The organism is Kitasatospora sp. NPDC028961 (assembly GCF_055564815.1).
Window position 1 is genome coordinate 5358 of record NZ_JBVHVO010000029.1, and the last position, 52897, is coordinate 58254.

The following is a 52897-nucleotide window of genomic DNA, read 5'->3' on the forward strand; positions in this document are numbered from 1 at the left end:
GCGGCCACCCCCCCCTTACACTCATATCCCCTCTCCTGGTGGAGGCTGCCCTTTGGGGAGAGCATCGCTGGGGGGGGTGCCCCCCCCCCCCCCCCCCCCCCCCCCCCCCCCCCCCCCCCCCCCCCCCCCGCCTGCCGGCCTCCGCGCGCGGAGGCCGGCAGGCGGTCACACACCCTTCAGGAACGCCCCCGCCCTGCGCCACGAGTCCTCGGCGGACTCCTTGTCGTACGGCGGGTGGCCCGGGAAGAAGAAGGCGTGCTGCGCCTCGGGGTAGACGACCACCTCGTGCGGGACGCCCGCCGAGGCGAGACCCGCGACGACCTCCTCGCGCTCGGCGGCGCCGATCACATGGTCCCGACCCGCGAAGAACAGCAGCACGCGCGTGCCCACCCGGGCGATGGCCGGGGTGTCCTCGGCGAGCGGGGCCGGGCGGCTCAGCGCCGTGCCCGAGGTCGTCAGCCAGCCGGGGAAGTAGGCCACCACGGCGTCCAGTTCGAGGCGGGTCGCCGCGAAGTACGCGATGTGCCCGCCGAGGCTGAAGCCGATCATGGCGGTACGCGTCGAAGCCCCCGCGTACTGCCGGGCATGCGCGACGGCGGCCCGCAGATCCGCCTCCACCTCGTCCCGGGCGAACCCGTCGAGCAGGGCGAAGGCCCGGGTGCGGTTCTCGGGGCTCTGCGCCATGCCGGCGGCCGTCCCCTCCTCGCCCGCACGGTAGTAGAGGTCGGGCGCGATGGCGACGAAGCCGAGCGCGGCGACGTCCCGCACCGTCTTCCGGACGTCCTCCGTCACCCCCCACAGCTCGGCCCCGACGAGCACGACGGGGTGGTCCCCCGGCTCGGCGGGCCGTGCGAGGTAGGCCCCCATCGGCGGCGCCCCCGCGGCCGCCTCGATCCGGATCTGCTCAGCAACGATCTCGTACGCCATCGTCCGTCCTTCGCTCCACGTCGCACCCGCGCGTCCTGAACTCCACGCGGGCTCTCCCCTGTTGACGATCATGGGTGAGCTTGCCGGAGAGGCATGCTAGCCCAGTCGGTCGCGTCGCGAACGCCGCGGCTCGACCGGCGCCGACCCGGCAGCGGTCAGCGCGTGCGACGCAGGAAGGTCCCGCCGTCGATGATCCAGAGGCTGGGCGACACCGCGCCGCACCTGACGACCTCGGAGTCCCCCGGGGCGCCGGTCCGCTGCCGGCCGACCCGGCGCTGGTGCTGCTCGTCGGTCGGGTAGAAGGCGAGGCCGGCCTCGGAGTGCAGGCCCTCCTCGAACAGGTACGGCTCGCCCCCGTACGGGGTGACCACGCTCTGCGCGATGGGCCCGGTCACAGTGATGGCGCCGTCCCCGGCGACGGTCAGGCAGTCGACGTCGAGCTCGGCCCGGGTGGTGCCGGTCCTCTCGAACACGTGCTGGACCACCACGTGACCCCGGGGCCGGCCGTCGACCGTACGGGCGTCGACCCACGCGGTGAGCCGCTCGCCCGGGTTGGGGCCCGGGCCGTGTTCGTTGAGCAGGGTCCAGCTGTGCAGTACGAGCTGCTGGGCCGGTGCGGGAGTCACCGGTACGGGGCTGGCCGGCGCGGCCGCGGCGGTCCCGGCCGACCCGGCCGCGACCCTCGCCGCCTGGACCTCTACCTGCTGGCCATGCGCCTCTCCCTGGTGGCCGGCCCCCTGTGACTGCTTGAGGGCGACTTCCCCGACCGGGAGTTCATGCAGGGCATCGCCGAACACAACCTCCAGGAGGCGCTGGCCCTGCTCCCGTAGGGGCCGCAGCCCCGGAGCGCCGCCGCCGTGTGCGGGCGGTCGGCCGCCGACTCCCGGTCACCGCATCCCGGACCGGGCGGCCCCTCGAACGTCGGGGTCCGCTCCCGTCCCCCGGTCAGTGGGTGGCCTGGACGGCGATGCCGACGAGCTGGAGGATCGCCTGCCCCCAGGCCGTGGTGGCGATCAGGACACCGAACACGACGGCGGTGAAGACGGTGAAGCCCTCGTCGACGCGGCTGCGGGAATGGGTGGGGCGCCGGAGCCGGACGAAGATGATGATCGCGAGGAACGCCGTCGCACTGATCGTGTACTGCACTGCCCACTCCGACCTGGGTTGACCCTGCGTGAGACACCGGTCACCCGGAGTCCGATGATGTCGGGCCGAGCATGGCAGAGCGGCTCGGCCGGGCGGGTGGATTCCGGGAAATCCACCGCACTCGAACGATCGCCCCGGGTGGACAGGGCTACGCCATACGGGTGGGGGTGCCGGGGCACCGGGGTGGCTGAGAGGCCAGCGGCCGTGATCCCGCCCGCAGCCGGGCGGCGACCTCAGCCTCGCGTACGAAGGGCCTGGAGATGGGCTGCCGGACCCGGCCTCACCCTCATCTCGGCTCAGGGACCGACCTCGGCTCAGGGGCCGACGTATTCGTACACGCCCCCGTGCGGGTGCCGCAGTATCGCGCGGTGACCGTTGGGGGTGGGTTGCGGCGGCATCACCACGGTGGCACCGGCCGCGCGTCCCTCCTCGACGGCTGCCGCCAGATCCGGGACGGCCAGGGTGGCACTCACTCCGGCGATCGTCCGCACCGCGTCGTCCGGACCGCAGAACAGCAGGAAGGGCCCGACGCTCGCCAGCCGCACACCTGCGAAGGTGAAGCGGCTCGCGGTCCGGCCGGTCAGCCGTTCGTAGAAGGGGATGGCCGCTTCCAGGTCCTCGACGCGCTGTCGTGCGATCACTGAGTCGATCTTCGAGTCGATCTTCGAGTCGATGTTTGAGTCGATCTTCATCGGCATGCTGGAACACCTCGTCAGGTCGGGGTCTGCGGTCAATGCCCTGGCCATGACCGCCGGCATCGGTTCGGGCCCGGTGGGGCCGGCGCCGGACCGCGCCGCCCCCACCGGGCCTACGAAGGATCAGGCATCTCCCTTGCTCTGCCAGGTCGCCCGCTGGCGCAGCGAGATCCGGTTCCCGTCGGGATCCACGGCCTCGATCCGGATCCCGTACCCGTAGTCCTCCGGTTCGGGCTGGTCGAAGGTCACACCGCGCTCGCGGAGCACCTTGAAGTCCGCCCGCAGGTCGTCCGATTCGAGGAAGACCGGACCGGGCGTCGTGCCCGGCTGCAGCGCGGCCGGCTGCCCCGAGGCCGCGGCGTGCGGCCAGAGGATGATCTCCAGCGGGCCGCCGGAGACACCTACGGTGAGGAAGCGCCCGTCAGGACCGGGGTAGTCGACGCGCTTCTCCAGGCCGAGCTGCTCCGTGTAGAACCTCAGCGCGCGGTCCTGGTCGGTGACATAGAGCGTTACGTACATGATGTTCGTCAGCACCGTGTGGTCCTTCCATCGGTCGGTCAGGCGGTCCGCCTCACTTCATCGACGGACCTCGCCGAAGGAATGTGACCGATGGACGGAGAAATCTTGACGGCCTGAGCGGGCCGGGCATCCGCGACGGCCCGGAGTGGGGCCGCCGGTAGGGCGGGTCAGGGCATCGGGACGGCTTCCAGGCAGGGGTGGGCGGTGCCGTAGCCGGTGGGCAGGGCGAGGACTTCGGCGGTCGAGCCGTTGATCTGGAAGCGGAATCCGCCGGTGGTGTCCTCGTAGACGGGTTCGTGGGCCGGTCCGAGGCAGTCGGTGCGGTGCACGATGACGGTGCGTGTCGTGCCGTTCGGGCCGCGGACGGCGATGGCGTAGCGGGTGGCGTCCCTCACGTCGCACTGCCTCGCTGGTCGAAGCTGTTGTGCTGGTCGGCGAGGCCGGCGAGGTCGGGCCGTTCGGCGACGGCCGGGAGTCGGCGTGCGGCTCCGGCGCGGATCCGTGCGGGGGCGGGCGCGGTGAGCCGGCGGACCACGCCGCGGGCGCGGCCGGTGGCCGGGGCGGGGGTGGTCATGGCAGGTGCTTCCCCTCGAGGATGGGGCCGGGGGTCTCGGCCGGGGTGTCGTTGAGGAGGCCGGTGGTGTGGAGGGGTTTGGTGTGGAGGCCGGTTTTGGCGTCGGCGGGGCGGGTGCCGCCGGGCGGTGTGGCCCCGTCGGGGTGGCCGTCGAGGGTGAACAGGGCGGTGGTCTCGGTGAGGGCCAGGAGCCGCTCCAGGCGGGGGCCCGGGTCGGTGATCGTGAGTCGGCGTTTGGCGCGCAGGGCGGTCAGCCGCAGGCGCAGGAGCATGTTGAGGCCGTAGCTGTCGCAGAACGTGACGGCGGAGGTGTCGAGGTCGAGGCCGGTGCCGCTCTGGTGGAGCAGTTGTTCCAGGGTCTCGCGCATGCCGTCCGCGCTGTCCATGTCGATCTCCCCGGCCACCTGGACCAGGGTGCGGTGTGCTCCGGCGGTGACCGCGAGGTCCGGGCCGCCGGTCAGGCGCCGCGGTACGGACGGCGGCTGCACGGCGGAGCACCCTGCGGCGCCGGTAGCGGACGGATCTTCGGTCATGGCCGGGTCCTTGGGGGGATGGGGCGGGCTGAGACCCTTCCAGCGTGGCCCGCAGCCACATTCACGTCAAGAGATACCCGAAGTTCGATTCAGGTGTAGCGAAATCTGAATCTTTCGTCTTACGGTAGGGGGTATGGCACACGAGGAACCCACGGCGAGGACAAGCTGGACGTTCGTGACCAACCACGCCCGCGTGCTGGCCGCGATCGCCCGCGACCCCGGCATCCGGCTGCGGGACATCGCCGTGGAGGTCCAGCTGACCGAGCGCGCCGTCCAGGCGATCGTGACCGACCTCGACCAGGCCGGCTACCTCACCCGCGACCGTGCCGGGCGGCGCACCCACTACAGCATCGCCTCCGGCACCCTGCTCAGACACCCCGCCGAGGCCGGGCTCAGCATCAGCGCACTGCTCGACCTGCTCGCCCCCACCCGCAAGGACCGCGACCACGACGCCCCCACCGGCGACGGCGGTGCCCGCCGGGTGAACGGCACGTCGGCCGGCCGGCCCCACCCCTGACCGCGCCACGCTTCGTCGACGGGATCGGGTGGTCGCCACCGGCCCGAACGGGGGCGCGCGCCGCAGCCCGCGCGCCCCGGTACCTCCCGCTGCTCAGCGCCTGGTCTCGTACCTGGTCATGACCACGCCGCCGGGGAACGTCCGCGTCTCCACCAGGTTCAGGTCCACCCAGCTGTCCAGCGCGGTGAAGAACGGTGTCCCGCCGCCCACCAGGACCGGATAGGTGGCGATCGCGTACTCGTCGATCAGCCCGGCGCGCATGGCAGCCCCGGCGAGCGTCGCGCCGCCGATGGTCATCGGGCCGCCGTCCTCGGCCTTGAGCCGGGTGATCTCGGCGATCGCGTCGCCGGTGACCAGGCGGGTGTTCCAGTCGACCTGCTCGGCCGTCATCGTCGAGGAGAACACCACCTTCGGTGTGTCCCGCCAGTTCCGCGCGAACGCGATCTCCCCCGTGGTGGCGTCGGGCTGCTCGTCGCCGGTCGGCCAGTAGGAGCTCATCGTCTCCCACAGCTTGCGCCCGTACAGGGTCAGGCCACTCGCCCGCTCCTGGTCGAGCCACCACTGGAACAGCTCGTCGCTCGGCGGTCCGCTCCAGCCGATGTCGTCCCCGGCGGCGGTGACGTAGCCGTCCAGGGTCAGGTTCATGCCGTAGATCAGCTTCCGCATGGCCAGCCTTCCGTCGTGGGTGTCCGGCGTGGAGACCAGCGTGACGCGGGAAGCTCACCGGTGTGCGGTCCGACCCGCCGGTGTGGGCCGAGTCCGCCCTAGCGTGGCCGGAGCCGCTCGGGCGGGCAGAGGTAGAACAGTTCGGGGTCCGCCTCGTCGAGGCCGTGGACCAGGCCGGCCGGGTGCCAGCCGAGCTGCTGCAACAGCAGCTGCATGGGATGGTTCGAGACGTTCGTCGAGGTGAACAGCTTCGGGGTGGAGCAGCTTGCTTCGACGGCCCGGAGAAGGCGGGCGCCGACGCCCCGTCGGCGTGCGCCCGGCGAGACCGTCACCATGGTCACGAAGCCCTGTTCGAAGAACGTGTACTCCAGAACGCCGTAGCCCAGGATGCCTGACGGATCTTCGGCGACGCTGACGGATCCCTGGTCCAACCACCGTCGAATGCTCCGGGCCCGCGCTTCGTCGCCGGCAGCCGCGATCGCGTCGACGGCGAGGAGGGCCGGCAAGTCCGTGGCGTCCGCGGCGCGCACCCGGATCCGGCTGGACATCTCGACGTTCATGCGGATCATCCTGGCAGTGCGGCGAGGCCCCGGCGGCCGAGGATCGCCGGGGCCTGGTGCTGGGTGAGGGCTGGCTGGTGTCCTGGATCCGGACGGCGAACCTAGTGGAACTCCTCCGCGTGCTCCTCCGCCCAGGTGCGGAACGTGCGCGCGGGAACTCCGGTGATCTCTTCCACGGTGGAGGTGATCACGTTCGATGCGGGCCGGGTCTCGGCACTGGCCAACAGCGCCTCGACGAGTGCGGGTGGCCTGCCGTCCGCGAGCAGCTGCCGTCGCGCGACCTCTACGGGGACTTCCTCGAACGCCACCGGGCGGCCGATGGCCTCCCCGATCGCCTGGACCTGTTCGGCCCTGCTCAGTACCTGCGGACCCGTCAGGACAAGCCTCGCGCCCACGTGCCCGTCACCGGTCAGGACAGGAACCGCCACAGCCGCGATGTCGCCCTCGTGGATCACCGCGGTAGCGGCGGTACCCGGACCGCGAACGGTGCGCGTGGCGCGGACCTGCTCGCCCCACCCTCGCGCGTTGGACGCGATGGTGTTCGACCGCAGGAACGTCCACTCCAGGCCGGATTCCTCGATCATGCGCTCCATGTCGGCGTGGAGCTGGTTGATCGGATCGGTCTGCCGCTCGGCCGCCTCGTTGACGCCCGACGACGAGAGATAGACGATGCGCCCGGTACGTCGTGCAAGTGCCTCCAGTACGGCGGGCGCGCCCTCGGTCGTCAGGAAGGGCCAGACCAGGAACACTGCGCTGGTCCCCTCCAGCGCCACATCGAGCGTGGCCGGCGCGGACAGGTCCCCGCTGACGACCTTCACTCCCTCCGGCAGCCCGGCCGTTTCGGGATCACGCGCCAGCGCCCGCACCCCGGCGCCCGCGGCCAGGAGCCGAGCAACAACGTGTCGGCCGACGTTGCCGGTCGCGCCCGTCACAAGAATCTCACTCATGACCAGCCCAGCCTCGGCCCTGCTCGGACTATTCCGGCTGCCGGGCCCCGGCGCCCGGGACTCCCCCCGCCGCTGAACGTCTTCCTCGCTTCAGCCGCAGTGCTTCGAGCTGTAGCCGGATGCCCCTTGACCTGCGAACTCGTTGTACATCAGCCCGCCGACGAAGTCGATGCAGGCCCCCTTGGCGTACGTGTAGACCGGGCCCGCGTAGCTGGAGTAGTTGCTGCCGGCGCCGTCCTGGATCCAGTCGCTCGTTCCGGAACGTCGTATCGCGACCCGGATGTCGTGGTGACCGGTGACGGCCCCGTCCTTCCCGCGGGCGATCGCACAGTTGAACCCGTTTCCGCTGTTGTAGTAGATGTCGATGAAGCCGACCACCACGCTCGTTCGGGCGTTGTCGGTGATGTCCCAGCTCTGCTTGAAGTCGTACGCGCTGCCGCACTTGTTGACCCGGGGGTAGGCGTGGGCCGCGCCGGCGGAGAGGCCGACGAAGCCTCCGGCCAGGACCGCGGCCGCGAGTACCGTCGCGAGGTGCTTCTTGAGCATGGCGAGCTCCTTCGAGTGCCGTGGGTGTCTGGGGTCGGGACGGGACTGCCGGGGGACCGTCTCCGTGCCGGACGCCCCGGGGTGTCCCGTCGCAGGCTTCGACACGTTGTCCGATGGCCTGATGAAGCTCCCACAGTGCAGGCATGTCCGATTGTCCATCCACCGGATTCGGCCGCGGCCCAGGTGACCAGCGGACAAACCGGGTTGGCCGCGGACACGGCACGGCTCGGCACAAGGTAGGCCGTCCACCCAGGGCACCGTCGTCCCCGGCCGCTGAAGTACCGCGCGCACGCGGCCCCGAGGCCCGCGGGGCCAATCTTTCCCGTCGCGCGGTAGGGCTCCGTGTGGCCGGTCCCGGGCGTTCGCAGCGAAAGCCACTGGTACCGGCGCAGCGGTTTGGACAAGCTGGGGCCCATGGACTGGACGCCTCTGCTCTCCACACTGACCGGTGCCGTCATCGGCATCGCCGCCACGCTGATCGCCGACCGCAACCGGTGGCGGCGGGAGGAGGCCAGGCATGCGCTGGACGTGCGGCGCGAGGTCTACACGGAGTACGTCTCCGCGCTCAAGGCCGCGGGTGAGGAGATCCGGGCCGTCGCCCTGGGCGACCACATGTCAGATTCGGCCCGCGACGCGGCGGTGCGGGAGGCGGTGCGGCGCACCGGCATCTACACGGCGAGCGAACGCCTGTGGCTCGTGGGCCCGTCGCCGGTCGTGGCGGCCGGGAACGAGGCGTTCCACTGCCTGCGCGCGATCCGCGACGCCTACGCCCGGGGAGCGGCAGTCGGCTCGGCCGACGACGCGCCCCTGATAGCGCGGCGACGCGAGGCCATGGCGCGGATGCGTCGCCTCATGCGTGAGGACCTGGGCGTCGGACCCCTCGGAATCGAGTGATATCGAGTGAGGTGGCAGAGCCCCGCAGGCCGACCCGGGCCGGGCCGTACCGGCCTGCGACTGCCACCGGTCAGTGGCGCCAGGCCCGGCGTTCTGCGGCGCGGGGGTCGTGGGTGAGGGTCCACTCCCGGCCGATGCGCATGGTGGCGCGCCGCTCGGTGTCGTACGGGGCCCAGCCCGGGTCGCCGGTGCGGGCGAAGGAGGTCCAGGCCGTGTGCGTCCGCCGCGCCAGGCCGGCGGGCGGACTGCCGGCGCCCAGCAGTGCGTGCGGCCCGTGGAGTTTGTGGCAGGTGGGCGGTGTGGAAGACGAAGGGCAGTTCCACGGTGTGGGTGGCGCCCAGTCGGCCGTGCAGGGCGTTCGTGCGCCAGGCGAACTCGTAGGCGTAGGTGCGCCCACCGCCCGGGGTGGAGACGGTGGCGTGGGCGTCCGCGAGGCGGCGGGTGCCGTTGCCGAACAGCGCGTCGCCCAGGACGTCGGAGTGCAGTTCGCCGTCGGTGGCCCGTGGGTACCCGGGCGCGGTAGGCGGCGACGAGTTCGGCGGGGGCGCGGCGCGGGACCGTCGTCCAGCAGTCCTGGCAACTCCTGCGCCTAGAACCGGTACTGGGCAGCACCCGCGGCGACCTCGTCGCGCTGCGCGACCGCATGGCGGACAGCGCCGAGGCCACCCTGGCCGCCCTCGCCCAGTGGATCGCCGAGGAAGGCCACCGGCATCGGCCACGGTGATCGCCGGAGCTCCCGCTGATCGGCCGGTCGCGACGGGAAGCTCAGCCATCGCGTTCCGGAGTCCCGTTGTCCGTGCCTCGTGAGAGGCTGCCTGCGAGGTCCAGACAGGGATGGGGAGCCGGCGCAATGGGATTCGAGGGGGAGGTCTGGCGTCTGATGCGCCAGGAGGAACTGCTCGGCGAGATCGTGATCGACGAGAGCGAGTTCCCCTGGTTGCACGGGCGCTTCGCGCCGGCGCCGACGTTCGGGGCGGTGAAGCCGTGGTTCGACGAGTCGCTGGCTCTGGTGGAGGCGGAGGAGTTCGAGCGGTTCGACGACTCCTACGACCGGATCGCGGCCGCCCTGACGCTGCTGGCCCCGTCAGGTCCGGTCGCGGAGTTCCTCCTGCACATCAGCGACGGCCGCGCCTGGTTCAGGTGGAGCGACGAGCCGTTCGACGCTGTCTGAGCCCCACCGGACCCACCGGGCCCCGGGGCATCGGCTGACCGGAGGAACGGGGGGACGGCACCGCCCGAGGCCGGCCCGAGAGGCCTGGCCGCGCTCAGCGCTCAACCAGCCCGGTTCGACGGGGTAATTCGATGGCGCCGAGCGCGTCCACCGTCGACTCTGGTCACCGTGTCAGAACCCAAGCACCAGATCCGCGCCAGCTACACGGACACGACAGTGACGGTCTACCAGGCGTACGCGCCGGAGATCGGCCTGCCCGCCGCACTGGACGGTCGCTTTCCCGCAGCCTGGCGGCGGGACCGGATGACGTGGATCAAGCCTTCGTTCCTCTGGATGATGTATCGCTGCGGATGGGCGGGCAAGGAGGGCCAGGAGACCGTGCTGGCGGTCGAGATCACCCGCGAGGGCTTCGAATGGGCCCTGGAGAACGCCTGCCTGGCCCACTACCAACCCGGACTGCATCCCGACCGCGGCGACTGGAAGCGCCGGTTGAAGCGAGCCCCGGCCCGGGTGCAGTGGGACCCCGAACGCGATCTGCACCTGCGGCCGCTCGCTCACCGGTCCCTGCAACTCGGCCTCGCGGGCGAGGCCGCTGAGCGCTATGCGGAAGAGTGGATCGTTTCGATCCGCGACGTCACCGCGCTCGCGCAAGCGATCCACGCCCACGTGAGGGACGGAGCGCTGGACGCCGCCCGGCAGTTACTCCCCGCGGAGCGCCCCTACCCGGCGGGCGACGTGCTCACGGCCCATCTGCGCGACTGAGCCGACCCGACCACCCGGGCCGCAGGCTGCTCGCCCCGGCGCGGCGCCTACCGTCGGCGAAGTGTCCCGGCCTGCCGACCGGATCCACCGATGGCAGTGGCGCCCCTCGGCCAGCGGGCGGATTCAAGCCGCCGACGCCGGGGGCCGGTCGGTCCGCTCGGACAGGTGGAGGGATGAGCGCGGCGATGCTTCAGGCGTCGTCCTCGTCCCGGTGGTGGCGGCCTTCCAGGGGGAGCCCGGCGATCTCCAGAGCCTGCGCCATGCCGGGCCGGCTGCGCAGGCCGTACGCCTCGGTGAAGGCGGCTTCGGCGTTGGTGTCGTGCCGGCCGAAGGGGAGGGGGTCCGGGTGGCCCGGCACTGCCGGGTGAACTGGTGGCGGTCGTCGTCACCCCAGCCGGCCCACGGGTGGCGTCCTGTGTGGTGTTCGGCCGCCGGCGTTCGGCGCGCCTCGGCGAAGCCGAGCCCCGCGTCGACCTCGCACTGCGTGAGGCCGGTCAGCTCCGTGCGGACCTCGCTGACCGTGGACCGGGTGGGCCGCGCCAGGATCCGACGGCGGGCGAGGCGCTCCCCGGCGGGTTCCGAGCCGGTGGACGGACCACTGCGGCGGGCCGCCCGGCACGCGAACATTCCGTCCGGTAGGTCTTGACGCCCTTCCGCAATCGGCGTTTCATGTTGTTCACAAGTGTTTGAACCTGTTGAAACATGATGGAGCACACCCCGCTCTCCTCCCGGTACCGAACACGGCACCGCCCCCACCCGCATCGCCCCCACAGCGCCGCCGGTCCGAAACGCCGCTCGGCGACGGAATCCGCCACCCCGGAAGAAGACAGCACGGCTTCCGCAGGTGCGTCACACCCGGAGAGAGCCATGTTCACATCCGTCTTCGCCCCGCCATCGGAGCCCGCCCCGGTGCCGGCGGCGTCCCGCACCGCCCGGGGCGCGGGTCGGGTCGCCGCCTGGAGCAGGCGCAGCAGCAGCCCCTGGTGCGTCACCGTCCCGGTGACCTACCCCGACGGCCGGGCCGGTACCCAGACCTTCGTCGAGTGGGCCGACAGCAGCGGCCAGGCGCGGGAGGCGGCACTCCTCAGGGCCGACACCCCGGACGCCCTGCGCCGCCGTCGCAACGCCGTGATCCTCCCGGTCGGCCGGGTGACCGTGGAACCCTGGCAGCGCCCGGCCTGGTGGTGACACCGCCGCCCGGTGGTGGCACCGCCGCCGGAGGACGGGCGTCCGCCACGACCGGCCGCCCCACCCCGGACCCGCGGCGGCCCTACTGCTCCTGCCCCGTGGAGCCCGTCGTGGAGCCCGTCGGCTCCGCCGCTCCCGGCGGTAGCCGGACCGGCCGCAGCCTCGCCCAGCCGGCGAAGAGCGCCGCCCCGACCAGCATGCCGACGCCCACCCAGAGGTTCACGTTCACGCCACCCGCCCGATCGAGGTCGGCCTGCGAGGTGGCGGTGGCGCCCAGCACGGTCAGCACGGTGCCGTAGACGCAGAAGAGCAGCGCGAGGATCAGGCGCAGGTCGAAGATCCCGGCCTTCACGGCCGCCGGCCCGGCCGCCCCCGTCGTCGGATCCGTCATGTCCTCGCTCCTCTCACCAGAAGATCACGTTGAGTACGGTGGCGAGCAGCAGGGCCCCGGCCCCGAGCAGCGCGGGGCTGCGGTACCAGCCCGCGTCCTCGGCGGTGTCGCCCTCCTTGATCCGGTCCCTGGGCGTCAGCGACCAGACCAGGCCGACCAGTTCGCTGTCCGGCTTGGGCCGGGTGGCCAGTGAGACCGCGACGCTGACCGCGATGTCCAGGACGAAGGCGGCGCTCGCCGCGACGAAGCTGGGCCCCTGACCCGCCAGGTGCAGCACGTCGTGGCGGACGAGCTGGTCCACCGTCACGGCGGCCGCCGTTCCGACGATCAGCCCGATCCCGCCCGCGAGCGGCGTCGTCCGCTTCCAGAACATCCCCAGGATGAACGTGGCGAACAGCGGGGCGTTGAAGAACGAGAACAGCGTCTGGAGGTAGTCCATGATGTTGTTGTAGCCACTGGCGATGAACGCGGTGCCGACCGCGATCGCGCAGCCGAGCACGGTGACCGTGCGGCCCACCCGCAGGTAGTACGCGTCCGACCGGCCCCTGACCACGTACGCCTGCCAGAGGTCGTAGGTGAACACCGTGTTGAACGAGCTCACGTTGGCCGCCATGCCCGCCATGAAGGCCGCCAGCAGCCCGGTGATCGCCACCCCCAGCATGCCGTTGGGCAGCAGGTCGCGGATGAGCAGTTCGATCGCGTTGTTGTACGTGACGCCCTCGGTCGACGTGCCGCCCGCCGCCTTGTACCGCGCCAGCTCCGGGGAGAGGACCGCGGCCAGCATCCCCGGGATCACGATGACCAGCGCGATCAGCGCCTTCGGGTACGCGCCGATCAGCGGCGTGCGCCGGGCCGCCGACATGTTCCTCGCCGCCAGCGCGTTGCACCTCCGCGAAGTTCGTCGTCCAGTAGCCGAACGACAGCACGAACCCGAGGCCGAACACGATGCCCAGCACGGACAGGGTGGCGTTGGCGATCCCGGTAAGGTTGCTGGCCGGCCAGGCGTTCAACTGCTCCGCCGCGTCGGCGTTCACCGCCCGGATCCGGTCGCTCAGCCCGTCCCAGCCGCCCACCCGGTGCAGCCCGACCAGGGTGATCGGCACCAGCATGGCGACGATCAGGAAGAACTGCATCACCTCGTTGTACACCGCGGCCGAGAGCCCGCCCAGCGTCGTGTACGCCAGCACGATCAGCGCCGCCACCAGGACGGAGGACCACAGCGGCCAGCCCAGCAGGGCGTTGACCACCGTGCTGAGCGCGTACAGGTTGACCCCGGCGATCAGCACCTGGGCGAGCGCGAAGCTGAGCGCGTTCACCAGGTGCGCGAAGCGGCCGAACCGCAACCGCAGGAACTCCGGGACGCTGCGCACCTTGGACCCGTAGTAGAACGGCATCATGACCAGGCCGAGGAAGACCATGGCCGGGATCGCGCCGATCCAGTAGTAGTGCACGGTCGGGATGCCGAACTGCGCGCCGTTGGCGGTCATCCCGAAGATCTCCACCGCCCCGAGGTTGGCCGAGATGAACGCCAGGCCGGTGATCCAGGCGGGCAGCGACCGGCCGGCCAGGAAGAAGTCCAGACTGGAGGAGACCGACCTGCGGGCGAGCGAGCCGATACCCAGCACCAGGGCGAAGTAGACGGCGAGCAGGACGTAGTCGACCGGCTCGGCATCCAGCCGGAGGCTCGCCTCGGCAAGGGAGTTCACTGCTGCCTCGATCCGTCACGTGGAGCTTCTCCGCTTCCGGACTTCTAGCAGCGGCGCGCCCGTGCGCCACCCCGCGTCACCCGCCCGTGGGCGAGTCGCTCGGCCGGCCGGCCGACACCGACCGGCCGACGGACACCACCCGACCCGCCGACACCGACCGGCCGACACCCCCCGGCCGTCCGGAAAACCAGGTGCCAGGGCCCCGGGCAGCCGGTAGCCTGCGCCGATATGACACCCGAACTGGAACGCCCCCCACTTCAGGCCGACGAACGTACCGCGCTCATCGGCTGGTTGGACCTGCAGCGGCAGATCCTTCGCTGGAAGTGCGAGGGGCTGACGGAGGAGGACGCTCGTCGCTCCGTCCTCCCGGGTTCACCGGCCATGACGATGGCCGGCCTCATCACCCATATGCGCTGGACCGAGCACACCTGGCTGGAGGTCCTGTTCCTCGGCGGCGACGAGAAGCAGAACCCGTCGTTCGACGAGTCGGGCGAGGACGCCGACTGGCAGCCCGGCGACCGCTCCCTGGCCGAGCTGCTCGCGGAGTACGAGGCCCAGTGCGCCCGGAGCAACGAGATCGTCGCCGCGGCCTCCCTGGACGACGTCGGCCGTCACCCCGGCTTCCGCTCCGGTGGCGCCAACCTCCGCTGGATGCTGATCCACCTCGTCGAGGAGACCGGGCGGCACGCCGGCCACGCCGACATCGTCCGGGAGCTCCTCGACGGCACCAAGGGCTATTACTGACCCGGGCGATGCCCCGCGATGGACCAGCCGTCCAACCGGCCGATCCGGCGGATCTCGTCCACCGGATACGGGGTTCGCCTGCTCTCCCGCTGGAGCCTGCGGTAGAAGTCCGTCATCACCACGGCGAGCGGGGCATGGCGGGTGAGGATCGCCGCGACCTCCGGCGGGACGCCCGGCGGACGCTCTCCCCGGGCGCACGCGCGCACGAACGCGTCGCGCTCGTCCCGCTGGTAGCCGTACAGAGCGGTGATCAGCCACAGCACCAGATGCGTGGTGGCGTAGCAACGGTCGTAGCTCCGGTGCGCGGCGAAGAAGTCGGCCTCGTCCTCGGACAGCTCGAACCGGGAGGAGGTGGCGAGCCCGTAGTCCGCGAAGAACAGCCGCCGGCCGTCGGTCAGGATGTTCTGGAAGTGGGCGTCGAAGTGGAGGAGCCCGCGGGAGTTCATGAACGAGATTCCGGCGTCCAGCCGGCTCGCCACCATGGCGCAGGCCCGCCCGGTCGCCCCGTCGCCGGCTCCGACCCGGGCGCCCAGCCAGTCGTGCAGGTTCTGCGGGATGTACTCCAGGAACAGCGCGATGCTCGCCGAGGCGTCCCGCAGGGCCTCGATCCGGCCGCGCACCTCCGGTCCGCCTCCCCAGTACGCGACGGCCCGCTCCACATCGGCCAGTTCCTCGGGGAGCACCTGCCCGGCGTGCGGCAGGACCCGCCAGTGGTGCATCAGGGGAAAGCCCTCGTGGTCCGCCGTGAGGACCCAGTTCGTGGTCATGGTGTGCACGGCCAGCTCCCGCCAGGCCCCGAAGCCCGGTCCGCCGATGCCGTACTGGCAGAAGCCGGGGAGCCCGAAGAGGTTCGCCGTGGACCGGGCGTTGCCGGGCTGCCGTTCCGGGTCGGTGAGCGGGACCCGTTTGACGAAGACCGGAGTCCCGTCGACCTCCAGCAGCGCCGACGTCCCCCCGATGCCGGCACCCAGCGGCGCGGCCTCCGCCAGGAGGGCCTGCAGTTCGCGATCACTGCACAGGGCCAGCGAGGTGGCGACGGCGCCATGGGTGGCCAGGCGTGCACCGCGCGACATGTCACGGGCCTCGACGGTTGCCTCCACCAGCACCCCGACCTCTCCGAAGCAGCCGGGCGCCGCCGACGGGCGCGTACGCTCGGCGCGCGGCCCTTCGGGGCCCTGGCACGGGCAGGGGTGTCCGGCTTCCGTGCCGGGGCACAGGTCGGAACACCCGCTCGGCCGCACTGTACGGGGAGATCGGCGACGAGATCGGGTGAACGCGAGGATCGCCGGTCGGAGCCGGCCCCCAACGCGGCCGCCGCCCCGTCACTCAGGCCGCCCCCGTTACTCAGGCCGCCCCCGTTACTCAGGCCGCCCCCGTCACTCAGGTCGCCCCCGTCACCCGGGCCGCTCGGGCCACTCAGGCCGGCAGGGGAGCGAGGGCGTCCACCACTGCGTGCTTCCTCCCCGGCACGAGGTCGCCGCCGTCCTCGGCGACCCGTACGACGATGTCGCGCAGCGCGTCCGCGTAGGCGCGCAGGGACTGGGCGGCCACGGTGGTGTCGGGGTGGCGGCAGGCGAGGTGCAGACCCTCGTGGAGTCGGGTGATCCAGACGCAGGCCTGGTCGCCGTGGGAGACCCGGACCGTCGCGCAGGCGTTCTGCTCGGTCCAGCGCTCGGCTCCGGGGACGGCCCTGGCGTCGACGAACGACATGAGCGAGTGCAGGTCGGGCGAGGTCGGACGGAAGTCCGAGCCGAGCAGGTGCAGGATCCGGGCCAGCGGGGTGCGGGCGAGCCGGCGGTTCGCGTGCAGCTCGGAGCGTGCCATCGCCAGCGCGCTCCGGAAGTCGGGGGCGTCGGCCGCGGGGATCTCGATGGGTACGACGCCGACGTACCAGCCCAGCGAGTCCTGCCACCGGGAGGCCGCCCTGGTGTGGAACGGCACCACCGTCCGGTACACGTCGTGCCCGCCGAGGTCCCGGGCGATCAGCGCGCTGGCGGCCAGGATGCCGGCCAGCGTGCCCCCGAAGGGGCGGCAGTACCGCTCGAACCCGGCGGCGTGCTCCTCGCCCACCAGCATCTCGGTCATCAGCCGTTGGGCGGGCATCGGCTCCTCCGGCTCCAGACCGAGGTCGAGCGGGAACCTCGGCAGCCGGTCGTCGCAGCCGGCGATGAACTCCCGCCAGCGGGCGACCGCCGAGTGGATCTCGTCGACCTGCTCCGCGTGCGCGCATTCGAGTTCGCAGAAGTCGAGGTAGCTTCCGACCTCGACCGCTCGCGGTTCGCCGCCGCCCCGGCGGGTGTCGTAGAGCTCGTGGACCTCGGCGGGGATGCGGAACAGCGAGTACGCGTCCACATTGCTGTGGTCGAAGGCGAGGTAGACGTCCGTGCCGTCCTCGCGCAGGACGGCCGCGTAGATGTAGTTCGGCCATTCGAGCGCGTTCGTCGCGGCGTCGAAACGGTTCTGCAGGTAGGTGACCAGCTCCTCCGCCCGGTCGAACACCCCTGCCTCGTGCCGGTGCAGGGCCACCGAACCGGCGCCGATCGTGAACCGGCGGACGCCCTCGGTCCGGCGGCGGAATCCGCTGCGCAGCGTCTCGTGGCGCAGGGTCCAGTCGAGCAGGGTGGCCTCCAGCACGGCCGGGTCCGCCGGGCCGGGCAGGCTGAACCGGGTGCCGATCCAGGTCGGCATGGTCAGGCCGTTGTCGCGTACGGTCCGCGCGGTGCGCAGGTGCGACTGCTGGAGGTGGGAGAGCGGGCGGAGGTCGTCCGCCAGGGCCGTGGCGGCGTCGATGGTGGACGGGTGGAGGGTCCATTCCATGACACGCCCCGGACGGGCCTCGCAGCGGGCCAGGTCGGTGATACGCACAGGTGCTCCCTCTCTCGACTCGCGGTGCGCCGGCGGTCCCGGCGCACCGCCGCCACCCGTCGGCCCGTCCTCGCCACGGGCGTTCCGGCGTCACGTCCCGTACGCGTCTCGGCCGGCGGGGTGTTGGTGACGGACCAATCAAGCAACGATCAACAGGCCGTCAGGGCACGCCCTGATGCCCGCCGGACCGGGTCACTGCGGCCGAGCCGGCAGGCTCGGCCCCCCGGGCAAGCGGCGACCACCGCCACAAGAGCCCGGCGGCAGAGCGTCGCACAGGCCTATCGTTGGCTGATGCGCGCTCACCCCATCGACCGACCGTCCGATCTCGACGTGGTCCGCGAGTCCTATGACCGCGTGGCCGACAACTACGCCCACATGGTGGCGACCACCGGGATCGGCGACATCCGGACCCACCCGTGGCTCAAGGCGTCGATCGACGCCTTCGCCGACACCGTGAGCGGCCTCGGGCCCGTGCTCGACGTCGGCTGCGGACCCGGAACGGTGACCGCCTACCTCGCCGAGCGCGGCCTCGACGTGTCCGGCGTCGATCTCTCCCCCCGCATGATCGAGAACGCGCGCCGCCTTCACCCGCAGTGCCGGTTCGGCGTCAGCTCTGCCACCGACCTGGACCTCGCCGACGGCTCCTACGGCGGCCTGCTCGGCTGGTGGTCACTGTTCAACCTTCCGCGTGACGTCCTTCCCCAGGTCCTCGCCATGTTCGCGCGCGCCCTGGTGCCGGGCGGACACTTCATCACCGCGACCCATGTCGGCGACGAGGACGCGCTGCGCACCGAGGCCTACGGAGGCGTCCCCGTCCGCTGGACGACCCACAAGTGGCGGCCCGAGCAGCTCACGCACCTGATCGAGCAGGCCGGACTGCGCCCGGTCGCCGAACTCCGGCTCCCCGCGGACGAGCACGTCGGACCGGGCCTGGTCATCATGGCCAAGCGGCCGGGCTGAGGATCAGGCACCGGACCAGGGCGTACCTGCCACCGGTCGACGCGGTGCGGCCCGGAGGCGTGGCGGTACGGGCCGGGGCCGGGGTGACGGAAGGGTCGACCGCCGCCCGGGTCCCCGGCCCGACGCCCCCTGCCCACCTGGTCGCATCCAGGTCGACCCTGCCGGCCGGACCTGGTCAGACCATGGTCACGTCCCGCGCCCCGGTGCCCGGCCGGATGATGTAGATGCCCGACCCGGGCAGCGTCTCCCGCGAGTCCTCCCGCAGGCGGTCGACGCTGATCTCGGCCGGCCACCGGGTGTGCAGTTCGGACCAGCGCACTCCCGCGAGATCGACGCGGGTGAGGTCGGCCGCGCTCAGGTCGGCGCTGGTGAAGTTGTCCAGGGTTTCGGAGAGGAACTCCAGGTCCAGGGTCTCCGGTTCGCCGAGTCCGAGGAGCTCGCCGACCTGCGCGGCCAACTCCCGTGTCAGGTAAGCCACCTCCTGCTCGGCGCGGGTCAGGTCACCGCTCCCCACGGCGTACATGAATACCTTGCAGGCCCGGAGGAACTCCGCGATCGCGGGGTGATCCGCGGTCCTGACCCGCTGGTCGATGGTGGCGGCCAGTTCTCGTACGAGGATCTGGCCGACCCTCCCCGCCTGGTCGATCGCCGGGTAGTGCGGTTCGAGCAGCGCCACGATCTCGTGCGCCCGGTCGCGAAGCTCCCAGGCGAGGGCCGCTCGACCGTCCAGCTCGTGGGCGATGCCCCGGGCGATCGTCTGAGCGGCGAACACGGCCCGCTTCAGCGGCAGGCCGTAGTACCGGCCGAAGCCGAGGCCGTTGGTGAGGTCCTGCGCGAGGATCACCGTACGGATCAGGAGGTCGGCGAGGATCGCCGAGGTGACCAGAGGGTGCGCGCGCAGGGCGAGCCGCTGCTCCGGGCCGATCAGCTCGAACCTCTGGTGCAGCAGGCCGACGTCGTAGAGGGGCGCGGCCGCCTCCTCGAACTGCGTACGGTCCGTGGTCCGGGACATGATGGACACGAGTCCGGCCTCGACGTCCAGCACCGTGTCCACGTCGTCGACGAGGTCCCGGTACCGCGAGCACAGCATCACCTCCCGAAGCCCGGCCTCCACGTCCAGCTGACCGTCGAGCCCGTCAAGGAACGCCGTCTGCGAAGCTGCCAGCCGGGCCGAGAGTTCGCGGGTGCGACGCTTCGGCACGTCATGCTCGGCCATTACTCCTCCTCCCGATCGGTCATTCTGCTGGAGACGGACTTGCGTGCTTTGAGCAGACTGACCCGGACGGCCGCCGCGTTCAGACCGAGTTCGGCCGCGATCTCGGTCGGGGTGTATCCGTCCAGCGTCCACGCCAGGACCTGCCGCTGACGGGACGGCAGTCCGTGCAGCAGGTGCAGGATCTCCTGCTGTTGCTCCCACTCCGCGGCCGCGCCGGGGGAGGGCAGCAAGGAGGTCGGTTCGAGGGCGAGTTCGTCGATGCTCTCCTCGACCTGGCTGAAGGCCCGCACCAGTTCCCGCGACGCCACGCGTCTGCTCCAGGCCTCCGGTGACTGGATCCGGTCCCAACGCTCGTACGCCTTGAGCATGGTGTCCTGTGCCAGGTCGGCGGCCAGGGCCGCCGGGGCTCCCTGCCACATCAGGAACGCCACGAGCCGATGGACGCAGGTGCGGTAGAAGTAGGCGAACTCACTCTTCCGGGAGCTCACTTCGCTCCCGCGGTCAGTGGCCGGCAGGCCTCCGAGCGACGCCGCCGACGTCGCGTCCCCGTCCGGCCTGGTGTCACTCATCTGCGCCGCGACCCCGCGTCCGCCGCTCCTCCGGCTGCCCCGGGGCGAGCCGTTCGTCACCGCGGTCGTCGGCGATCAGGACCACCAGGACGGCAGGTCGTGAGGAGTCCTCCGGGCGTGGCCGTAAGCACTGCCCCACGAGGGTGGCCACGGCCGCTGCCAGCCCCAGCACCGCCGCCACCACCGAGCCGGTCACGGGATCCACTTCGCGCACTCCCCTTGCTCTCGTTCAACACTTCCACAACCAGGAGTGCCGGGAGGGTCCCAGCGTTAACCCGGTGAACGAGGTTTCTGGCGGATCCCTCGGCTCGGCCGGGCGTTTGCGGATGATCCCTGCGCTCCGCGGCCCCGGGCCCCGTCGATTAGGCTCGGGCGGAGGGCGAGGGAGGGTGGGGCGGATGCGGTCGGGGCTGAGTTTCTCCGCGGCGGACCTGGCGCAGACGCGGTTCGCGGTGTCGCCGATGTGGGAGGTCGTCACCAGCTTCCGGCTGCTGCGGCGGGCGGACGAGCAGCCGTTGTACCGGCGGTGGGCCGAGCAGGTCCGGCCGCGGCTGGTGCGGGCGGGGCTCGACCGGGGGTGGTTGGCGGAGCTCGTGCCCGTCGACGGCTACCTCGCGGACTTCCTCAATCCGACTCCGGCCGGCCCGTTCCCCACGCTCGCCACCGAGCTGGAGGCGATCCGGCGGACCGCGCCCGAGCGGGTGCGGGTCGAGCTCGGGATGCTGGCCGCCGAGCGCGACGACGGAGCGCCTGCCCGGTTCGGGATCCTGTCCGAGGCCCCGGAGGAGGCGTTGGCGAAGGTCGCCGCTGAGGTCGAGGCCTACTGGGAGCTCGCCCTCGCGCCCTACTGGGAGCGGATCCGGCGGTTGCTCGAAGCCGATGTGTTCCACCGGGCGCGGCAGGTGGCGGAGTACGGCTCGGCCCACGTGCTCAACGAGCTGCACGACTCCGTCCGGTGGGACGACGGCACCCTGCGGCTGGTCCGCCGGCACTGCGCGCTGACCCGTGACCAGGTCGGTTCCGGGCTGCTCCTGGTGCCCTCCGCGTTCGCCTGGCCGAAGGTGCTGACCCGGTCGGTGGCGCCGGAGCCGCCGCAGCTCGCCTATCCGGCGCGCGGGATCGGCAACCTCTGGGAGCCCCGGGCCACCACCTCCCCGGACGCGGTGGCCGCCGTGCTGGGCCGCTCCCGCACGATGCTGCTGACCGAGCTGGACACGCCCGCGTCGACCACCCGGCTCGCCCAGCGGTCCGGCCTGTCCGCGGCCGGCGTCTCCCAGCACCTGACGGCCCTGCGCAACGCCGGCCTGGTGACCGCGCACCGCAGCGGCCGCTCCGTCCTCTACGCCCGCACCGCGCTCGCGGACGCCCTGCTGGCCCCGGCCGGGCACTGACCCGTCGGCCGTCCGGAGGCCGTCCGGAGCGCCGGGCCGGGCGGCGGTTCAGCGGCCGGTGGCGATGTCGGCGACGAGGTTGATGGTGGTGGCCAGGATGCTGGCGCCGAAGACGTAGGACAGCAGGCAGTGCCGCAGCACGACCGCCCGCAGTCCGGTACTGGAGACGCTGGTGTCGGAGACCTGGTACGTCATGCCGAGGTTGTAGCTGAAGTACAGGAAGTCGCTGTACCGGGGCGGGACCTCGGTGTTGAAGTCGATCCCGCCGCCGGGGTTCCCGTAGTAGATGTACGCGTAGCGGGTGGCGTACATCAGGTGGAGCGCCGCCCAGGCCGTGAACACGCCGCAGAGGGCCGTCGCGGCCGCGGCCCGGCTCAGGTCGGAGCGGCTGGCCAGGAACAGCAGCACGATGCCGACCAGTCCGCACAGCGCGGCGGTGACGACGGCGAACTCCTCCAGGGCGGGCCGGAACTCCTCGCGCCGGACGTTGCGGCGGGTGGCGGCGGCGTCCATCGGCCACAGGACGATCCACCCCGCCACGACGAAGGCCGTCTCCGCTCCGGCGATGCCGGCGAGGACGCCCAGCGGCACGCCCGTCAGGACGGCGACGACCGTTCCGAGGGCCGCTCCGAGGATGGCCGAGCCGGCGAGCCGCGGGACGGCGGAGAGGACCAACGAGTGGTTCATGGGAGCCTCAGGCGCTGACGGCGGGGGTCGGCGTCAGCGTATCCGCGGCTGGGCCCGGGCGCAGCCGGGCGCGGGAGCCCGGAGAACGGGCCCCGACCGGCGAAGGGGGAGGGGCGGGACGGAGCCGGGGAGGTCGGGGCTATGGTTCCTTGGCGGTCCACGGACACCGGGGTACGAGGGAGAGTGCTGTGAAGTTGGTCGGTCGCACGATGACGGTGGCTACGGCCGGGGTGCTGCTGGGGGTCCTGACGGCCTGCGGCTCCAGCGGTTCGAAGGCCTCGGGTGACGGCGCCGCGGCGGCCGGCCGGGGCACGGCGACGGCCGGTGCCGGTGCGAGCGCGGAGGCGAGCGCGGGTGCGGGCATCGCGTCGCCGCAGGCCTCCACCGGCGGCGCGGGCGCCTCGCCCGGTGCGGCCGCCGGTGGTGCCCCGGCGCCCGGCGCGGCGCCGTCCGGCGGTACCGCCGCGCCCGGTGGCGGACCGGCGGCCGGCACCGTTCCGATGCCCGTCTGGAGCGACGCCGCGACGCCGCTGCTCGACTACCGGGCCGTCCTGCAGCTGATGCCGGACCAGGCCGCGATGACCGGCTGGGAGCAGGAGAAGCGGCGGGTCGACCTCACCGACCACTCCGCGGACTGCCAGAACCCCGCGGCCTGCAACGGCAAGCCGCTCAGCGGCGAGGCGAGGTTCAGCTCCGGCGACGTGGTCGCGCGCTTCCTCGTCGACACCCTGCCGACCAAGGCGGCCGCCCAGGACAAGCTCAAGGCGGCGTACGCGGCCTACGGAGACGCCACCCGCTACCACGCCGTGGAACTGCCCGCCATCGGCACCGAGAGCCGGGCCTGGCAGGGCGAGCCCGGCGGCCGGGACGGCATCGCCGTCGTGATGCGGGCCGGCACCGTGGTCGCCACCGTGACGACCGAGGACGGCCCGGTGGACACCGCGACGGCGCAGCGCCTCGCCGTCCTGCTGGCCAAGCGCATCGAGCAGGCCCAGGCGGGCCAGACCGCGGACGCGGTGCTCGGCCGCTGACCGCACCGGCGGGGCGGGCGCCCGAGGTCCGTCCCCCCGCCCTGGGCGGCCCCGGTGACGCGGGTCACGGGAACCGGCCCGGGAGCCTCGAAGATCCACTCGGGGTGTCCGTTCCTTCGCCGCTCGCCGCTCGCCGCTGGGGACGGGGACCTGCTGCTCGTCGCCGAGCTGCTGCCCTTCGTCCCGCCGTTAGGGCGGGCGGCTCCCCCCGCCGCGGGGCCGGCCGGTGGCGGTGGGATGATCATGCGCATGAAGCACATCATCAGGGCGGTGGACGCCGAGGACTGGCCGAAGATCAAGCAGCTCCGGCTGGACGCGCTGCTCGATCCGGCGGCGCCCATCGCCTTCCACGACAGCTACGAGAAGGCGGCCGCCCAGCCGGACGAGTTCTGGCAGGAGCGCGCCGCCGGCGCGGCCGAGGGCGTCGCCGCGCGGCAGTTCGTCGCGGAGGCGGCCGACGGGCGCTGGCTCGGCACCGTCTCGGTGCTGGTCGAGCACGCCGGTACGGCGACCTTCTTCGGTGATGTCCCGGAGCAGGCGCAGACCCATGTCGTCGGCGTCTTCGTGCGGTCCGAGGCGCGCGGCAGCGGTGTCGCGCAGGGGCTCTTCGAGGCCGCCCTGGACTGGTCCTGGTCGCTCGCCGAGCCGCGCGTCGAGCGGGTGCGGCTCTTCGTCCACGAGGCCAACGGCCGGGCCTGGGCGATGTACCGGAAGACCGGCTTCGAGCCCACCGGCCACCACCTCCCCGCGCCGGGGGACGGGACGGCCCGCGAGATCGAGCTGGCCGTCCGGCGCGGCTGACCGCCACCACGGCGGCACGGTGTGCGCCGTGCCGCCCGCGGCGGTGGAGCGGCGCGGGCGAGGGGCCCCGCCGCGCCACCGCCGCCCGCGTGTGCGGGGCTGCCGGTGCCCGGCCGGCCGCGGCATGGCCTCGGCCGGCCGGGCTCGGGGATCGGTCCCGGCTCCAGGGCTGCGGAGCCGTCCGGCGGTGCGACCGACCCCGGGAGGTCAGGAAGTCCGGGACGTCAGGCGGCCGGGCGGACGACCGTCCGGTCGTGGACGAAGAGGGCGTGGCGCTCCTCCGCGCCCAGCCCGCCCCAGACGCCGAACGGCTCACGCGCGGCGAGGGCGTGGCGGCGGCACTCGATCCGCACCGGGCAGTCACCGCAGAGGGTCTTGGCCGCTTCCTCCGCCTCGCCGTGGCCCGCGTCGGCGGCGCCCGCGCGCTGGAAGAGGCGCCTGCCGTCGGTGCTCCGGCATGCGGCGTGCTGCGGCCGGTTCCAACGGTGCTCCGGTGTGCCGGGCAGGTGGGAGATGTCGCTCACGCTACGGCTCCTTGTCGACGACGAACGGGCGCGGTGCGTGCCTCGTCTGACCCGGATCGGTCGTTTCATGCCTGCCGTCCCGGGCCGGGTTCGCCGCCGGTGCCCCGTCGCACCAGGAACCGGACAGGCCGGAGCGGCCCGGGCGGCCACCGCGGCCCCGCACCGGACGGAGCAGGCCGCCGCCCGGCTGCGGCGCGGCGAGATCGCCGAGCCCCGTCCGGATCCTGTCGTCCGGGTCCGGGGCCCCGGGAGGGCGAGCAGAGCGGGAGGGCGGCGTCCCGCAGCCGCAGCAGGGCGGGCAGCGGGCCCCGTGCCCGGACGGCGGGTTCGAGAGGGCGTGCGGAGCGCCGACCGGCCGGGCGACCGGCTCGCGCGGTCGGACGAGCCCGGGCGGTGTCAGGCGCCGTGTCGCGGCTCCAGCCGGAAGTCGAAGGCCGTGGTGCCCGGGTCGAGGGCGGTGACCCCGCCGTCCACGGTGAGGACCGCGCCGTTGACGTAGCTCGCCGCCGGGGACAGCAGCCAGCCGATCGCCGCGGCCACCTCCTCGGGCTCGCCCGGCCGGCCGGTCGGCGTCAGCCGGGTCGCCTCCCGGTACGCCGCGTCGGTGTCGGCCAGCCCCTCCTCGTCCGCGAAGCGGGCCATCCGGCGGTCGGCCATCTCCGTGCGCACCCAGCTGGGGCAGACGGTGTTGGCCCGCAGCCCGCGGTGGCCGTAGTCGACGGCGAGCGAGCGGCAGAGCTGCAGCAGCGCGGCCTTCGAGGTGGCGTAGGCCGCGTTCCCGACCCCGTTGCGCAGCGCGGAGACCGAGGAGACCGCCACCACGGATCCCCGCGACCGCAGCAGGTGGGGCAGGGCGGCCCGCAGTACGAGGAAGGGGCCGGTGAGGTTGGTGCGCATCACCAGCTCCCAGTCGTCCAGGGTGACGTCGCCGACCGAACCGCCCCGGCCGACACCGGCGTTGAGCACCACCCCGTCCAGCCGGCCGAAGGCGGAGACGGTCTCCTCCACCAGGGCGTGTACGTCGTCCGGGTCGGTGGTGTCCGACACCCGGGCGAGCGCGCCGGTCTCCCGGGCCACCCGCTCCAGCGGTTCGGACCGCCGCCCGGAGACCACCACCCGGCAGCCCTCGGCCCGCAGCAGCCGGGCGGTGGCCGCCCCGATGCCGGTACCGCCGCCGGTCACGATGACAACGCGCTGATCGGACATGGGTGGGCGCCTCCGCCGGGATCGATGCTCCGTGAACCATCGGATCCTATGCTCACGCCGTGTCAGCTCCCCTCGTGCCGGGGGCCGTGACCGCGGACCGCGATCGAAGGCCGCGACCGGCGACCGGCGACCGCGACCGGAGGCGACCGCGCGGCCGCCGGGCGGCCACCCGGACCGATCAGGATCCGAGAAGCCGCGACCGCCCGCTCGCGCCTAGCCTGGTTCCGCGACCCCGCGGGCGACACGGCCGGATCGGCGAGGTCCGCCGGCCCGGCCGGGGACACGAGAGTGTCGGTGGGACCTGGTTGGATCGAGCCGGTGCCGCCGCGACAGCCCGCGAGGGCGGCCCGCACGACGGATGGAGAGACGACAGGCATGGCCAAGAGGACGGACGCGCAGCCGACTGCGCCGCACGCTGCCGACAGCCACGACGTGATCCGCGTGCACGGCGCGCGGGTGAACAACCTCAAGGACGTCAGCGTCGAGATCCCGAAGCGCCGGCTGACGGTGCTCACCGGTGTCTCCGGCTCGGGCAAGAGCTCCCTGGTGTTCGGCACGATCGCGGCGGAGTCGCAGCGGCTGATCAACGAGACCTACAGCGCCTTCGTCCAGGGCTTCATGCCGACGCTGGCACGGCCCGAGGTCGACGTCCTCGAAGGGCTGACCACCGCGATCATCGTCGACCAGCAGCGGATGGGCAGCGACCCCCGCTCCACGGTCGGCACCGCCACCGACGCCAACGCGATGCTGCGCATCCTCTTCAGCCGGCTGGGCGAGCCGCACATCGGCCCGCCGAGCGCCTACGCCTTCAACGTGCCCTCCGTCCGGGCCAGCGGGGCCATCACCGTCGAGCGCGGCGACAAGAAGACGGTGAAGGCGACCTTCCAGCGCACCGGCGGCATGTGCCCGCGCTGCGAGGGCCGGGGCAGCGTCTCCGACATCGACCTCACCCAGCTCTACGACGACTCCAAGTCGCTCGCCGAGGGCGCGTTCACCATCCCCGGGTGGAAGTCGGACAGCTTCTGGACGGTGCGGGTCTACGCCGAGTCCGGTTTCCTCGACCCGAACAAGCCGATCAGGAAGTTCACCAAGAAGGAGATGCAGGACTTCCTCTACCGGGAGCCGACCAAGGTGAAGGTGGAGGGGGTGAGCCTCACCTACGAGGGCCTGATCCCCAAGATCCAGAAGTCCTTCCTGTCCAAGGACAAGGAATCGCTGCAGCCGCACATCCGGGCGTTCGTGGAGCGGGCGGTCACCTTCACCACCTGCCCCGAGTGCGAGGGCACCCGGCTCAGCGAGGGCGCCCGGTCGTCGAAGATCGGGCGGATCAGCATCGCCGAGGCCTGTGCGATGCAGATCAGCGACCTGGCCGTCTGGGTCGGCGGCCTCACGGAGCCGTCGGTGGCGCCCCTGCTCACCGCGCTGAAGCAGACCCTCGACTCGTTCGTGGAGATCGGTCTGGGTTACCTCGCGCTGGACCGGGCGTCCGGCACGCTGTCCGGCGGCGAGGCCCAGCGGGTCAAGATGATCCGTCACCTCGGCTCCTCGCTCACCGACACCACCTACGTCTTCGACGAGCCCACCGCGGGTCTGCACCCGCACGACATCCAGCGGATGAACGACCTGCTGCTGCGGCTGCGGGACAAGGGCAACACGGTGCTCGTGGTGGAGCACAAGCCGGAGACGATCGTGATCGCCGACCACATCGTCGACCTCGGCCCGGGTGCCGGAACGGCGGGCGGCACCGTCTGCTTCGAGGGCACCGTCGAGGGGCTGCGGGCCAGCGGCACCGTCACCGGCCGCCACTTCGACGACCGGGCCGCCGTCAAGGAGGAGGTGCGCAAGCCCACCGGGGTGCTGGAGGTCCGGGGCGCGACGGCCAACAACCTGCGCGACGTCGACGTCGACATCCCGCTCGGGGTGCTGGCCGTGGTCACCGGTGTCGCCGGCTCGGGCAAGAGCTCGCTCGTGCACGGCTCGCTGGTCAAGGGCCCGCTGGGCGCCGAGCAGGGCGTGGTCTCGGTCGACCAGAGCCCGATCCGCGGCTCGCGGCGCAGCAACCCCGCGACGTACACCGGGCTGCTCGACCCGATCCGCAAGGCGTTCGCCAAGGCCAACGGGGTGAAGCCGGCCCTGTTCAGCGCCAACTCCGAGGGTGCCTGCCCGACCTGCAACGGCGCCGGGGTCGTCTTCACCGACCTCGCGATGATGGCCGGCGTCGCCAGCACCTGCGAGGAGTGCGAGGGCAAGCGGTTCCAGGCGGCGGTGCTGGAGTACCGGCTCGGCGGCCGCGACATCAGCGAGGTGCTCGCGATGTCGGTGACGGAGGCGGAGGAGTTCTTCGGCGCCGGTGAGGCGCGCACCCCGGCGGCGCACGCCGTCCTCGGTCGGCTGGCCGACGTCGGGCTCGGCTACCTCAGCCTCGGCCAGCCGCTCACCACCCTCTCCGGCGGCGAGCGGCAGCGGCTCAAGCTGGCCACCCACATGGCCGACAAGGGCGGCGTCTACGTCCTCGACGAGCCGACCGCCGGTCTCCACCTCGCCGACGTCGAACAACTGCTCGGCCTGCTCGACCGGCTCGTCGACGCCGGCAAGTCGGTCATCGTCGTCGAGCACCACCAGGCGGTCATGGCCCACGCCGACTGGATCATCGACCTCGGCCCCGGCGCCGGCCACCACGGCGGCCGGATCGTCTTCGAGGGCACCCCGGCCGAGCTGGTGGCCGCCCGCTCGACGCTGACCGGCGAGCACCTCGCCGCCTACGTCGGAGCCTGACCCCACCGCCCCCGCCCGCGCGGACCCCGGCGTCCGCGCGGGCGGGCGGTGGCGTCCGCGCCCGGCCCCGGTCCGGGGCGCTGTGGGAGACTGGCCGGGTGAAGCGGCAAGAGCTCGACGACCTCGTCCGGCTACGGCGGGCCCGGGACCGGATGGACCGCGACTACGCCGAGCCACTGGACGTCGCCGCCCTGGCCCGGGATGCCCTGATGTCCTCGGGCCACTTCTCCCGCAGCTTCCGCGCCGCCTTCGGCGAGACGCCCTACAGCTACCTGATGACCCGCCGCATCGAGCGGGCCAAGGCGCTGCTGCGCCGCGGCGACCTCACGGTGACCGAGGTGTGCTTCGCGGTCGGCTGTACGTCGCTCGGCTCGTTCAGCACCCGCTTCACCGAGCTGGTCGGCGAGAACCCGAGCAGCTACCGGGCCCGTGACCACGAGGACGGCGCCGCCGTCCCGGCCTGCATCGCCAAGATCCACACGCGGCCGGTCAGGAACGGAGAAGCGGGCGCCGCCCCCCGGTCGTAGCCTGGGCGGCATGGACATCAGGCTCTCGCAGTGCTTCATCGCCGTCGACGACCACGACAAGGCGATCGCCTTCTACCGCGACGTGCTCGGCCTGGAGGTGCGCAACGACGTCGGGTTCGAGGGGATGCGCTGGGTGACCGTCGGCGCGCCCTCGCAGCCGGACGTGAACATCGTGCTCGAACCGCCGCTCGCCGACCCGAACGCCTCGTCGGCGGACCGGCAGGCCATGGCGGAGCTGATGGCCAAGGGGCTGCTGCGCGGTGTCATCTTCGCGACGGACGACTGCGACGCCGCCTTCGAGCGGGTCAGCGCGGCCGGCGGGGAGGTGTTGCAGGAGCCGATGGACCAGCCCTACGGCGTCCGCGACTGCGGGTTCCGCGATCCGGCCGGCAACCTGGTGCGGTTCACCCAGGCCCTCGCGAGGTGACTCCCGGCGGACGCGCCCGGTGGGCGCCGGCCCCGTCCCGGACGGGAGGTCACCGGCCGCACCCGGCCGGTCCGTTCGGCTCCGAGCGCCGCGTGCGGGCGGGCGGTGGGCCGGATGTCCGATGAGGCGGGCACGGGCCCGCAGCGGGCGCCGATGGTGTGGGCGCTGGCGATCCGCGAGACGGCCGACGGGCCGCCGCTCGCCGAGGTGATCGTGGAGGTCGGCGCCGCGCTGCACGGCGAACTCGTCGAGAACCTGGTGGACAGCGGGTTCACGCTGGCGGCAGGGGACCCGCCGGACACCACCGGGGTCCTGGAGGTGCGCGGCCCGCTGCTGGCCAGGCTGGTCCTGGTCGGCGGGCGGCAGGTGTGGGAGCCCGCCTCCCCGGTCGAGGTCTCGCCCGGCTGGGAGTCGGCGGCCGAGGAGCGCGGCCGGGCCGTCGTGCTCGTGGTGCCGCCGGGAACGTGGCCGCCCGGACTGATGTCCCTGGAGCCGCGGGAGCGCATCGAGGTCTTCACCCGGAGCCTGGAGGAGGCACGGGTGGCCGGACGGGTGCTGCACGGCACGGCCGCCGTCGACCTGGACGAGGCCCAGGCCTGAGCCGCACCGGGGAGCGGGGCCGGACCGACGCCTGAGCCGGACCGGGGAGCGGGGCCCGGCTCAGAGCCGGAAGCCCGGAGCCGGGCCCCGCTCAGGGACCGGAGCGGCTCAGGGCCGGAACCACCGGGTCAGCGCGTCCCACCAGGAGCGCCGCGGCCGGGGCACGGTGACGGCGGCGGCGAGCGCGTCCTCGGCGACGGCCGGACCGGCCGGCTCGACCCCGACGGCCTGCGACGCGGTGGCCTGCGCCCCGACGGCCTGCGGCGTGGCGGGCGGCGGCGTGGAGGGAACGCTGCGCGGCGGCGGAAGCGTGCCGGTCGGGGCCCGCCGCTCGCCCTCGGGCGTCCTCGGGGTGAACTCGACGGGCAGGGCGGACAGGTGGCGCGAGATCCAGGCCGACGTCCAGCTCAGCTCCTCCTCCTCGACCGCGAGGCGGAGGTCCGGCAGGCGGGTGAGCAGGATGTCGATCCCCGTCTCGGCGATGGCCCGGCCGATGTCCTGGCCGGGGCATTCGTGCGGACCGGCGCCGAAGGCCAGGTGGGAGCGGTTCCCGTGGAGGGGCGTGGCCAGGTCGGGGCGGATGGCCGGGTCGGAGTTGCCGGCCGCGAGGCCGAGCAGGAGCATGTCGCCGGCCTTGATCTGCTGCCCGCCGAGTTCGGTGTCGCCGGTCGCCCAGCGGCCCGCGACCAGCGACATCGGCGCCGCGTCCCAGAGCACCTGGTCCAGGGCGTCGGCCAGGGTCATGTGGCCGCCGGACAGGTGGGTGCGGAACCGCTGGTCGGTGAGGACCATCTTGAGGGTGTCCGCGATCAGGTTGACTGTCGTCTCGTTCGCGGCGAGCAGGACGACCCGCAGGTGTTCGAGGACTTCGTCGTCGGTGAGCCCGGCCTCGTGCTGCATCAGCCGGGACACCAGGTCGGGGCCGGGCGAGACCCGCTTCCGCTCCATCATCCGGCGCAGCGTCGCGACGACGTAGTCGTTGCTCGCGATGGCCGTCTCGGTGCCCTTCATCAGGTCGCGGGCGGCGGAGACCAGGTGCGGGCCGTACTCCTCCGGCATGCCGACCAGTTGGGTCATCACGAGCATCGGCAGGTGCTCGGCGAACTGGGTGACCAGCTCGGCCCGGCCGGTGGGGCCGAACTCCTGGACGAGCTGGTCGGTGAAGCGGGTGACGTGGCGCCGCACCCCGCGCCGGTCGAAGCTGTTCAGCCCGTCGGTGACGGCGCCGCGCAGGCGCTTGTGCTCCTCGCCGTCGGCGAACACGCAGAGCGGCTGCCAGGCGATCACCGGCATCAGCGGCGAGTCCGGGGAGACCAGCCCGTCCTGGAAGGCCGACCAGCGGCGGGAGTCCCGGGAGAACCGGGAGGGCGTGCGCATCGCGATGAGGTTCGCGGAGTGGCCGACGATCAGCCAGGCCGGGAGGTCGCCGTGCAGCAGGACCGGCGCCACCTCGCCGTGTTCGGCGCGCAGCTTCTCGTACAGGCCCGCCGGGTCGGCCTCGGCCTCGGGCCCGTAGAGCCGCCGGAGGCCGCCGGCGCCCAGGCCGCCGGTACCGGAACCGCCGGTGGCGAGGCCGTGCGCGGGGCAGCCGGGCGGCGGGGTGGGCAGGGCGTCCTCAGGGAACGGGGGGGTCACGGTGTCTCCGGGGTCGGGGCGGGGCGGCCACCCGGAGGCGGCCGTCGCGGGCGGGGGGCGTGAAGGGCGGGGGGTGTGAAGGGCGGCAGGGGGCACCGCCCGGGCACCGGCCGGGGAGCGCGGTGGCCGGGCCGTGCCCCCTAGGACGCCGGGCGGTCGTACAGGTAGCGCATCAGGGCGAGGAGCACGTCACGGCTGGACTCGCGGGTGCGGGCGTCGCAGTCCACGATCGGCACCTCGGGCGGCAGGTCGAGCGCCGCCCGCAGCTCCTCGACCGGGTAACTCGGCGACTCGGGGAAGGTGTTGGCCGCGACGACGAACGGCACGCCACGGTCCTCCAGTCGTCCGATGACCTCGAAGCTGACTTCGAGCCGACGGGTGTCGACGAGCACGACCGCGCCGAGCGCACCCTCGAACAGGCCGTTCCAGAGGAACCAGAACCGCTCCTGCCCGGGGGTGCCGAACACGTACAGCACCAGTTCCTCGTTGATGCTGATCCGGCCGAAGTCCATCGCGACCGTGGTCGAGGTCTTGCGCTCGATCCCGGCCGTGTCGTCGACGTCGGCTCCGGCCTGCGTCATCGTCTCCTCGGTCGTCAGCGGACGGATCTCGCTCACGGAGCCGACCAGGGTCGTCTTGCCGACCCCGAAGCCCCCCACGATCACCACCTTGACCGCCGTGGTGGCCGAGGCCGGCAGGAGGTCGGCGCGCTGCGGGCCCAGGGCCGTCTCAGAGTCTCTGAAGTCCATGTATCACCGCCTCCAGCAGGGCGCGTTCGGGAAGGATGGCCTGGGGGACCCGCATCCGGGCCTCGATCAGCTCCTCGGCGAGGAGGTCCGCCAGGAGGACGGTGACCGCGCTCATCGGCAGTCGCAGATAGGCGGAGATCTCGGCCACCGACAGGGGCGAGCCGCAGATCCGCAGGATCGCCGCGTGCTCCGGCTGCATCGAGGGAGACGGCTGCGCCCGGGAGACGATCAGGGTGACCAGGTCGAACGTGGTCTGCTCGGCCGGTCCGCCGCGGCCGCGCGTGATCACGTAGAGGCGTTCGGCTTCTCCGTCGTCCCAGTCCTGGTCGGTCGCACTCACGCGACCTGCCCGCCGTTGCGCGCCGGTGTGGTGAGGTGCTCGCCGATCCGGGCCACCAGGTCGCGCATCCGCTGGCCCATCAGCCCGGCGTCGACGCCCTCGTCGGCGAGCACGGCGAGATAGGCGCGGGCGCCGGCCGCCATCAGGTAGAAGAAGCCGCCGCCCATCTCGATCACGACCAGCCGCATCCGGCCGTCGCTGTGCGGGAACTCGTGCCCGACCGCGGCGGCGAGGCTCTGCAGGCCGGCGCAGGCGGCGGCGAGCCGGTCGGCGGTGTCGTTGTCGGTGCCGTGCTGGGCCATCCGCAGACCGTCGGCGGAGAGGACGACGACGTGCCGGGTGTACGGGACGCTCTCCGCAAGATCCTTGAGCATCCAGTCCATGTTGCTCCGCTGCTGAATCACTGCTCGCTCTTCCCTGACGACTCTTCGCTGGTGGGGCCGGCCGTGTCGGTGGACGGCGTGTGGCCGTTCACCCCCTCGGTGAACGCGGCCAGCCACATACCGGGCTGGGCCGGCGCCTGGGCCGGGGCCGGCGCGGGCTCCGGGGCCCGGGGGGCCGGGGCGATCCGGGGGGATTCGGCCGCGCCCCGTCGGTAGGGCGCGGCGTGGCGGCGGCGCTGGGGCAGGCCGTTCGCGGTCCGCTCGGTCACCACCGGCACGTCGTCGCCGACCGGGAACGGCTGCGAGGCGGTGGCGACGGTCCGCGAACCCCAGGGCCGGGAGACGGACACCGGACGCGTCCGCTCCGGGGGCCGGGGCGCGGTGTCCGGCGCCGGCAGGGGGTTCGCGGCGGCACCGATGCCGTGGGCCCGGCCGGTGGCGGGGGCGGTGGTGATCAGCTCCTGCGGCACGATCAGCACCGCGCGCACCCCGCCGTAGGCGGAGGGCCGCAGCGAGATCTGGAACCCGTAGGCCTGCGCGAGCCGTCCGACCACGGCCAGGCCGAGCCGGGGGGTCTCCCCGAGGTCGTTGAGGTCGATGCCGGCCTGTGCCTCCAGGAGCATTCGCTCGGCGCGGGCCCGGCCCTCCTCGCTCAGGCTGAGGCCGCCGTCCTCGATCTCGATCGCTATGCCGGTCTGCACCTCGACGGCGGTCAGGTGCACGCTGGTCTGCGGCGGGGAGTAGCGGGTGGCGTTGTCGAGCAGCTCGGCGACCGCGTGGATGAGCGGCTCGACGGCCGGTCCGACCACGGCGACCTGGGAGACCGGGTGCAGTTCCACCCGGCGGTAGTCGAGGATGCGCGACATGCCACCGCGCAGCACGCTGTACAGCGGGACCGCCCTGCGCCACTGGCGGCCGGGGCGGGCGCCGCCGAGGACGGCGATGCTGTCGGCGAGGCGGCCGATCAGGGCGTTGCCGTGGTCCAGGCGCAGCAGGTCCTCGAAGACCGCCGGGTCGTTGCCGTGCCGGTCCTCCATCTGGCGCAGTTCCTGGGCCTGCCGGTGCACGATCGCCTGAACGCGGCGGGCGATGTTGACGAAGGCCCGCTGGGTGGCCTCGCGCATGCCCTCCTCGGTGTCGACGATCTCCAGGATGCTGCGCAGCACCGCCAGCCGGGCGGCGTGGAACTGCGGGCCGGTGCCGGTGTCCTGGGGCTCGTACGACCGCACGATCTCGTCGGTCGAGGTGCCGCGCCGGAGCCGGGCGATCGCCTCGGGCATGGTCGTCTGGGCGAGCCGGAGGGTCTCGGCCTCCTGCCGGGCCAGCCGGCGGCGCAGCTCGTTCTCCTGGAGGGCGAACCGTTCGCGCAGGGCGGCGAGGGCGCGGCCCCGGCGGGCCGTCTCGGCCGCCACCACCGCCACCGCCGCGGTGCCCACCGCTCCGGACCAGAGGACCCCCGCGCGGGCGCCGGTGGAGACCACCAGCGCGGCGACGACAGCGGCGCCCGCCGTCACGACCGTGGGCACCAGCCACACGAGAACGGGAGCCGGGCGTCGGCCTCCGGGTGACGATCCAGCACGAAGCATCAGCATCCTCAAGCGCTCGAAGGAGTGGGGAGAGTGGGCGGGGGCCGGCTCCGGACCGTGGGCGGACCGGCGCCCGCACCCGGCCGGGTGGTCCCGGCGCGAAGGGTGCGCGCCGGGACCCGGCCCGGGGTCGGGACAACCGGAACTCCGGGACATTTCTGACGAAAGATCAGTAACAGTGTTTTATAGCCGATTCGGTGTGGCTCTGTCGCACGTTCCGCGGAACCCGGACGCCGGCCGGATCGGGCCGGCCGGCTGAGCACAGGCACCAGACTTGCCCTGTCCCGGGCCCGTCGTACCGTGGCCGGGGCGCGGTTCGCTCATGTGAGGGGTATCCCCGGGAAATCCCCCCACAGCGTGGCGAGTTCGTGCTAAGCCGAGGTCTGCGACGGGCCTTTGACGGGCCGTGCGGAGGCCTTCGGCAGGTGATGTGCGGTGGACGCCGGCCCCGGTGAACCGTCAAGGCCGCTCTCCCGAAGCGGTGTTCCCCGGACGGTCCGGGCGGACCGGCGTTCGCTGCCGGTGACCGGCGGCGCGCCGGTCCGGTGGGCCCGGCGTGACCGGAACCCGCGCAGGGCGGTCGAAGTCCGCGACCGGCGCGCGGGCGCTCCGACGCGCCCCACCGCTGCGGGCCCCCGTCTCCAGGCGCCCCGTCACGCCGACCGGGGCCGGCGGCCCAGGGCGAGGGCCGCGACCTCGCGCCAGTCCATGGCGGGCCGGGCCGGTGGAGCCCCCGGGCGGTCGCGCGGCACCAGCACCCGCAGCGCACCGGGCCGGACGGCGCAGGTGACCGGGGTCGGGAGCCGCAGCGCCTCCCCGTCCACGGCGACCGAGATCCGCCCGGCATCGGCGTCGACCACCACCCGGGGCGCGGTCAGGACGCGCAGGCCCGCCGCCCGGCTGCCCCGCAGCGCCACGGCGGCGGCCTGCGACGCGTTGCCCACCCGGATCCCCACCACCCCCAGCGTCGCCCGGTCCAGCCGCGGCCGGCGGTTGCCCACCACGGTCGGTTCGGGAGCCGCGTACGGGTTGTTGCTGACCAGCAGCGCCTGCTGTCCCGTCAGCCGGGTGCCGTCCGCCAGCACCGCCTCCAGGGCGTGCCCGGAGTGGCCGAGGAGGAGGTCGGGGAGGGCGCTGAGGGCCGAGCCGGCCTTGGCGTCGCGGTACTGCGGGGTCTGCACGATCTCGGCGTAGGCGCCGAACGAGGCCGTGTTGACGAAGGCCCGGCCGCCCACGGTGCCCAGGTCGACCCGCAGCTCCACCCCGTCGGTCAGCGCGTCCAGGCAGCGGGCCGGGTCGTCGCGGTCCAGGCCGAGGTCCATGGCGAAGTGGTTGCGCGTCCCCGCCGAGATCACCAGGAACGGCAGGTCGTGCTCGGCGGCGACCTCGGCCACCGTGGCCTGGGTGCCGTCGCCGCCGGCCACGCCGAGCAGGTCCGCGCCCTCCGCGACGGCCCGGCGGGCGAGTTCGGCGACGTCCACGTGGGTCGCGGTGTCCAGCAGGACGACCCGGGCGCCCAGGGCCTCGGCCCGCTCCACCAGGGCGAACCGGCCGACCTTGCCGCCGCCGGACCGCGGGTTCATGATCAGCACGGGCTGCCGGGGGAGTGCGCGGGCCACCGCCCGCATGCCGTGGAAGGGCCGGGCCGCGCGCAGCGCCGACCGCGCGAACGCCGCGGCGACCGCCCACAGGGCGAGCGCGGCCAGCGCCACCGGCCAGAGCCCGGCCCAGGCGTAGCCCACCACGACGGCCGCGGGCGCCGCGACCACGAGCAGGGCGCCCGCCAGCCGGACGACCCCGTGGTGGGAGACCACCCACCACGTCCCGGCCGCCGTGAGCGCCAGCCCGGCCAGCCCGACGGCGAGCACCAGGATGCCGCCGGCGCCGACCGTGCCCACCAGCACGGCCACCGCGCCCAGCACACAGGCCAGGGCCGCCCGGGCGGACCAGCGGGCACTCAGGAGGGAACGGGACGCCATGCTGCGCGTCTCCTCGGTCTTCGCCCGGCGCCGGGCACGACGCTCCCGGCGCGCCCGGGCGCGGGGCGTCCGGTCACCGGGTGCCCGGACGGTGTCGACCGGCCACCCGGTTCGGGTGTTCGCGTCGGCCGCCGGCCTCGCGGCACGCCGCCCGCCGGTGGAGGGAAGGGTGTCAGCCGCCCGCCGCGATGTCGGTCTCGGCCACCGCGATGGCCATGCCGAGGGCCTCCGCGATGTGCCCGGCCGCCGACATCACGCGGGCGGTGCCCACGATCGGCGCGATGGCGACCAGGACGTCCTGGAGCTGTGCGGCCGTCAGCTCGGCTCCGTCGGCGGCGCCGATGTGGGCCAGGTAGGACATCGGTGGTGCGTCCATCGCGACGAGCGCCGCGATCCGGGTGAGGAGGAAGGTGTCCATCGGCAGGCCGCACCGCTCGACCGAGTCGAGCGTCATGGCGGCCAGGGTGTCGAGCACGGGGGTTTCGGACGCGCTGGTCATACCGGGCCATCTCCTTCGCCGGGAGGGGCCGGCACGTCGTCTCCGGGAGCAGCGGACCGCTCGCCCTGCCGTGCCCCCGTACACCGACCATAGGCCGGATGGGTGGCGGTCGCACTCCGCGACGGGCGGGGCGTCCGGGGCCGGGCGCGCCGGCCCGCCGTACGGGCCCCGCCCGCCCCACCGGGCCGGGTTCCGGACACCGCCGCGGCGCCGGCGGCGCGGTACGGCTGGGGCGGCCGACCGGCCGTGAGGTCCCGGGTGCCGGTGGCCACCGGCCGGTGGGGGCGGAGCGTCCGGCGGGCGCCGCCGGGGCGGGTGGGGCGGTCCGGCGAACGGCCGACAACCGCCCTCCGGGACATGCCAGAGGCCTGGGCCTGCGGCCGGTGCGCTCCTACGATGTGAGGCGCCGTCGGCCTGACCCCGACAGCGTCGGCCGACGTCGGACACCACCGGGCTCTCCGGGCACCGGTGCGTCCCACTCGGCCACGGCCCGCCCCGGGGACCGGGAGCGGGCTCGTAGCGCAGGCTGCACCGACGCAGGCCGCACACCCCTCCTCACCACCCAGGGAGTACGCCCATGCATGCCCGCACTGTCGCACCGTCGTTCAGACCCGTCCGCGCCGTCCTGCTCGTTCTGACCATGCTGGCCGCCGTGGTGGCGGTCGCCCTGCCGGCGGCCGGCCCCGCCCGGGCCGCCGTGCCGGACCGCTGGGGCTTCGCGTTCCTCGACAACCCGACCCCGCCCGCCGGGTACGTTCCCGACCCCACCCGGCAGTGGGGCAGCTGGCCCTCCCCGGCGAGCAACCCCGTCAAGGTCGACCAGCTCGCGGTCGGCTCGTACCTCGTGCACTTCCCGTTCATCGCCGGCCCGGGCGGCATCGCCCACGCCACCGCCGTCGGCCGTACCGGCAACTGGTGCCAGATCAAGGGCTGGTCCACGGCGGGCACCGGGCAGGACGTCGCGGTGAACTGCTACCGGCCGGGCGGCGCCCCCGACAACACGCTGTTCACCGTGCTCTACACCACCAGCAGCGGGACCCCGTCGCCGGCCGGCGGCTCCTACGGCTACACCTTCTCGGACATCTCGGGGGCGGTGCTCGCGCAGTACAACTCCGCCGGCGCGGTCAACACGGTGAGTCACGGCTCGACCGGGATCTGGAAGGCCTGGCTGCCCGGTCTGGGTCTGTCCACCGCTGCCGGGAACATCGAGGTCACCGCGGTCGACGCGGTCCAGGGCGCGCGCTGCAAGGTGGCCGACTGGGCGCCGGCGGCGTCCGGTCAGACCGTGGTGGTCAGCTGCTTCAACGCGGCGGGCGCGCCGTACGACACCCGGTGGACGCTGAGCTACTCCCTCAAGCGCGCCCTGCACGGGCCGGCGTTCCCGCCGAAGTCGTTCGGCTACCTCTGGTTCAACGGCGGGGTCCCCGCGGCGACGAACTTCAACTCCAGCGGCGCGACCAACACGCTGGCCGGTTCGGTCCCGTTCACCATCACCCTGCCCGGGGTGGCCGTCCCCTCGGACACCGCGCACGCCACGGCGTACGGCCCCGGCCCGGGCTGGTGCGGGCTGGCCCTGCCGTGGGCCCGCAGCGCCGGCACGGTGCAGCTCTACACGATCTGCTTCAACGCCGCCGGATCGCCGGTGTCGGCGCCGTTCCTCACCGCCTACACCTCGGCGTTCTGACCGCCGAGGGCCGGCCCCCCGGGCAGTCCCGGACCACTTCCCGCCCGCGAGGTTCCGCCCGGTACGCCCGTTCGCCCAGGCCGAGCGCGGCCGTATCCGCGACGCCACGGCGCGCTCCGGAGGGCGCGATAACAGATCTGATGAGCAGTCAAAAACACTCTGAACAATGGAGGTTCGACTCGGGTCCTCGGTCGCTCCGGTGGGCGGGCCGACGCGCGGAGACCGCGCCGGGCCCGGGCGGCCGGCGCGGCCGCCGCGCTCACCGATCCCCCTCCCGTACGCGCTCCGGAGGCCCGTCGCGGCCCGATGTGCCACGGTGGAATCCGGGGTCAGCGCACCCCGTCGGGAGAGGAGTGGTCATGTCGTCGAAGCGACGTCGCAAGAAGAAGGCACGAGCCAAGCGCGGGGCCAATCACGGCCGTCGGCCCCAGTGCTGAGCACTTCCTGAGCGGCCACCGGTGGCCCGGCGAGGGGCCGCCGGTGGTCTCGCGCCGTCTCCGCCAGTGAGCCGCGGGTACGCGGCCACCGCGGGGAACGCCGTGCGGGACCGGTCGCAGGGGTGTCGACCGTGGGCCCTCCGGGCTCGAAGAGCTGACCGGAGGACCCACCGGAGGACCCGGAGGCCCCGGAGGAACGGAAGGACGCGACGGATGGGTACACCGCGGCCCGACCGCACCCCGAAGGAGTCCGCGCCGGTCGCGGCGAGCCAGTCGCTGACGCTCGCGGCCATGCTCTTCGCGGTCTCGATGACCTTCATCGACCAGACGATCGTCTCGATCGCCGCGCCCGACATCATTCGCGAACTGGGCCTGTCGGCCGTCGGTATGCAGTGGGTGGTCAACGCCTATCTGCTCTCCCTCGCGGCCTTCTTCGCCCTCGGCGGCCGGCTGGCGGACGTCCTCGGCCACAAGCGGATGATGCTGATCGGGACGCTCACCTTCGTGATCGCCTCGGCGCTCTGCGGCGCGGTGCCCTCCGGCGGTGCCGCCGAGACCTGGCTGATCTGCTTCCGGGCGGTGCAGGGCCTCGGCGCGGCGCTGATGTTCCCGGCGGCACTGGCCGTGGTGGTGGAGGTGTTCCCGGTCGAGCGGCGCGGCCGGGCGCTGGCGCTGTTCTTCGGGGTCGCGGGCGGCCTGACCGCGATCGGCCCGATCCTCGGCGGCTGGCTGACCAGCTGGACCTGGCGGGCGATCTTCTGGGTCAACGTGCCGGTCGCGGTCGTCGCGGTGGTCCTGACCGTACTCGCCGGCATCCGCAACCACCCCCGCCGCGAGCCGGTCGACTGGCCGGGCGCCACGCTGGTGGCCGTCGGGATGGGTCTGAGCGTGCTGGGCCTCCAGCAGGCGGCGGCCTGGGGCTGGGGAAGCTGGGCGACCTGGCTGTGCATCGTCGGCGGGCTGGTCGTCCTGGTGGTGTTCGTCGCGCTGGAGCTGCGCACCGAGCACCCGCTGATCAAGATGCGGGTCTTCGCCGACCGGGCCTTCGCGGCGGACAACGCCGTGCTCTTCTTCGCGATGATCGCCTTCGTCCCGGTGTTCTTCTTCGCCTCCGTCTACGCGCAGGTGGCGCTGGACCAGACGCCCAACGAGGCGGGTCTCTACCTGCTGGTCTTCTTCGCCGGGTTCGCCCCCGGCTCGCAGATCGGCGGGCGGATGCTGGACCGGCGCGGCGCGCGCCCGCCGATGCTGCTGGGCACGGCGGTGTCCGCGGTCGGCTTCGCGCTGTGGGCCTCGAAGATCACCGACCTGTCGCTCGGCGCGCAGTGGCCGTACATCGTCCTGGCGGGCGCGGGGATCGGGCTGCTGCTGACCCCCGCCTCGACGGACGCCGTCAACCGCTCGATCAACGCCTCGTACGGCGAGGTCACCGGGATCACCCAGACGGTGCGCAACTACTCCGCGAGCCTGGGCCTGGCGGTGCTGGGCACCGTCCTGCTGCACAGCACCACCAGGAACGTGCGGAGCACGCTGGTGGCCAACGGCGTCCCGGTCGACGCCGCGCCCGGCGTCGCCGACACCGTCACCAAGAGCATCACCGGCCACGGCGCGGGCTCGCAGGCGCCGAACGGCGTCGGCGCCACACTGCTGGACGCGATCCGGCAGGACTTCGCCGAGGCGAACGGGCCCGTGCTCTACGGCATGGCGGCCGCGCTCGCGGTCGCCTTCGTCTGCGCGCTGCTGCACCCCGGCACCCGGGTCACCGCGGACCCCGCGCCGGTCGTGGACACCGCCGCCGTCTCCGAGGACGGCGCCGGCCCGGCCTGACACCGCGCGGGCGCGGGCGCGGTGTCGGGCCGGGTGGCCCGGTTACGGGTTGAGTGGCGACCAGAGCCAGGCGGTCACCCGGACGTACAGCCGCTTCGACGCGGTGTCCACGGCGAGCAGCGCCCGCCGCCGGGTCGCCGCTCCCGTCGGAGGTCCCGCATCCCCCGTCGTGCTCACTCTGTTCCCCCTCGGTACTGCCGTTCGCCCGGTCGCCCGCCAAGTTCGCAGGACGGGTGACGACCGGTCAAGCCCCCTCGGCCGGCGCCCTCAGGGCCGGGGCGCCGCCAGCACGGCTTCGGCGACGGAGGTACGGGCGTAGAGCACCGAGCGGCCGGCCCGGTGGGCGCTGACCAGGCCGGCGTCGCGCAGCGCGGTGAGGTACTGCGACACCCCGGCCGGGGAGAGCCCGGTGCGGCGGGCCAGTTCGGTGGTGGAGGCCGGAGAGTCCAGTTCGGTCAGCAGCCTGGTCCGGGAGCGGCCGAGGACGGCGGCCAGGGCGTTCGTCGCCGGGGCCGGCCGGGACTCCCACAGGGCGCCGATGCCGCGGGCCGGATAGGCGAGTTGGGGCGGCTCCGGCGGCATCAGCCGGGTGAGCAGGTGCGGACCGGTGAACGCCGAGGGGATCAGCAGCAGCCCGTCGCCGGCGCCCTGGCGGGACAGCGTCCGCCGCCGCCGGGCGATCCGCAGCGCGTTGTCGTCCCAACTCGCCGAGGGGTGGAGTTCGTTGAGGAGCCGCCCGGTGCCGTGCTCGGCGACCTGGCGGGCCCGGTGGAAGACATCGGCGTCGAGCACCGCCCGGATCCGTGCCCAGTAGGGGGCCAGGGCGAGCTCCCAGTACGTCTCGATCTCCTCCGCCAGCCGCTCCAGCTGGGCCGGCGGGGAGGCCTGGAGGGCTCGCACTCGGGGGCCGGGGGAGCCCTGTTCGCCCCGCAGGCGTTCGAGGTCCTGGTGCACCCGGGACGGGGGCGTGGCGCGGATCCCGGCCAGCTCCTGCGCCAGGGTGGGCGCGGGCCCGGCGGGCGCCGGGTTGAGGAAGTCGGCGACGTAGCCGGCGCGCGGCACCAGCTCGGCGAGCAGCCCCCGATCCAGGCCCGCGGCGGTGACCCGCGGCCGGACCTGCTGGATCCACGGCTGGTGCACGGGGTGCGCGGCGCCGGAGGCCAGCAGCCGGCAGCTGGTGCCCACCTCCCACATCGGCGAGACGGCGAACCGCACCAGGGCCAGGTCGGTGGCCGAGAACGCCAGTTCCGCGTGCACGCGGCCTCCTCAGGATTCGGACATCCCCTAATCGTTGGCGGCCCAGTGTACGGCCCGGAGATCATCCGGGCATGACCTCAGAGACGACCGCCCCGGCCGCGGCGGGCAGTTGGAAGATCGGTGGGCTGGCCCTCACCCGGCTCGGCTACGGCGCGATGCAGCTGGCGGGCCCGAAGGTGTGGGGGCCGCCCCGGGACCGGGACGCCGCCCTCGCCGTCCTGCGCGCCGCCGTCGAGGCCGGGATCACGCACCTTGACACCAGCGACTACTACGGCCCGCACGTGGTCAACGAGCTGATCCGGGAGGCCCTCCACCCGTACCCGGAGCACCTGTGCATCGCCACCAAGGTCGGCGCCCGCCGCACCCCGGACCGGGCCTGGCCCGCCGCCCTGTCCCGCGACGAGCTGGTCCGGGCCGTCCACGACAACCTGCGGCGGCTGGACGTACCGGCGCTGTACCTGGTCAATCTGCGGATGACCGACACCCGGGCCGCCGCCGACCTCGCCGGGCCGTTCGCCGTCCTCGCCGAACTGCGCGAGCAGGGCCTGATCCGCCACCTCGGGGTCAGCAACGTCAGCGCCGAGCAGGTCCGGGCGGCTCGCGACATCGCCCCGGTGGCCTGTGTGCAGAACCACTACAACGTCGCCCTGCGCGGGGACGACGACCTGGTCGACCGGTGCGCCGAGCAGGGCATCGCCTACGTGCCCTACTACCCGCTGGGCGGCTTCCGCCCGCTCCAGGTCGACGCCCTGGAGGACGTCGCCCGTGACCTGGGCATCACGGCCCGGCAGGTGGCGCTGGCCTGGTTGCTGCGGCGCTCCCCGAACATCCTGCTCATCCCCGGGACCTCCTCGGTGGCGCACCTGCGCGAGAACATCGCGGCGGCCTCGGTCGAGCTGCCCGACCGGACGCTGCGCGTCCTGGACGCCGTCGGCACCCGCTGAGCGGCCCCCGATCGCCGGGCGGGCTCACCGGCCGGGCGCGATGTCCGCCAGGGCGGCGAGCAGGCGGCTGTGGACGGCGGCGGCGACCTCGCGGGTGACCGGATCCGGGTCGTCCAGGCGGTCGGCGATCAGTTCGGCTGCGGCCGCGACCACCGGCACCGGCAGCGAGGTCTCGCGCAGGTGCAGGAGCTGGGCGGCGGCCCGTTCACTGGCCGTGGTGGCCCGTGACTGAGGGATCAGTGAAGTGAGGCCACGGGGTTGCTGGTGTGCGCTGCTCATCCCGTCATTGTCCGGGTTCCGGCGCGCTCCCGGTGCCACCCCCGCGCGGGCCGAGCGCGCGGCCGGTTCCACCATCTGGCCCCGCGTACCCCGTACGGCTGTCCGTTTTCGCCCTCCAGGCGCCAGGATGGAGGCAGTGAACGAACTAGGAGGCGGTATGAACGACCGACCCGATTCGATTCAGTGGCCCGGCGAGGTCACGCCGGACGCCCTGCTGCACACCGGCGCCGGCGGTGAGGTCACCCCCGAGGACCTGGTGCTGGCCTCCGGGCGCGACATCACCCCGGAGACCCTCGCGTGGGCGGAGCGGAAGCTGGCGGCGGAGGGCCCCGCCGCCCTGGACAAGCTGCTTCCCTGAGCGCCTCCGCTCCGCGGACCCGCTGCCGGGGCCGTTCGGACCGGTGCCACCGCGGCGCCGGTCCGAACGGCCGCTTCGGTGTGACCGGGGGTGTGCGGAGCGCCGTCAGAGGCGGTGGACGGCGCACGGAGAGTACTCGAACGGCGTCCTGAAGCCGGGCACCTGCCGGAGCTCCGCCGTCCACCGGTCGTCGAGCACGCCGCGCCGCAGCAGGAAGAGCCGGTTGGCGCGGCGCTTCAGCAGACCGCGGTAGCGGTCCACCGCGTCCGTGCCGTTGACGGCGAGCTCGCGGACGAACTCCTCCAGGTAGCAGGTGGCGCAGCCGGGTCCCGGCCGGTGCCGGTGGCGCGGCACTCCGGCCGCCTCCAGGCCCCGGACCACGACCGTGCCGTCCGGGCCCACGCCGACCAGGAAGGCCTTCGGTCCGGTCTCCGTCCCGCAGATCTCCAGCAGCCTCTCCCGGAAGCGTGCCGGGTCGACCCGGACCAGCGGTTTCTCGAACAGCAGTCTCAGCAGCGAGGTCACGTGCGACAGCAGGGTGGCGCCCGCGGTGGTCCAGCAGACGGCCGGCAGCCACCACGGACCGGCCGTCCGGCCGAGCGCGATGCCGACGGCCGACCAGCAGTACGCGGCGAGCGAGTCCGCGACCACGGCGTCGCCGCGGAACCACACGCGCAGGACGGACCACATCGCGAGGAGCGGAACGGCCACCGTGCAAGCGGCGTGCAAGAGGCCCATGGCGCTGTTCCCTCCACCGGAAATCCCTTGGGGGGTGTTCCACCCGCGGTGGCGGCCGAACCCGCGCGAACGAGCCGGGATCGCCGGACACCATGCTCTGCCTACGGACCGGTTGACGTTGCGTCAGTCGGGTCGGCGCACGCCGCGAGCCGGGCGAGCAGGGCGGCTCCGGTGGCGTCGGCCGGGTGCTGGGTGAGCAGCAGCACCCCGGTGTCGGCCGCCGGCCGCAGCAGCGAGAAGGTCAGCCGCAGCACCCGGTCCGGGCGCCCGGTGTCCACCACCTCGACCGTGCTCGGCCGGAAGTCCGCGACGGCGCGGCACTGCCACCAGTGCGCGGCGTCCGGCCGCAGCGCGTGCAGCCGGCGGACGATCTCCGCGGACCGGGGGTCGTCGGGGACGTGGGCGGTGGCGGCCCGGAACTGCTCGTAGAGGCCGCGCAGCAGCGCCTGTCCGCCGGGGCCGTTCCCGTCGGCGGGGCCGGCCGTGATCCGGTGGCGTCCGGGTGGGCCCGCGGCGAGGTGCAGCAGCAGATTGCGCTCCTCGGCCGGGGCCTCCTCCAGGGGCCCCCACAGGCGCCGGTGGGCCGCGTTGGCGGCGAGGACGTCGAAGCGCTCGTCCAGTACCAGCGCCGGGGTGGCGTGCCAGCTGTCGACGAGCGCCAGCGTGTCCGGGCCGGGGACGGCCGCCGCCCACTGCCCGGCGCGCGGGGGAGGGGGGAGGAACCCGGCCAGCGCCAGGGCGTGCCGGTGGGCGACCGGATCCATCCGCAGCGCCCGGCAGACGGCGTCGACCACCTGTCGCGAGGTGCTCACCCGGCCCTGTTCCAGCCAGGTGTACCAGGCCACGCTGACCCCGGCGAGGGTGGCGACCTCCTCGCGGCGCAGCCCGGGGGAGCGGCGCCGGCCGCCGGCGCCGAGGCCGACGTCCTGCGGGGCGATCGACGCCCGGGCCGCGCGCAGATGGGCACCGAGCTCTCGGCGTAGCGACTCGTCCATGGGCTGATCCTATGAGTGCGACTCACCCCATGAACGGTGGGCTGCCACCACCGCCCGGGACGGGCGAGGCTGACGGCATGACAGCTGAGCAGCGGACGTCCCGGGTGTGGCGCCGGCAGAACGACTCCTCCCACCTCGCCGAGCCCCGTGTCCTGATCCGGGTCTTCCTCGAACCGGACGGCCTGGACGGCGCCGTCGCCTTCTACGAGCGGCTGCAGGCGGTGACGGCCGACTCCGGCTTCGACTTCGGCGCCCTGCGGCTGGCGACCGTCGGCGCGTTCCTGCTGATCGCGGGCGAGGAGGGCGAGTTGGCGCCGTACCGGAACACCACCGGCACGCTGCTGGTGGACGACGTCCGCCCCTACTACGAGCGGCTGCTCGCCGAGGGGGCGGAGATCGTCGTCCCGCTCCGGGACGTCCCCACCGGTGCCGGGTTCAACGTCCGCCACCCCGACGGCACGGTGGTCGAGTACGTCCACCACCGCCCCACCACGGCCGGCGACTGACCGGCCCCGCGGGGTGACCGGCCGGACACGGGGCCGGTCGGTCACCCTGCCGGGAGCGCCGCCGGGGCGACCGGCCCGAACGGTCCTTGCTATGCTCGGAAATACCCGCTTCAGGGCGATTTGTTCTGTCCCGCCACACCACGGGAGCAGGAATGACCGGTGTCCCCGAGCCCATCAGCCCCGAGGCCCGTGAGGCCCTCGAACAGGAGCTCGCGCAGCTGCGGATCGAACGCGACGCCGTCGCGGCGACCCTGAAAGGCACCGGCACCGATACCGCCGGCGATCTGGCCGACCAGGCCGACGAGTTGCAGCGCGTCACCGAGACCGCCCGGCTGGACGCCCGGATCGCCGGGATCACCGCGCGACTGAGCGAGGCGGCGACGGCCCCCGCCGCTCCGCCCGGTGTCATCGGGGTGGGCAGCACCGTGACCCTCCGGTTCGCCGACGGCGGCGAGGAGACGTTCCAGATCGGCGAGCTCGCCAACGAGTTCGAGCAGACCCTGGTGACCTACGACAGCCCGCTCGGCCATGCGCTGCTCGGCCGCCGCACCGGGGAAGCCGTCTCCTACGACACGCCTGCGGGCCCGGCCACCGCCGAGGTGCTGGCGATCGACGCGCCGCCCGGCCCGGCCTGAGCCGGTCCCCCAGGGGCGCCGGGCGGCCAACTCCGGGCCCCGGAGCGCGGACCGACGGCCGAAAGGACACCGTGCGGTCGCGCTAGTGTGCGTGGGTGAGCCTTCATGTCGTTATGGGATTCGGGCCAGCCGGGGCGGCCACCGCCAGGCTGCTGGCCGAGCAGGGGCATACCGTACGGGTCGTCACCAGGTCGGGCCGCAGCCCGGAACCGGGGATCGAGCACGTCGCGGCGGACGCGGCCGACAGCGCCCGGCTGACCGAGCTGTCGAAGGGCGCGGCGGCGATCCACAGTTGCGCCGCGCCGCCGTACCACCACTGGGTGCGGGACTGGCCGCCGCTGGCCTCCTCGGCCTGCGCGGCGGCCGAGGCGAGCGGCGCCGTGCTGGTCATGCTCGGGAACCTCTACGGCTACGGCCCGGTGGCGGGCCCGCTGACCGAGCGGCTGCCGCTCGCGGCCACCGGGCCCAAGGGCCGGGTGCGCGCCGCGCTGTGGGAGCAGGCGCGCCGACTGCACGAGCAGGGCCGGATCCGGGCGGTCGAGGTGCGGGCCTCGGACTTCTTCGGGCCCGGCGTGACCGACGGCGGGCACCTGGCCGGGCGGGTCGTGCCGCGCGTGCTGCGCGGCAAGCCGGTCTCCACGCTGGGGGATCCGGACGCCCCGCACAGCTGGAGCTACCTGCCCGACGTGGCCCGGGCGCTGGCCGAGGTCGCGGGCGAGGAACGCGCCTGGGGGCGGGCCTGGCACGTACCGACGGCGCCCGCGCGGTCCGCCCGGGAGATGGTCGACCGCCTCGCCGCCGGGGCGGGAACGGGGCCGGTCGCGGTGCGCAGGCTGCCGCCGGCCGTGCTGGGGGCGGCGGCACTCTTCTCCCCGCTGGTCCGGGAGCTGAAGGAGACCCGCTACCAGTTCGACCGCCCGTTCGTCGTCGACGCGAGCGCCTACGAGGCCGAGTTCGCGGTGCGGGCCACCCCCCTCGACGAGCAGGTCGGGGCGACGCTGCGGTGGTGGCGGGAGCGGGTCGCCACCTCGGGCTGAGCCGCCCCGGGCCGAGCCGCCACGGGCCGAGCCACTCGGGCTGGGCCACCTCGGCCCGGGCCGCCACGGGTCGGGCGCTGCCCGGGGCGGCCCGGACCCCTCCCACGGCCCAACGCGGACCGGCCGCGTGCGCGGCCCGCCGTCCCCCGTACCGCCCGGGGAACGGACACCCGGTCCCGGTGGGCCGGACCGCGCCGCCGGGCGTCCTCGGCGGGCGACCGGGCGCCGCCGGACGTAGGTTGCGGTCATGACCAGTGACGAAACGACGATCCCGGCCGTGGGGGTGCGGGGGCTGGACGAGGTGTTCGAGGCGATCGAGGAAGCCAACCAATCGCCGCAACCGTGGACCGGTTTCGAACACGGAGTACTCGGCGCCTACCGCTGGGCCGCCGGCGCCCAGCCCGGCGCCCCGGTGACCGCGGCGGCCCCGCTCGGCGCCGCCGGAGGGCCGTGCCGGGCACAGCTCCTGGCCGAGTGCCAGGCCGCGGCCGTCCGGGTGAGCGAGCCGCTGCGGGACGACGCCGACTACGCCCTCGGCGCCTACCAGGCGCTCGCCTGGCTCTGCGGCCACGAGGAACAGCGCCCCCGGCCGGCCTAGGCGGTCGGGGCGGCGCCGGTCAGGCCTCCTGCTTGAGCTGTCCGGCCGCGGCGCCCCGTTCGCGGTCGGTGGACGCGCGGGCCCGGTCCCGGAGCGCGGGCAGACCGATCCCGGCCCCGTCCTGGTGGGTGGCGTCGGCCCAGAGGCCCAGGAGACCGTTGGCCTGGTCGTCGAGGCGGGCGAACCGCTCCCGCGCGGTGGGCGCGGGCTCCGCGAGCCGACCCAGCCAGGTCCGGGCGAGGTACTCGGCAGGGGCGTCGCCGAACGCGGGTGGCGCCCCGGCGGGGGCCAGGCCCTGGAGCACCCCCTCCTGCCAGGCGGTCCGGGCGGCGCCCGAGCGCCCGCGCAGGACGTCGTCGGCGATCCCGTCGAAGACCCCGGCGGGTGCGGCGGCGCGTGCCAGCGGGTCCTCGATCGCGGCCGGCGGCGGGTCGGCCGGGACGGCGGCCAGGCCCGCCGCGCCCTGCCGCAGGTCCGCCCCGCGCAGGCCGGCGTAGGCCGCCGGGCTCTCGGCGAGACCGCGCAGGACCTCGATCAGCTGGTCCTCGCGGACGGCGAAGTGCACCCCCCGGTCGTCCTGCCAGGCGTCGTCGTCCGGGCCGTCGTGCGCCATCGCGGTGTTGCTGACGCCGGTGAGCACCGTGTGCGTGTCGGCCGCGTAGTCGGCGAGGGCTTCGGCGAGCGGGCCGCGCACGTCCGGGTGCACCCGGTGGCCGGCGGAGTCGGCGACGGCCAGCACGACCGTGCGCATCGCGTGGGCCTGCCCGAGGGTGTGGGCGCCGGGCCGCGTCCCGACGGTGGCGCGGCGGAGCCCGGCGGCGAGTTCGCCGCACGGCAGGTCGGACCGCCAGGTGTCACCGAGGACGGTCCGGACGCGGGCGTCCGTGCGCAGGCCCGCGCAGTCCCGGTCGGGGTCGTCGCGCCCGAGCGTCCACCAGAGCCCGGTGCCGACCGCGGCCGCCACCACCAGGGCGGTGGCGGCGGCCGCGGTGCGGCGGGCCCCGGGCGTGGCTGCCATCAGGCGTTGCCCCGGCCGAGGTAGCGGCCGGCGACGTCGTTGCTGCGGTTGCGGCTGTTGAGCATGTCGTCCTGGAGGGAGTTGACGGTCGGGCCGTCCGGGTCCATGCCGCGGTCCCTGGCCCAGATGCCGACCATGTCGGACATCTGGCGGTTGGCACCGAGGTAGGTGTCCGACACCTTCGCGTTGGCCTCGCTGTTGTTGCGGTCCTTCTCCTCCAGGCTGACCTCGTACGTCCAGGTGTCGACCAGGCGCTGGGCGGCGTCGCCGAGCGGTGCGATCGGGGTGATCGGGGCGCCGATGGTGTGGTAGAGGACCTTGGCCTTCCAGTCCGCCTGGGCGTTCTTGTCGTCGCGCATGTCCAGGTCCGCGTCGGCGCGGATCGCGTCGAAGACCCCGAGCGCCGCCGCGCCCTTGCCCATCGGGTCCTTCATCTGGGCCTCGGTGGGGTTGGGCCCGATGGCGGCGAGCTCCTGGTCGATCCGGCCCGTCTCGGCGCGGTGCAGGGTGCCGTAGGCGGCCGGATCGTCGGAGAGGCCGCGCATGAACCGGACCAGGCTGTCCTGTCCGACGGCCATCCGGGTGGTGTCGCCGTCCTTCCACACCGAGTCGTGGCCGGTGTGGCCGTTGTAGACGTCGTTGCGGCCGTTGAGCAGCTCGTGGGTGTCGCCGACGTAGTCGGCGAGGGCGTTGGCGAGCGGCCGGCGCAGGGTGTCCTTGATCTTGTCGCCGCCGTGGCCCTCGTCCATGGTGACGATGGTGTCGTGCATGACGCGGGCCTGGGCCTCGGTGTGCTTGCCGTCGTGCGCGGTACCGGCCCGCTCGCCGGTGGCGGCGGCCTCGACGGCGGCGGCCAGGCCGCTCTGGGAGAGCGGGTCGGGCATCTTCATCTCGCCGGTGTAGCCGGTGAGGTAGCCCTGCGGCCAGTCCCGGTCCTTCAGCAGGTAGTGCAGCCGCTGGTTGGAGCCGTCCGCGCCCGGGTCCAGGAAGGAGGTCGCGGCCTCGGGCTGGCGGCCCATGACGCCGAGCAGCTCGTCCAGCGGGTCGGCGCCGAGCGAGGTGCCGTCGTGCGAGGCCCGGTAGCTCCACAGGCCGGGCTGCTTCTTCTCGGCGGCGATGATGTCGTCGCCGAGGTCGGTGAGGAAGGGCGTGGAGTACTTCGCGTCGCCCTTGCCCATCAGGGTGCCGAGGATCTGGTACCCGTAGACCGGCTCGGTGTTGGAGCCGAAGTTCCTGGTGCCGTTCTCCCGCAGGCCGGCCCGCCACTTCCGGTAGAACTCGGTGTTCGGGTCCTGGGTGGCGGAGGCGATGGCCCGCGTGAGGTCGGTCTGCAGACCGGGGTAGCTGCCCTTCTTCCCGTCGTCCTTGCCCGGGTCGTTGAGCTTCTCCGCGAGCTTCAGGGTGCCGTCGGGGCCGAGCGTGTCCAGCAGTGTCCGGGAGAACTCGGGGCTGTCCGCGTTGGCCTTCATCAGGTTCGCCAGCTGGGCCCGCTCGTCGCCGTTCAGGCTGTCGATCCGGGTGGCGAGGTCGGCGGCGCGCTGCGCGTCCGCCTGGTCGCCGCCGCCCAGCGCCGAGCCGTTGAAGGAGTTGTCGAAGCTGCCGGCCTTCGAGGCGCTGCGCAGGGCGCGGGCGGCGCGCTGGTCGGCGTCGGTGGCCCGCTGGAGGCCGGCCTCGATGGCCTGCGTCCACTTGCCCGCGGCCTCCTGGTAGGCCCGCTGGGTGTCGGCGTCGTGGTGGAGGTCGTTGAGCGTCCCCGGGTCGAGCGTGCTGGGATCGAGCACGGCGACGCCGGTGCCGGTCACCTTGAAGCCGGCCTTGACCGCGCCGTCCGCGGCGTCGCGGACCTGCTTCTGCGCGGCCTCGAAGTCCGCCCGCGCGTCGTCGAGCAGTGAGGCCATCGCCTTCGCCTCGACCTGGGCGGCCACGATCTGCCCCTTGGTCGCCATCAGTTGGAAGTCGGCCAGACCGGCCGTGCCGCCCGTCCACAGGCCGTCGCGGGTCACCGAGAGCACGTCGCGGTCGAAGCTGCCCTCCATGGTGTGGAACCGGTCGGCCATCGCCCGCCACTGCGTCGCGGCGGTGGACAGCGTGCCGGGGTTCGCGTGGAGGACGTCCTCGTATCCGAGCATGGTCACTTCACCTTGAGCAGGTCGGCGATGGACTGGTTGGTGGTGTGGTAGTTGAGCGTCGTCTGCTCCATTGCGGAGCTGTTCCGGTGCAGCCGCGCGGTCAACTGCTCGACCTGCTCGTGCCATTCGGCCAGTGCCGCGCGCAGCGCACCGGCGGTGTCCCAGCCCTGGTGCGCGGCGGCCGCCGCGTTGGTCGACTCGTCCGCCAGCGCGCCGATGGTGGGGCAGTCCAGGGCCATGCCGTTCAAGGCCGACTGCGAACCCTTCATCGCCTGACTGTTCACGCTGAACTGTCCACTACCCGCCGGTGTGCTCATGCCGACCGCCCCCGTTCGACTCGTCGCCTCACGCGCCCGGTGGGGGGACGGCGAGCGGTTCCGCGGCTCCCGGCGGCCTGGCCGCCGGGTGCGCTGAGCGTCACCGGGCTTGCGGTCGACCCCACTTGGCGCTTCGTCGGCGCGATCGTACTCCCCTCGGCGAGTCCGCTCCCGGGGCGGAGGGGGCGGACCGGGGGCGCCGGGGCGGGACCGGGGTGCGGCCGGTGGCCCGCCCGGCCGGCGGACGGTCGTCGCGGCAGGTCAGGGGGGTGGTGTCCGGCCCGGAGGTGCTCGCGTAAGGATTTCGTCAGGATTTCCGGCGGCGGTGTGCGGCGCCGCCGGGCCGGGCCCTCCCGGAGCCCCGGGGCCCACCGTGCCCGGCCCGGCGAGCTGAGGGGACCGAGCACGGCGGTGGTCCGTACGGATGGACTCGCCGGGAGGTGGGCGGCGGGCGCGCGGGGCGGGGCCACGGGGGGTGGTGACCTTGGCCTCGCAGCGTCCGCCCACTTCCGGAGGAGACCCCCACCCATGCGCCGTGTGCCCGCACGCAGACTGGCCACCGCCCTGCTCGCCCTCTCCACCCTCGCACCCGTCACCCTCTCGGTGTCCCCGGTCCAGGCCGCCCCGGCGGCGGCCGCCACCGCCGCCGACCGGTCCGCCGACGGCCGGCCGCCGCACGGGCTGGACCCCGCGCTCGCGGCCCGCCTCGACGAGGCGATCGAGTGCACGCGCCTGGAGGCGGGCATCCCCGGGGTGATCGTCGGGCTCTGGCTGCCCGGCCGGGGCACCTACGTCCGCTCGTCCGGGGTCGCCGACACCGTGACCGGCGCGCCGATGCGGACCGACTTCAACATGCGGATCGGCAGCGAGACCAAGACCTTCACCGCCACCGCCGTCCTGGA

Annotated in this window: 59 protein-coding genes and 4 pseudogenes (1 of these 63 running past the window's edge); 25 read left to right on the forward strand and 38 right to left on the reverse strand. The window is 73.8% G+C overall.

Going from position 1 to position 52897, the window contains the following annotated elements; genetic code table 11:
* Positions 1–165 precede the first annotated feature (165 nt).
* Positions 166–927, reverse strand: coding sequence for a dienelactone hydrolase family protein (locus ACZ4UX_RS31255; RefSeq protein WP_465709074.1), 762 nt, complete (start codon positions 925–927; stop codon positions 166–168).
* Between the two features lie 155 nt (positions 928–1082).
* Entirely contained in the window at positions 1083–1553 is a 471-nt protein-coding gene (locus ACZ4UX_RS31260; protein WP_465709075.1) for a hypothetical protein, read from the reverse strand.
* 42 nt (positions 1554–1595) lie between these two features.
* Between ACZ4UX_RS31260 and ACZ4UX_RS31265 the strand changes: the two are divergent.
* A pseudogene (locus ACZ4UX_RS31265) lies at positions 1596–1757 on the forward strand (aminoglycoside phosphotransferase family protein); the annotation flags it as partial.
* 115 nt (positions 1758–1872) lie between these two features.
* On the opposite strand, the gene ACZ4UX_RS31270 reads toward ACZ4UX_RS31265, so the two are convergent.
* The 6 genes from ACZ4UX_RS31270 to ACZ4UX_RS31295 form a co-directional block, all read right to left on the reverse strand.
* Positions 1873–2073 carry a hypothetical protein gene (locus tag ACZ4UX_RS31270; protein WP_329485767.1) on the reverse strand — a complete coding sequence of 67 codons (201 nt, stop codon included), beginning with the start codon at positions 2071–2073 and terminating at the stop codon, positions 1873–1875.
* A 314-nt stretch (positions 2074–2387) separates the two neighbouring features.
* Positions 2388–2765: a VOC family protein gene (locus ACZ4UX_RS31275; RefSeq protein ID WP_465709076.1), complete on the reverse strand. Its 378-nt coding sequence runs from the start codon at positions 2763–2765 to the stop codon at positions 2388–2390.
* 126 nt (positions 2766–2891) lie between these two features.
* Entirely contained in the window at positions 2892–3302 is a 411-nt protein-coding gene (locus tag ACZ4UX_RS31280; RefSeq protein ID WP_465709077.1) for a VOC family protein, read from the reverse strand.
* Positions 3303–3454: 152 nt separating this feature from the next.
* Positions 3455–3682 carry a DUF6296 family protein gene (locus ACZ4UX_RS31285; RefSeq protein ID WP_465709078.1) on the reverse strand — a complete coding sequence of 76 codons (228 nt, stop codon included), beginning with the start codon at positions 3680–3682 and terminating at the stop codon, positions 3455–3457.
* A complete protein-coding gene (locus tag ACZ4UX_RS31290) occupies positions 3679–3861 on the reverse strand; it encodes a hypothetical protein (protein WP_465709079.1) in 183 nt (60 codons plus the stop codon). The genes ACZ4UX_RS31285 and ACZ4UX_RS31290 overlap by 4 nt, the downstream gene beginning before the upstream one ends.
* Positions 3858–4394 (reverse strand): STAS domain-containing protein, encoded by a 537-nt coding sequence (locus ACZ4UX_RS31295; RefSeq protein WP_465709080.1) that lies wholly within the window; start codon positions 4392–4394, stop codon positions 3858–3860. Before ACZ4UX_RS31295 ends, ACZ4UX_RS31290 begins: the two co-directional genes overlap by 4 nt.
* 133 nt (positions 4395–4527) lie before the next feature.
* Here ACZ4UX_RS31295 and ACZ4UX_RS31300 point away from each other — a divergent pair, with 133 nt between their 5' ends.
* Positions 4528–4911, forward strand: coding sequence for a MarR family transcriptional regulator (locus tag ACZ4UX_RS31300; protein WP_465709081.1), 384 nt, complete (start codon positions 4528–4530; stop codon positions 4909–4911).
* A gap of 93 nt (positions 4912–5004) precedes the next feature.
* Here the strand turns inward: ACZ4UX_RS31300 and ACZ4UX_RS31305 are convergent, their stop codons facing one another.
* From ACZ4UX_RS31305 to ACZ4UX_RS31320, 4 genes are all read right to left on the reverse strand, one after another.
* Positions 5005–5577, reverse strand: a complete 573-nt coding sequence (locus tag ACZ4UX_RS31305; protein ID WP_465709082.1) for a dihydrofolate reductase family protein — start codon at positions 5575–5577, stop codon at positions 5005–5007.
* A 98-nt stretch (positions 5578–5675) separates the two neighbouring features.
* A complete protein-coding gene (locus ACZ4UX_RS31310; protein WP_465709083.1) occupies positions 5676–6137 on the reverse strand; it encodes a GNAT family N-acetyltransferase in 462 nt (153 codons plus the stop codon).
* A 101-nt stretch (positions 6138–6238) separates the two neighbouring features.
* Complete coding sequence (locus ACZ4UX_RS31315; RefSeq protein WP_465709084.1) at positions 6239–7084, reverse strand: NAD(P)H-binding protein; 846 nt, start codon at positions 7082–7084, stop codon at positions 6239–6241.
* A 90-nt stretch (positions 7085–7174) separates the two neighbouring features.
* Positions 7175–7630 carry a hypothetical protein gene (locus ACZ4UX_RS31320; protein ID WP_465709085.1) on the reverse strand — a complete coding sequence of 152 codons (456 nt, stop codon included), beginning with the start codon at positions 7628–7630 and terminating at the stop codon, positions 7175–7177.
* Between the two features lie 414 nt (positions 7631–8044).
* Between ACZ4UX_RS31320 and ACZ4UX_RS31325 the strand changes: the two genes are divergently transcribed.
* Positions 8045–8524, forward strand: coding sequence for a hypothetical protein (locus tag ACZ4UX_RS31325; RefSeq protein WP_465709086.1), 480 nt, complete (start codon positions 8045–8047; stop codon positions 8522–8524).
* 70 nt (positions 8525–8594) lie between these two features.
* Here the strand turns inward: ACZ4UX_RS31325 and ACZ4UX_RS31330 are convergent.
* Positions 8595–9067: pseudogene (locus ACZ4UX_RS31330) on the reverse strand (carboxylesterase family protein); the annotation flags it as partial.
* A gap of 307 nt (positions 9068–9374) precedes the next feature.
* On the opposite strand from ACZ4UX_RS31330, the gene ACZ4UX_RS31335 reads away from it, so the two are divergent.
* On the forward strand, positions 9375–9695 hold the full coding sequence (locus ACZ4UX_RS31335) for a hypothetical protein (RefSeq protein ID WP_465709087.1): 321 nt from the start codon (positions 9375–9377) through the stop codon (positions 9693–9695).
* Positions 9696–9863: 168 nt separating this feature from the next.
* Positions 9864–10457 (forward strand): DUF4291 domain-containing protein, encoded by a 594-nt coding sequence (locus tag ACZ4UX_RS31340; protein WP_465709088.1) that lies wholly within the window; start codon positions 9864–9866, stop codon positions 10455–10457.
* A 190-nt stretch (positions 10458–10647) separates the two neighbouring features.
* Here ACZ4UX_RS31340 and ACZ4UX_RS31345 read toward each other — a convergent pair.
* Positions 10648–11084: pseudogene (locus tag ACZ4UX_RS31345) on the reverse strand (hypothetical protein).
* Positions 11085–11324: 240 nt separating this feature from the next.
* Between ACZ4UX_RS31345 and ACZ4UX_RS31350 the strand changes: the two are divergent.
* The gene (locus ACZ4UX_RS31350) at positions 11325–11645 is read left to right on the forward strand and encodes a hypothetical protein (protein ID WP_465709089.1); all 321 of its coding nucleotides are present in this window, start codon (positions 11325–11327) and stop codon (positions 11643–11645) included.
* Between the two features lie 82 nt (positions 11646–11727).
* Here ACZ4UX_RS31350 and ACZ4UX_RS31355 read toward each other — a convergent pair whose 3' ends face one another.
* Positions 11728–12036, reverse strand: a complete 309-nt coding sequence (locus tag ACZ4UX_RS31355; RefSeq protein WP_465709090.1) for a hypothetical protein — start codon at positions 12034–12036, stop codon at positions 11728–11730.
* A gap of 13 nt (positions 12037–12049) precedes the next feature.
* A pseudogene (locus ACZ4UX_RS31360) lies at positions 12050–13742 on the reverse strand (sodium:solute symporter family protein).
* Positions 13743–13970: 228 nt separating this feature from the next.
* On the opposite strand from ACZ4UX_RS31360, the gene ACZ4UX_RS31365 reads away from it, so the two are divergent.
* A complete protein-coding gene (locus tag ACZ4UX_RS31365; RefSeq protein WP_465709091.1) occupies positions 13971–14486 on the forward strand; it encodes a DinB family protein in 516 nt (171 codons plus the stop codon).
* On the opposite strand, the gene ACZ4UX_RS31370 is transcribed toward ACZ4UX_RS31365, so the two are convergent.
* Both ACZ4UX_RS31370 and ACZ4UX_RS31375 read right to left on the reverse strand, forming a co-directional pair.
* Positions 14480–15559 carry a protein kinase family protein gene (locus ACZ4UX_RS31370; RefSeq protein WP_465709146.1) on the reverse strand — a complete coding sequence of 360 codons (1080 nt, stop codon included), beginning with the start codon at positions 15557–15559 and terminating at the stop codon, positions 14480–14482. The genes ACZ4UX_RS31365 and ACZ4UX_RS31370 overlap by 7 nt on opposite strands.
* A gap of 343 nt (positions 15560–15902) precedes the next feature.
* Entirely contained in the window at positions 15903–17351 is a 1449-nt protein-coding gene (locus ACZ4UX_RS31375; protein ID WP_465709092.1) for a condensation domain-containing protein, read from the reverse strand.
* Between the two features lie 291 nt (positions 17352–17642).
* On the opposite strand from ACZ4UX_RS31375, the gene ACZ4UX_RS31380 reads away from it, so the two are divergent.
* On the forward strand, positions 17643–18311 hold the full coding sequence (locus tag ACZ4UX_RS31380; RefSeq protein ID WP_465709093.1) for a class I SAM-dependent methyltransferase: 669 nt from the start codon (positions 17643–17645) through the stop codon (positions 18309–18311).
* A gap of 175 nt (positions 18312–18486) precedes the next feature.
* On the opposite strand, the gene ACZ4UX_RS31385 is transcribed toward ACZ4UX_RS31380, so the two are convergent.
* From ACZ4UX_RS31385 to ACZ4UX_RS31395, 3 genes are all read right to left on the reverse strand, one after another.
* Positions 18487–19527: a hypothetical protein gene (locus tag ACZ4UX_RS31385; RefSeq protein WP_465709094.1), complete on the reverse strand. Its 1041-nt coding sequence runs from the start codon at positions 19525–19527 to the stop codon at positions 18487–18489.
* Positions 19527–20015, reverse strand: a complete 489-nt coding sequence (locus ACZ4UX_RS31390) for an RNA polymerase sigma factor (RefSeq protein ID WP_465709095.1) — start codon at positions 20013–20015, stop codon at positions 19527–19529. Before ACZ4UX_RS31390 ends, ACZ4UX_RS31385 begins: the two co-directional genes overlap by 1 nt.
* A 73-nt stretch (positions 20016–20088) precedes the next feature.
* The gene (locus ACZ4UX_RS31395; protein ID WP_465709096.1) at positions 20089–20301 is read right to left on the reverse strand and encodes a hypothetical protein; all 213 of its coding nucleotides are present in this window, start codon (positions 20299–20301) and stop codon (positions 20089–20091) included.
* Between the two features lie 193 nt (positions 20302–20494).
* On the opposite strand from ACZ4UX_RS31395, the gene ACZ4UX_RS31400 reads away from it, so the two are divergent.
* Entirely contained in the window at positions 20495–21487 is a 993-nt protein-coding gene (locus ACZ4UX_RS31400) for an ArsR/SmtB family transcription factor (protein WP_465709097.1), read from the forward strand.
* Between the two features lie 48 nt (positions 21488–21535).
* Here ACZ4UX_RS31400 and ACZ4UX_RS31405 read toward each other — a convergent pair whose 3' ends face one another.
* Positions 21536–22174: a DUF1345 domain-containing protein gene (locus tag ACZ4UX_RS31405; RefSeq protein WP_465709098.1), complete on the reverse strand. Its 639-nt coding sequence runs from the start codon at positions 22172–22174 to the stop codon at positions 21536–21538.
* A gap of 188 nt (positions 22175–22362) precedes the next feature.
* Here ACZ4UX_RS31405 and ACZ4UX_RS31410 point away from each other — a divergent pair, with 188 nt between their 5' ends.
* On the forward strand, positions 22363–23205 hold the full coding sequence (locus ACZ4UX_RS31410; protein ID WP_465709099.1) for a hypothetical protein: 843 nt from the start codon (positions 22363–22365) through the stop codon (positions 23203–23205).
* A gap of 249 nt (positions 23206–23454) precedes the next feature.
* Positions 23455–24006, forward strand: coding sequence for a GNAT family N-acetyltransferase (locus ACZ4UX_RS31415; RefSeq protein WP_465709100.1), 552 nt, complete (start codon positions 23455–23457; stop codon positions 24004–24006).
* Between the two features lie 224 nt (positions 24007–24230).
* Here the strand turns inward: ACZ4UX_RS31415 and ACZ4UX_RS31420 are convergent, their stop codons facing one another.
* The gene (locus ACZ4UX_RS31420; protein WP_465709101.1) at positions 24231–24530 is read right to left on the reverse strand and encodes a WhiB family transcriptional regulator; all 300 of its coding nucleotides are present in this window, start codon (positions 24528–24530) and stop codon (positions 24231–24233) included.
* A gap of 396 nt (positions 24531–24926) precedes the next feature.
* A complete protein-coding gene (locus ACZ4UX_RS31425) occupies positions 24927–25736 on the reverse strand; it encodes an SDR family NAD(P)-dependent oxidoreductase (protein WP_329485740.1) in 810 nt (269 codons plus the stop codon).
* 375 nt (positions 25737–26111) lie between these two features.
* Between ACZ4UX_RS31425 and ACZ4UX_RS31430 the strand changes: the two genes are divergently transcribed.
* From ACZ4UX_RS31430 to ACZ4UX_RS31445, 4 genes are all read left to right on the forward strand, one after another.
* Positions 26112–28511 (forward strand): ATP-binding cassette domain-containing protein, encoded by a 2400-nt coding sequence (locus tag ACZ4UX_RS31430; protein ID WP_465709102.1) that lies wholly within the window; start codon positions 26112–26114, stop codon positions 28509–28511.
* 152 nt (positions 28512–28663) lie between these two features.
* Positions 28664–29038, forward strand: a complete 375-nt coding sequence (locus ACZ4UX_RS31435; RefSeq protein WP_329491999.1) for a helix-turn-helix transcriptional regulator — start codon at positions 28664–28666, stop codon at positions 29036–29038.
* A 10-nt stretch (positions 29039–29048) separates the two neighbouring features.
* Positions 29049–29465 (forward strand): VOC family protein, encoded by a 417-nt coding sequence (locus tag ACZ4UX_RS31440; protein ID WP_329485738.1) that lies wholly within the window; start codon positions 29049–29051, stop codon positions 29463–29465.
* A 114-nt stretch (positions 29466–29579) separates the two neighbouring features.
* A complete protein-coding gene (locus tag ACZ4UX_RS31445) occupies positions 29580–30065 on the forward strand; it encodes a hypothetical protein (RefSeq protein ID WP_465709103.1) in 486 nt (161 codons plus the stop codon).
* A gap of 108 nt (positions 30066–30173) precedes the next feature.
* On the opposite strand, the gene ACZ4UX_RS31450 is transcribed toward ACZ4UX_RS31445, so the two are convergent.
* The 7 genes from ACZ4UX_RS31450 to ACZ4UX_RS31480 all read right to left on the reverse strand — a co-directional run bounded on the left by ACZ4UX_RS31450 (position 30174) and on the right by ACZ4UX_RS31480 (position 37236).
* Entirely contained in the window at positions 30174–31700 is a 1527-nt protein-coding gene (locus ACZ4UX_RS31450; protein ID WP_465709104.1) for a cytochrome P450, read from the reverse strand.
* Between the two features lie 140 nt (positions 31701–31840).
* The gene (locus ACZ4UX_RS31455; protein WP_465709105.1) at positions 31841–32449 is read right to left on the reverse strand and encodes a GTP-binding protein; all 609 of its coding nucleotides are present in this window, start codon (positions 32447–32449) and stop codon (positions 31841–31843) included.
* A complete protein-coding gene (locus ACZ4UX_RS31460) occupies positions 32430–32789 on the reverse strand; it encodes a DUF742 domain-containing protein (protein WP_465709106.1) in 360 nt (119 codons plus the stop codon). Before ACZ4UX_RS31460 ends, ACZ4UX_RS31455 begins: the two co-directional genes overlap by 20 nt.
* Positions 32786–33193, reverse strand: a complete 408-nt coding sequence (locus ACZ4UX_RS31465; RefSeq protein WP_329485730.1) for a roadblock/LC7 domain-containing protein — start codon at positions 33191–33193, stop codon at positions 32786–32788. Before ACZ4UX_RS31465 ends, ACZ4UX_RS31460 begins: the two co-directional genes overlap by 4 nt.
* Positions 33190–34758, reverse strand: coding sequence for a sensor histidine kinase (locus ACZ4UX_RS31470; RefSeq protein WP_465709107.1), 1569 nt, complete (start codon positions 34756–34758; stop codon positions 33190–33192). Before ACZ4UX_RS31470 ends, ACZ4UX_RS31465 begins: the two co-directional genes overlap by 4 nt.
* 653 nt (positions 34759–35411) lie before the next feature.
* Positions 35412–36737, reverse strand: coding sequence for a diacylglycerol/lipid kinase family protein (locus ACZ4UX_RS31475; protein ID WP_465709108.1), 1326 nt, complete (start codon positions 36735–36737; stop codon positions 35412–35414).
* A 172-nt stretch (positions 36738–36909) separates the two neighbouring features.
* Positions 36910–37236 carry a carboxymuconolactone decarboxylase family protein gene (locus tag ACZ4UX_RS31480; protein WP_329485725.1) on the reverse strand — a complete coding sequence of 109 codons (327 nt, stop codon included), beginning with the start codon at positions 37234–37236 and terminating at the stop codon, positions 36910–36912.
* 577 nt (positions 37237–37813) lie between these two features.
* Between ACZ4UX_RS31480 and ACZ4UX_RS31485 the strand changes: the two genes are divergently transcribed.
* The 3 genes from ACZ4UX_RS31485 to ACZ4UX_RS31495 all read left to right on the forward strand — a co-directional run bounded on the left by ACZ4UX_RS31485 (position 37814) and on the right by ACZ4UX_RS31495 (position 41184).
* Positions 37814–38920, forward strand: coding sequence for a hypothetical protein (locus ACZ4UX_RS31485; protein ID WP_465709109.1), 1107 nt, complete (start codon positions 37814–37816; stop codon positions 38918–38920).
* 359 nt (positions 38921–39279) lie between these two features.
* Entirely contained in the window at positions 39280–39357 is a 78-nt protein-coding gene (locus ACZ4UX_RS31490) for a 50S ribosomal protein bL37 (protein WP_465606175.1), read from the forward strand.
* Positions 39358–39570: 213 nt separating this feature from the next.
* Positions 39571–41184 carry an MFS transporter gene (locus ACZ4UX_RS31495; protein WP_465709110.1) on the forward strand — a complete coding sequence of 538 codons (1614 nt, stop codon included), beginning with the start codon at positions 39571–39573 and terminating at the stop codon, positions 41182–41184.
* A 267-nt stretch (positions 41185–41451) separates the two neighbouring features.
* On the opposite strand, the gene ACZ4UX_RS31500 is transcribed toward ACZ4UX_RS31495, so the two are convergent.
* Positions 41452–42441: a DUF5937 family protein gene (locus tag ACZ4UX_RS31500; protein WP_465709111.1), complete on the reverse strand. Its 990-nt coding sequence runs from the start codon at positions 42439–42441 to the stop codon at positions 41452–41454.
* A 71-nt stretch (positions 42442–42512) separates the two neighbouring features.
* On the opposite strand from ACZ4UX_RS31500, the gene ACZ4UX_RS31505 reads away from it, so the two are divergent.
* Complete coding sequence (locus ACZ4UX_RS31505) at positions 42513–43385, forward strand: oxidoreductase (RefSeq protein ID WP_465709112.1); 873 nt, start codon at positions 42513–42515, stop codon at positions 43383–43385.
* 24 nt (positions 43386–43409) lie between these two features.
* Here the strand turns inward: ACZ4UX_RS31505 and ACZ4UX_RS31510 are convergent, their stop codons facing one another.
* Positions 43410–43664 carry a hypothetical protein gene (locus ACZ4UX_RS31510; RefSeq protein ID WP_329485719.1) on the reverse strand — a complete coding sequence of 85 codons (255 nt, stop codon included), beginning with the start codon at positions 43662–43664 and terminating at the stop codon, positions 43410–43412.
* 157 nt (positions 43665–43821) lie between these two features.
* Between ACZ4UX_RS31510 and ACZ4UX_RS31515 the strand changes: the two genes are divergently transcribed.
* On the forward strand, positions 43822–44022 hold the full coding sequence (locus ACZ4UX_RS31515) for a hypothetical protein (RefSeq protein ID WP_329485718.1): 201 nt from the start codon (positions 43822–43824) through the stop codon (positions 44020–44022).
* 105 nt (positions 44023–44127) lie between these two features.
* Here ACZ4UX_RS31515 and ACZ4UX_RS31520 read toward each other — a convergent pair whose 3' ends face one another.
* Entirely contained in the window at positions 44128–44760 is a 633-nt protein-coding gene (locus ACZ4UX_RS31520; RefSeq protein WP_465709113.1) for a hypothetical protein, read from the reverse strand.
* Positions 44761–44861: 101 nt separating this feature from the next.
* Complete coding sequence (locus tag ACZ4UX_RS31525; protein WP_465709114.1) at positions 44862–45755, reverse strand: helix-turn-helix domain-containing protein; 894 nt, start codon at positions 45753–45755, stop codon at positions 44862–44864.
* 77 nt (positions 45756–45832) lie between these two features.
* On the opposite strand from ACZ4UX_RS31525, the gene ACZ4UX_RS31530 reads away from it, so the two are divergent.
* The 4 genes from ACZ4UX_RS31530 to ACZ4UX_RS31545 all read left to right on the forward strand — a co-directional run bounded on the left by ACZ4UX_RS31530 (position 45833) and on the right by ACZ4UX_RS31545 (position 48531).
* On the forward strand, positions 45833–46261 hold the full coding sequence (locus ACZ4UX_RS31530; protein ID WP_465709115.1) for a VOC family protein: 429 nt from the start codon (positions 45833–45835) through the stop codon (positions 46259–46261).
* A gap of 152 nt (positions 46262–46413) precedes the next feature.
* Positions 46414–46896 carry a GreA/GreB family elongation factor gene (locus ACZ4UX_RS31535; RefSeq protein WP_329485714.1) on the forward strand — a complete coding sequence of 161 codons (483 nt, stop codon included), beginning with the start codon at positions 46414–46416 and terminating at the stop codon, positions 46894–46896.
* A gap of 95 nt (positions 46897–46991) precedes the next feature.
* The gene (locus ACZ4UX_RS31540; RefSeq protein ID WP_465709116.1) at positions 46992–47933 is read left to right on the forward strand and encodes an NAD-dependent epimerase/dehydratase family protein; all 942 of its coding nucleotides are present in this window, start codon (positions 46992–46994) and stop codon (positions 47931–47933) included.
* Positions 47934–48180: 247 nt separating this feature from the next.
* Entirely contained in the window at positions 48181–48531 is a 351-nt protein-coding gene (locus tag ACZ4UX_RS31545; RefSeq protein ID WP_359807563.1) for a hypothetical protein, read from the forward strand.
* Between the two features lie 19 nt (positions 48532–48550).
* On the opposite strand, the gene ACZ4UX_RS31550 is transcribed toward ACZ4UX_RS31545, so the two are convergent.
* The 3 genes from ACZ4UX_RS31550 to ACZ4UX_RS31560 are packed head-to-tail and all read right to left on the reverse strand — an operon-like array spanning position 48551 to position 51947.
* A complete protein-coding gene (locus tag ACZ4UX_RS31550; RefSeq protein ID WP_465709117.1) occupies positions 48551–49549 on the reverse strand; it encodes a hypothetical protein in 999 nt (332 codons plus the stop codon).
* Positions 49549–51684 carry a hypothetical protein gene (locus ACZ4UX_RS31555; protein ID WP_380388767.1) on the reverse strand — a complete coding sequence of 712 codons (2136 nt, stop codon included), beginning with the start codon at positions 51682–51684 and terminating at the stop codon, positions 49549–49551. The genes ACZ4UX_RS31550 and ACZ4UX_RS31555 overlap by 1 nt, the downstream gene beginning before the upstream one ends.
* Positions 51681–51947 carry a hypothetical protein gene (locus tag ACZ4UX_RS31560; protein WP_329485709.1) on the reverse strand — a complete coding sequence of 89 codons (267 nt, stop codon included), beginning with the start codon at positions 51945–51947 and terminating at the stop codon, positions 51681–51683. Before ACZ4UX_RS31560 ends, ACZ4UX_RS31555 begins: the two co-directional genes overlap by 4 nt.
* 576 nt (positions 51948–52523) lie before the next feature.
* Here ACZ4UX_RS31560 and ACZ4UX_RS31565 point away from each other — a divergent pair.
* A protein-coding gene (locus tag ACZ4UX_RS31565; RefSeq protein ID WP_465709118.1) for a serine hydrolase domain-containing protein crosses the window boundary here: on the forward strand, positions 52524–52897 show its 5' portion. Its footprint extends 835 nt past the window's final position; only the first 374 of its 1209 coding nucleotides appear in the window; its start codon is at positions 52524–52526; its stop codon lies beyond the right edge, outside the window.

What these genes read in the sequence shown, in the direction of transcription:
- ACZ4UX_RS31300 (WP_465709081.1), top strand. Translation starts at nt 4,528, where the DNA reads ATGGCACACGAGGAACCCACGGCGAGGACAAGCTGGACGTTCGTGACC.
- ACZ4UX_RS31505 (WP_465709112.1), top strand. Translation starts at nt 42,513, where the DNA reads ATGACCTCAGAGACGACCGCCCCGGCCGCGGCGGGCAGTTGGAAGATC.
- ACZ4UX_RS31435 (WP_329491999.1), top strand. Translation starts at nt 28,664, where the DNA reads ATGGACCGCGACTACGCCGAGCCACTGGACGTCGCCGCCCTGGCCCGG.
- ACZ4UX_RS31475 (WP_465709108.1), bottom strand. Translation starts at nt 36,737, where the DNA reads ATGGCGTCCCGTTCCCTCCTGAGTGCCCGCTGGTCCGCCCGGGCGGCC.
- ACZ4UX_RS31440 (WP_329485738.1), top strand. Translation starts at nt 29,049, where the DNA reads ATGGACATCAGGCTCTCGCAGTGCTTCATCGCCGTCGACGACCACGAC.
- ACZ4UX_RS31315 (WP_465709084.1), bottom strand. Translation starts at nt 7,084, where the DNA reads ATGAGTGAGATTCTTGTGACGGGCGCGACCGGCAACGTCGGCCGACAC.
- ACZ4UX_RS31530 (WP_465709115.1), top strand. Translation starts at nt 45,833, where the DNA reads ATGACAGCTGAGCAGCGGACGTCCCGGGTGTGGCGCCGGCAGAACGAC.
- ACZ4UX_RS31480 (WP_329485725.1), bottom strand. Translation starts at nt 37,236, where the DNA reads ATGACCAGCGCGTCCGAAACCCCCGTGCTCGACACCCTGGCCGCCATG.
- ACZ4UX_RS31295 (WP_465709080.1), bottom strand. Translation starts at nt 4,394, where the DNA reads ATGACCGAAGATCCGTCCGCTACCGGCGCCGCAGGGTGCTCCGCCGTG.
- ACZ4UX_RS31470 (WP_465709107.1), bottom strand. Translation starts at nt 34,758, where the DNA reads ATGCTTCGTGCTGGATCGTCACCCGGAGGCCGACGCCCGGCTCCCGTT.
- ACZ4UX_RS31400 (WP_465709097.1), top strand. Translation starts at nt 20,495, where the DNA reads ATGCGGTCGGGGCTGAGTTTCTCCGCGGCGGACCTGGCGCAGACGCGG.
- ACZ4UX_RS31350 (WP_465709089.1), top strand. Translation starts at nt 11,325, where the DNA reads ATGTTCACATCCGTCTTCGCCCCGCCATCGGAGCCCGCCCCGGTGCCG.
- ACZ4UX_RS31525 (WP_465709114.1), bottom strand. Translation starts at nt 45,755, where the DNA reads ATGGACGAGTCGCTACGCCGAGAGCTCGGTGCCCATCTGCGCGCGGCC.
- ACZ4UX_RS31545 (WP_359807563.1), top strand. Translation starts at nt 48,181, where the DNA reads ATGACCAGTGACGAAACGACGATCCCGGCCGTGGGGGTGCGGGGGCTG.
- ACZ4UX_RS31515 (WP_329485718.1), top strand. Translation starts at nt 43,822, where the DNA reads ATGAACGACCGACCCGATTCGATTCAGTGGCCCGGCGAGGTCACGCCG.
- ACZ4UX_RS31380 (WP_465709093.1), top strand. Translation starts at nt 17,643, where the DNA reads ATGCGCGCTCACCCCATCGACCGACCGTCCGATCTCGACGTGGTCCGC.
- ACZ4UX_RS31490 (WP_465606175.1), top strand. Translation starts at nt 39,280, where the DNA reads ATGTCGTCGAAGCGACGTCGCAAGAAGAAGGCACGAGCCAAGCGCGGG.
- ACZ4UX_RS31510 (WP_329485719.1), bottom strand. Translation starts at nt 43,664, where the DNA reads ATGAGCAGCGCACACCAGCAACCCCGTGGCCTCACTTCACTGATCCCT.
- ACZ4UX_RS31415 (WP_465709100.1), top strand. Translation starts at nt 23,455, where the DNA reads ATGAAGCACATCATCAGGGCGGTGGACGCCGAGGACTGGCCGAAGATC.
- ACZ4UX_RS31430 (WP_465709102.1), top strand. Translation starts at nt 26,112, where the DNA reads ATGGCCAAGAGGACGGACGCGCAGCCGACTGCGCCGCACGCTGCCGAC.
- ACZ4UX_RS31495 (WP_465709110.1), top strand. Translation starts at nt 39,571, where the DNA reads ATGGGTACACCGCGGCCCGACCGCACCCCGAAGGAGTCCGCGCCGGTC.
- ACZ4UX_RS31550 (WP_465709117.1), bottom strand. Translation starts at nt 49,549, where the DNA reads ATGGCAGCCACGCCCGGGGCCCGCCGCACCGCGGCCGCCGCCACCGCC.
- ACZ4UX_RS31305 (WP_465709082.1), bottom strand. Translation starts at nt 5,577, where the DNA reads ATGCGGAAGCTGATCTACGGCATGAACCTGACCCTGGACGGCTACGTC.
- ACZ4UX_RS31320 (WP_465709085.1), bottom strand. Translation starts at nt 7,630, where the DNA reads ATGCTCAAGAAGCACCTCGCGACGGTACTCGCGGCCGCGGTCCTGGCC.
- ACZ4UX_RS31355 (WP_465709090.1), bottom strand. Translation starts at nt 12,036, where the DNA reads ATGACGGATCCGACGACGGGGGCGGCCGGGCCGGCGGCCGTGAAGGCC.
- ACZ4UX_RS31425 (WP_329485740.1), bottom strand. Translation starts at nt 25,736, where the DNA reads ATGTCCGATCAGCGCGTTGTCATCGTGACCGGCGGCGGTACCGGCATC.
- ACZ4UX_RS31335 (WP_465709087.1), top strand. Translation starts at nt 9,375, where the DNA reads ATGGGATTCGAGGGGGAGGTCTGGCGTCTGATGCGCCAGGAGGAACTG.
- ACZ4UX_RS31310 (WP_465709083.1), bottom strand. Translation starts at nt 6,137, where the DNA reads ATGAACGTCGAGATGTCCAGCCGGATCCGGGTGCGCGCCGCGGACGCC.
- ACZ4UX_RS31370 (WP_465709146.1), bottom strand. Translation starts at nt 15,559, where the DNA reads ATGTCGCGCGGTGCACGCCTGGCCACCCATGGCGCCGTCGCCACCTCG.
- ACZ4UX_RS31485 (WP_465709109.1), top strand. Translation starts at nt 37,814, where the DNA reads ATGCATGCCCGCACTGTCGCACCGTCGTTCAGACCCGTCCGCGCCGTC.
- ACZ4UX_RS31405 (WP_465709098.1), bottom strand. Translation starts at nt 22,174, where the DNA reads ATGAACCACTCGTTGGTCCTCTCCGCCGTCCCGCGGCTCGCCGGCTCG.
- ACZ4UX_RS31325 (WP_465709086.1), top strand. Translation starts at nt 8,045, where the DNA reads ATGGACTGGACGCCTCTGCTCTCCACACTGACCGGTGCCGTCATCGGC.
- ACZ4UX_RS31560 (WP_329485709.1), bottom strand. Translation starts at nt 51,947, where the DNA reads ATGAAGGGTTCGCAGTCGGCCTTGAACGGCATGGCCCTGGACTGCCCC.
- ACZ4UX_RS31445 (WP_465709103.1), top strand. Translation starts at nt 29,580, where the DNA reads ATGTCCGATGAGGCGGGCACGGGCCCGCAGCGGGCGCCGATGGTGTGG.
- ACZ4UX_RS31385 (WP_465709094.1), bottom strand. Translation starts at nt 19,527, where the DNA reads ATGGCCGAGCATGACGTGCCGAAGCGTCGCACCCGCGAACTCTCGGCC.
- ACZ4UX_RS31290 (WP_465709079.1), bottom strand. Translation starts at nt 3,861, where the DNA reads ATGACCACCCCCGCCCCGGCCACCGGCCGCGCCCGCGGCGTGGTCCGC.
- ACZ4UX_RS31255 (WP_465709074.1), bottom strand. Translation starts at nt 927, where the DNA reads ATGGCGTACGAGATCGTTGCTGAGCAGATCCGGATCGAGGCGGCCGCG.
- ACZ4UX_RS31365 (WP_465709091.1), top strand. Translation starts at nt 13,971, where the DNA reads ATGACACCCGAACTGGAACGCCCCCCACTTCAGGCCGACGAACGTACC.
- ACZ4UX_RS31275 (WP_465709076.1), bottom strand. Translation starts at nt 2,765, where the DNA reads ATGAAGATCGACTCAAACATCGACTCGAAGATCGACTCGAAGATCGAC.
- ACZ4UX_RS31520 (WP_465709113.1), bottom strand. Translation starts at nt 44,760, where the DNA reads ATGGGCCTCTTGCACGCCGCTTGCACGGTGGCCGTTCCGCTCCTCGCG.
- ACZ4UX_RS31455 (WP_465709105.1), bottom strand. Translation starts at nt 32,449, where the DNA reads ATGGACTTCAGAGACTCTGAGACGGCCCTGGGCCCGCAGCGCGCCGAC.
- ACZ4UX_RS31535 (WP_329485714.1), top strand. Translation starts at nt 46,414, where the DNA reads ATGACCGGTGTCCCCGAGCCCATCAGCCCCGAGGCCCGTGAGGCCCTC.